The following is a 40,680-nucleotide window of genomic DNA, read 5'->3' as shown; positions in this document are numbered from 1 at the left end:
TTGGTTGCATTGGGACTCCTTTTGTTGAATTTGTTGTTTGAAAATAAAGTTCATTGCTTGTTAGCAAGAAATGCTCCATTATACCCAAATATACCAAAAAATATTAAGTATTTTTTTAAGAATATTACGATAGGTGTTTTATAAGGAAACTTATTATACTATGCTTCATTATTTAAAGGCTTTATTTAAAGAGTGCTTATGTTGATTTTACTAGGATATGGATTAACCAATCAGGCTATTGCTAGGAAGTTTAGCCCTTGTTTTATCTTTGATGATAGCTTTAAAGAAGAATCTCAAGATTCTTTTGGTAATTTTTTGCTTCCTCCTTGTAGGCTTTTAGAAACATTAGAAAAATATCCTGATGCTAGGGTTGTAACCACTCCGGGTATCCCTCCAAAAAATCCACTCATTCTCTCTACTAATCCCATTAGTGAGTATGATTTTTTTAGCCATTGTATGCCCTTTAGTGTTTGGATTAGCGGAACTAATGGGAAAACAACCACAACAGAAATGCTAACTTTTTTGCTTCAGAGCAAAGGAGCTATTAGCGGGGGAAATATCGGCACCCCTCTAGCGGATTTGCCAACGAACGCTCCCATTTGGATACTAGAGACTAGCTCCTTTACCCTGCATTATACCAATAGGGCTAAACCTAATTTGTATTTGCTTCTGCCTCTTTCTCAAGATCATATTAGTTGGCATAGTAGCTATGAATCTTATGTTGAGGATAAGCTCAAGCCCCTTTTATCCTTAAGGGATAAAGAAATTGCCATTTTACCGCAAGTGTTTGAAAGCCATCCTTATGCAAAAAGCTCTCTTGCAAAACTCTTTTTTTATAGAGATTCTAAACATCTTGCAGAAATTTTTGGCATTAATACCCAAAGAATATTTTTTAAAGAGCCATTTTTGCTTGATAGTCTCCTTGCTTTGAGTGCTACTAAGATTCTCTTTAATACTTTAGATTATGATTTGCTTAATAGCTTTAAAATCGGGGCGCATAAGATTGAGGAGTTTTATGATAGTCTGCACCGCTTATGGGTAGATGATAGCAAGGGGACTAATGTGGATGCGACTTTAGAGGCAATTAAATGCTACGCACATAAGCCTCTTTATCTTATTTTAGGTGGCGATGATAAAGGTGCTGATTTAACCCCGCTTTTTGATAGGATGAAGAATCTCCAAATCACCCTCTACGCTATTGGTTCTAATGCGGAAAAAATTGTTGCTTTAGCACAAAGGTTTCAAAAACCTTGCGTCCTCTGCCATACCTTAGAAAATGCGATTGAGGCTATTAAAAAAAATCACGATTCACAAAGTGTGGCTATGCTCTCTCCTGCTGCTGCGAGTTTGGATCAGTTTAGCTCTTATAAGCAAAGAGGTGAGCTATTTAAGGCTTATGTGCTTAGTTGAAATCTAGGGGGTCAATATCTATCTCACAAGCAAAACCCTCCAAAGACTTTAAAACAAAATGCAAGGCTTTGGATTCAAGGCTTCGCAACAAAATAACGCATCTCCATTTGTTGGCTATTTTTTCGATAGGGGCATCGCCATAGCCTACGATTTCTACTTTTTTGTGTGGAGGGAGTGCCTTTAGTGTTTTTTGCATAAGTAAATGGGCTTTTTCTTTGTCTTTGTGAGATATTTTAATAAGGGCTAGGCGAACAAAGGGCGGATAGAGGTTTTTTCTCATCTTTAATTCATTCTTTAAAAACTCCTCATAATCTTGCAAATATCGTTGAAAAAAGTCTTTTTGCAGAGTTTGGACAATCACTTTACCATTTTCCTTTCTCCCGCTTCTTCCTGCTAATTGAACCATTAAAGCTAGTGTTTTTTCTCTAGCCCTATAATCACTTCCTTTGAGGAGATAGTCTAAGCCTAAGGCAATGCTTAAAGCGACATTATGATAATCGTGTCCTTTGGTGAGCATTTGTGTGCCGACTAAAATATCAATTTTGTGTTGGTTAAAGGATTCTAGGGTTTGGGTGAGTTGTTTTTGTGTGGTAATAGAGTCCCTATCAAAACAAGCAATTTTAGCATTGGGTAAATAAGTAGAGAGTTCTTTGGCAAATTCTTGCGTGCCAATTCTTAGGCTTTGTAAATCACCACCACAAGTAGGGCAGGTTGATAGGATAGGGCTAGTAAAATGGCAATAATGGCATTTAAGGCTAGAATCTTTTTTGTGTAAGCTCATAGAGACGCTACAATATGGGCATTGTATGGTTTCACCACAATGGCTACAAAGTAAATGCTTGAAGTTCGCCCTTGTGGGTAAAAAAACAATGGCTTGTTTGTTGTCTGCTAGATTTTTTGCAAGATTATCTATAATGAGGGGATGAAAATAATCGTGGCTTTCACAAAAGATAAATTCCTTTTGGGACTTATAAAAAGAGCCTTTGAGGCGGAAGATATTTTGCTTTTGTAAGGCTTTATAATAGATGTTTAATGAGGGGGTTGCACTTCCTAAAAGGATCTTTATATGGTTTTTTTGTGCTAGAAACAGCGCAATATCGCGCGTGTTTAAACGCGGGGAAGAAGATGATTTATAAGCATCATCGTGCTCTTCATCGACAATAATTAATCCAATCTTGCTAAGGGGCAAAAAGAAGCTTGAGCGAGAACCTGCTAGGATTCTAATCTCTCCTTGTTTAAGCTTTTGCAAAATAGCTTGTTTTTTACTTTTGGTAACTTTAGAATGCCAAAAGGCAATACACTCCCCAAAAACAGCTTTAAGACGCTTTTCCATTTGTGGGGTTAGGGCGATTTCTGGCATAAGAAAAATAGCATTTTTACCTTTTTGGAGGGTTTGATTAAGTAGGTGAATATAAATTTCTGTTTTGCCACTCCCTGTATCTCCAAACAAAAGAGAGCTTTGGCGGGAGTTTATAAAATTTAGTGCTTGGGTTTGCTCTTCATTAAGGGGCTTGACTTCAAAGCTAAGAGAGGGAAAATCTTGTATAGAGTCTTGCATAAAGGGCATAAAAATTCCAAAGCTTGAAGCATAGCTACTGCAATAATAACTTGCAATAAATTCTGCGAGTTGGAATTGGGAGGGTGAAAAATATTCTTTTAGAGGCTTTAGGGGTTTGCATTCAAAGTTAGGCTTTGGGATTGCTTTTAAGACAACACCCCTAAGGTTTCTCTTTAGCAAAGGAACTTCCACCACTTCGCCAATGTTTAAAGGGGCTATGCTCTCATAAGTTAGGGGGGGAGATTTTTGTTTAAAAAGCGCAATAAGATAATAAAACAATTTTAAGAAATATTAATGGTGTTTTTGGTTGTTTGTATTTTTGTATGGGCTTGAGTGATTGCACTTTGCAATGTATTGGATATTTCAGAAGCCTCTAAAAAAGCCTTTAGGAGATCTCTAGGATCAATAGAGCCATTTTCATTCATTAGCTCTTTGAGTGTTTCTAGTGTGGATTCTGAAATATCACTAGTGGGTATATCATAATAGCGACCAGTGATGCTAACGCGAAAGCTATTATCCATTGCTACCAAGAACATTTTGGATTTTGTTTAATAGAGATTCTAACTCTCGCTCTTTGGCACTAATTTCATCATAAAGCGAACTAATTTCAGAGTTCTTTGCTTCATTTTCTGCTTTTAGTAGCACAATTTGTTGACGTAATTGTTGGTTTTCATCACGAACTTTTTGTAACTCATTGAGTAAATCATCAATGCTTTGTAATAATTTGTTAGAAATGTTTTGTGTCTCTTCCATTTTGTATCCCTAAAAATAAATACTGCATTTTATTATTATTTGGTTAAGAATAGTTTAAATTATCATTTAGGATATTCAAAATTTCTCTTTAGTGGTTTTGTAAGTGAGAAATAAGTATTAAAATCTATAATTTGATGAAATTATTTCTTAGAAAAGTATGGAATGCAAAAGTTTATTCTTAATTCTTCTTATTCTCCAGCAGGGGATCAACCTCAAGCCATAGAAACTCTAAGCGGTTTTATAAAAGCAGGAAGTGTTTATCAAACGCTTATTGGCGTTACAGGGAGTGGTAAGACCTTTAGTATGGCTCATATCATCCAAAAGCTCCAAATGCCAACGCTTATTATGACGCATAACAAAACTTTAGCCGCACAGCTTTTTAGTGAGTTTAAAGGGTTTTTTCCAAAAAACCATGTCGAGTATTTTATCTCGCATTTTGATTATTACCAGCCAGAGGCTTATATTCCGCGTCAAGATTTATTTATCGAAAAAGATTCTAGCATTAATGAGGAACTAGAGCGATTGCGGCTTTCTGCAACCACTTCTCTTTTAGCCTATGATGATAGCATTGTTGTAGCCTCTGTTTCGGCAAATTATGGTTTAGGAAACCCCAAAGAATATTTAGAAATGATAGAGAAATTTGAGATTGGGAAGAGTTATTCGCAAAAATCTTTGCTTTTGCGTTTGGTGGATATGGGGTATAAACGCAATGATAATTTCTTTGATAGGGGGGATTTTCGCGTTAATGGTGAGGTTATTGACATTTATCCAGCTTATAGTGAGGATGAGATTGTAAGATTAGAGTTTTTTGGAGATGAATTAGAATCTATTGCCTTTTTAGATTCTATTGATAAGAAACTTTTAAAAAAAGTAGAATCTTTTGTGCTTTATGCGGCAAATCCCTTTATCGTAGGTGCAGATAGATTAAATATCGCGATAAAAAGTATTGAAGAAGAGTTAGCCTTGCGTTTGAAATTTTTTAAAAAAGAGGGGAGAATGGTTGAGTATGAGCGGTTAAAAAGTCGCACAGAGTTTGATTTAGAAATGATACAATCTACCGGGATTTGTAAGGGGATAGAAAATTACGCTAGGCATTTAACGGGCAAAAAACCCGGTGAGACCCCTTATTCTCTTTTAGATTATTTTGAACAAAAAAACAAACCCTATTTATTAATTATTGATGAATCCCATGTAAGTTTGCCACAATTTGGCGGTATGTATGCTGGAGATAGAAGTCGTAAAGAAGTGCTTGTAGAGTATGGTTTTAGATTGCCTAGTGCTTTGGATAATCGTCCGCTAAAATATGAGGAGTTTATCCACAAAGCCCCGCACTTTCTTTTTGTTTCTGCTACTCCTGCTTTAAGGGAGCTAGAATTAAGCAAAAACCACATTGCCGAACAGCTTATTCGACCAACAGGATTGTTAGATCCTGTTTATGAAGTTTTAGAATGCGATAGTCAAGTAGAGATTCTCTATGATGAGGCTAAAAAGGTTATTGCAAGGGGAGAACGTGTGCTTGTAACGGCTTTAACAAAGAAAATGGCAGAGGAGCTAACCAAGTATTATAGTGATTTGGGGCTAAAAGTGCGTTATATGCACTCTGATATTGATGCCATTGAGCGCAATCAAATCATTAGGGGCTTAAGGCTTGGAGAGTTTGATATTTTAGTGGGTATTAATCTGTTACGTGAGGGGCTGGATTTACCCGAAGTTTCTTTAGTAGCTATTTTAGATGCGGATAAAGAGGGGTTTTTAAGGAGCGAGACAAGCCTTATCCAAACAATGGGAAGAGCTGCTAGGAATGTCAATGGAAGGGTTTTACTCTTTGCTAATAAAATTACAGATTCTATGAAAAAAGCAATGGAAGTAACAGATTATCGAAGGAGTAAGCAAGAGGCATTTAACAAAGAGTATAATATCGTGCCTCAAAGTGTTTCAAGGAAGCTTGATGAGGATTTGAAAATGCAGGATTTAGGAATTCTCTATGAAAAATCCAAAAACAAAGAAAAAATGCCAAAAAGTGAGCGAGAAAAGATGATTAAAGAATTGAGTAAAAAAATGCAACAAGCGGCTAAGGCTTTGGAGTTTGAAGAGGCAGCTAGATTGCGTGATGAAATAGCAAAGTTAAGAAAAATTTAGTTAGGAATTATGGTTTAAATTTATGCTACAATTTCTGCATAAAGGGGTAAAAAGATATGAAAACATTAACACTTGCAAGTATTTATGAGATTCAAGGGTATCGAAATGAAGCAGCGGAAATTTATAAGATGCTTTTACAGGAAAATCCCGATAATGCAGAGGCAAAGATTGCTCTAAGGCGATTAATTAGTAATCGCAAAAGTTATGGAAAGGCAGATGTGGGGATGTTGGATTTATTTGTCCAAATGGATAGCAAAGTAGAATTTAACGAATTTGAAAGGTGGTTATTACAATTATGGAACTAAAAGAAGCAATCTTACAGACCTTAGCAGAAATTGATACCAATCCAAAAGAATCTTTAAAAGAACCGAGATTAGAACGAGATGAGTTACTTGATGTTTTACCAGCGCAAGAAGAGCCTTTAAAAGAGCCAGAAACATTAGAACCTTACCAAAGAAAGATAGAAAAGCTTGATTTTAAAGACATTGAAGCCTTAAAGGATATTCTTAAAAAGCATTATTTAGAAGAAGAGAGATTTCTTAATGCTCTTCAAGAGCGAATCTTGGTTTTATTTGAAGGATTGCAATCCCCAAACAACAGAGATATTGAAAACAAAGTTGATATGATTTTAAATTTTTTAGAATTTGCTTTGGCGATTATTGATGAAAAAAAGAATGCAAAATGAAAATTTTTTTATTTACTTTTTATTTACTTTCTTTTTTTATAATTTCGCTATCTCAATTGGATGAATTGAGATACAAACGAAAGTTTGTTTTTTCTTAGAAATAAGATTTTTTCATCCACTCCTCCTTTGTTTAAGGACACTTAGTGTGAGTAAGTTCTTTGAAAGTATTATCAGTTCTAGCGGGCATTTTCCTAAAATTTTAATGAACCCCCTAAATACCCAATCCTCCTTTTTGTAAGGAAAATGCCATGCTAGAAGTACTGATGATAGAAGATGATTTAGAATTAGCGACCATTCTTAGTGAATATCTCAAGGCTCATAATATTAATGTTACGAATTATGATGAACCCTATACGGGTATGAGTGCGATTAATACTCAACATTTTGACCTCCTTCTTTTAGATCTAACGCTCCCAAATTTAGATGGGCTTGAAGTTTGCAAGAGGGTCGCAAAAGAAAAAAATATTCCTATAATAATAACTTCTGCACGTTATGATATCAATGATAAAGTTTTAGGATTAGAATATGGTGCGGATGATTATCTCTCAAAGCCCTATGATCCTAAAGAAATGGTGGCTAGAATCCATAGTGTGCTTCGTCGTTATAATTTAGTTAAAAAGGCGGATGAATTAGAGCTTTCTATTTATCCATTTACGCTTAATAAGGGAAGTAGAGAAATTTATTTTTATAATGAATTATTAGATTTAACCAAGGCGGAGTATGAAATCTTAAGTTTTATGCTAGAGAATAAAAATCAAGCTCTAACAAGGGAAGCCATAGCCTCTCATTCTGATTCTATTAGTCCTGATTCTGGGAATAAGAGTATTGATGTTATTGTTGGGCGATTGCGCTCTAAAATAGAAAAAAATGGAAAGAAATATATTCTATCTGTGCGCGGGATTGGCTATAAACTCCAGCTAAAAGACAATGATTAATTCTATTTTTGTAAAAATTATTATCCTTTTTGTAATTGCCATTGTTGGGCTTGGGGCATTTTCTTATTATTTTGTTCATAAAGAAATTGAAAAAGAAATGCAGGTCAATCAATTAAAATACACACAATTTTTAGCAACCATTCATCAGCTTGTCCGTTTTGGTGGAGATGTGGATTTGATTGAAAAATATCTTGATGAGCTTGATTTAGAGATTATTAAAGATTCTAAAATTTTGGAAGATTTTCAAATGTATTTAACGCCCTATTTGGATAATGGAGTGCTTGCTAAGATTATTAAAAAGAAAAATAATGTTTATTTGCTTGTGCAAACTCCCGGAGAGTGGAAGCTCTATGGAGAATTTCATATGAATAAGCTATTTAATTATTATATTCTTATTTTTGTTGCTTTTTTTATTGTAGTCTTTTTGTTTGTGTTGGTTATTAGAAGTATCCTGCCGCTAAAGACTTTACGCAAAGAGATTAGAAAATTTGCTAATGGGCAGATGGATATATCGTGCAAAATTTATCAAAACAATGAAATAGGAGAGTTAGCTAGGGAGTTTGATAATGCGGTGCAAAAAATCAATGCACTTAATGAATCAAGGCATCTTTTTTTGCGCGCTATTATGCACGAGCTAAAAACTCCCATCACAAAGGGTAGAATCACCGCAGAAATGATTGATAATGCGATGTATAAAGAGCGGCTTTGTTCCGTGTTTGAACGTTTAAATTTACTCATTAATGAGTTTGCTAAAATTGAAGAATTAAGCTCACGCAATTATTGTTTAAATAAGCAAGATTATCAATTAAGTGAGATTTTAAATCAGGTTTTTACTATGCTTTTGTTGGATAAAGGGCAGGTAGAAGAGTTGTTTGTTTTGCCTAAGGGGGATTTTATTTTATATGTGGATTTAGAAATCATTGCTTTGGCGATAAAAAATCTTATTGATAATGCTTTAAAATACAAAAGCAAAGGAAAGGTTGAGGTTATAGTTGAGGGGAGGGATTTAATCATTAAAAACTATGCTCCCCCGCTACCTTATAGCTTAAAAGATCTCTCTAAGCCCTTTTTTAAAGATAAAGAATCAGATCAAAGGGGTGGTTTGGGGCTTGGAATTTATATTATCCAAAGTGTGTTAGATACGCAAGGATTGGAATTAGAATATTTCCATTGGAATAATAAGAATAATTTTATTATAAAAAGTGTAGTATCCCAAGAAATAGTCTTAAAAAGGAAATAGTGGCAAATGTTTAGACGATTAAGGAGGTTGAGGTTTAATCCTGCTATCCGCACTCTTGTATGCGAGAGTCATATTCAGACGCAAGATTTAATTTATCCTTTATTTATTACGCACGGAGAGAATATTAAAAACTCCATCGAAAGTATGCCCGATGTCTTTCAGCTTAGTCTTGATAATCTCTTAAGAGAATGCGAGGTTTTAGAATCTTTAGGAATAAATGCCATTATGCTCTTTGGGATTCCAAAGATAAAAGACAGCATAGGAAGTGAAGCTTTGAGCGAAGAGGGCATCGTCGCCCAAGCTGTGCGTAGCCTAAAGTCAAAGTTCCCCCATCTGCTTGTATGTGTTGATTTGTGCTTTTGCGAATATACCGACCACGGGCATTGTGGGATTTTAAATCCTAAACTACAAAGTGTCGATAATGATTTAACCTTAGAGATACTTAACCAACAAGCTTTAATCTTAGCGCAAAGCGGGGCAGATTTGATTGCGCCTAGTGGAATGATGGATGGAATGATTGAGAGTTTGCGGAAGGCTTTAGATTCTAATGGTTTTAATTATATACCGCTTATGAGTTATTCTACCAAATTTGCAAGTGCGTATTATGGACCTTTTAGGGATGTAGCGCAAAGCACGCCAAGCTTTGGCGATAGAAGAAGCTATCAGCAAAACCCTGCCAATCGTAGAGAGGCGATTTTAGAAAGCTTAGAAGATGAGAAGCAAGGGGCGGATATTTTAATGGTGAAACCCGCTTTAGCTTATTTGGATATTGTGCGGGATATTAGAGAGCGAACTTTGTTGCCTTTGGCGGTTTATAATGTTAGTGGCGAATATGCGATGTTAAAATTTGCACAAAAGGCAGGTATTATTGATTATGAACGCATTTTGCTTGAGACAATGACAAGCTTTAAGAGAGCAGGGGCGGATATTATTATTACCTATCACGCCAAAGAAATTGCAAATTTATTGAGGAGATAGTTATGATTAGAATAGTTTTAGGTTTTATTTCTCTTGTATTGTTGAGTGGTTGTCTAACAACGCAAATACAGAGCAAGGTAACTATGAGTCAAAGTATTTTTATTGATCCTGTTTCTAAAGATAAAAAAAGTATTTTTCTTTCTATGCACAATACCAGTGGGGAGAAGGTAGATTTAGAGGCTAAGATTATTAAAGAATTATTGGCAAAGGGTTATACTATCTCTGATGATCCCCAAATGGCTACCTATATTTTGCAACTTAATGTGCTTTATCTTGATGTTAAAAAAGAAAATAATGCAGCACCTGCTGGGGCAATTGGAGGGGTTGCTGGTGCTGGAGTTGGAGGATATAATCATAATTCTGCCACAGGAACTGTTGTTGGTGGATTATTAGGTGCTGCTGTTGGGGCATTAGCGGGAAAACTTACAGAAGATACGATTATCCAAATGCAAGTTGATATTAATATAAGACAAAAGATTCGAGGTGGAACAACACATACTAATGCAACACTTAATAAACAAGCACAAGTGAAAGATACTAGAATACAAGGACTTTTGAATAGTGTTAGCGGAGATGTAGCTCCTACTCAAGGTGGTGGGAAGCTTAATGATAACCAAACAAATTATAATGAACAAGTTTTTAAGTCTAACTATTCCCAAAAACAAGCTTCGATGTTTGCAGAAGCTACAAAGTTAAATTTGCAATTTAATGAAGTCGTGGAAATTTTAGAAGATAAAATCGCTACACAAATTGCAGGAATCTTCTAAGAGTATGGGCTTTATTTCAAAGTTTTGGAGACTTTTGAAGTGGTAGGATTTGCCTTTATGGGTAAATCTTAGGCTATAAGCGTGGAGCATTAATCGGACGCTGTGAAAATACTGCAATCTTTTTTGTGGGCTTAGAGGGGATGATTGGGATTGGCTAATAAACTCACTTTCTAAGTATTCTCTTGCGTGTTTATCCTCGCAACCATAAAGAGGGTCTCCTAGTATGGGGTATCCTATGCTTAAGAGATGGATTCGTATTTGATGGGTTCTTCCTGTAATGGGGGTAGCTTTAAGCAAGGTAGAATCTCCATAATATCCTAGAGTTTCAAAGGTGGTTTTTGCTACCTTAAAGGATAGTTTTTCTTTGTGTGGAATCTGCCCTAGATACACAGAGCGAACACTTAAATCTCCGCCCTTTTGTTGTGTGCTTATGGGGCAATTTATGCAAAAGGATTCATAAGGAATTTGTCCTTTTGCTAAGACTAAATATTCTTTTAAAACTTTTCTTTTGGCGAATAATTCTCCTAAGGCTTTAATGGCATTTTGGTGCTTACCAACAAGGATTAATCCGCTGGTTTCTTTGTCGATTCTGTGGATTGGTGTAGCTTCTTTGCCACAATGGAGCTTTATCTCATCAATAAGGCTGTAATGATTAAAGCTTCCTTTTGGGTGGATTAGCATTTGTGTGGGTTTATTAAAGAGTGCAAAATCTTCATTTTCAAAAAGTGGTTTTAAGCCTTTGGATATTGGCTTAAAAAGGATAATATCCACGCAATCTTCGAGGATTTTATTTTTTTCGTTATTGCTAAGAGGTTTGCCTTTATAGAGGACTCTCCCTTTGTTGATATGTGATTGAGCTTTGGGCATACTAAATCCTAGATTCTGCATTAGGAATTGGTAGGCTTTTATAGGGGTTTGTATGGGGAAGCTTTGTTTTATAAAGGGCATTTGGCAACTCTTAGGTGGGGTTATAGAAAGATTATTTTAACATAAGGGGGATTTGCAAATAATATAAAAAAGTCATTAGGATTTACAAATCCCTTTAGATAAGTTTTGTTAGAATCTTTTGCAAGAAGCTTCTAAAGCACATAAAAGCAAAGATTTGAGAAATGATTTAGAGAAATCCTAAAGGAGAAAAGGTGGTAGAACGATACGCAAGAGAGGAGATGAAAAAACTTTGGAGTGTAGAGGCAAAATATAATGCTTGGCTAGAAGTAGAAAAGGCATTAGTGAGGGGGTGGAATAAACTAGGATTAATCCCAGATAAAGATTGTGAAAAAATTTGTAAAAATGCCAAATTTGATATTGCAAGGATTGATGCAATAGAGGCTATCACTAAGCACGACCTTATTGCCTTTACTACAAGCGTTGCGGAATCTTTAGGTGAGGAATCGCGTTGGTTTCATTATGGTATTACTTCTAGTGATTGTATTGATACAGCTGTGGCATTACAAATGCGGGATTCGCTTAAGATTATCATTAAAGATGTGGAGGATTTGCAAGAGAAGATAAAAGCTCGTGCAATGGAGCATAAAGAAACACTTATGGTAGGACGCAGTCACGGAATCCACGGAGAACCTATTACCTTTGGGCTTGTTTGTGCGATATGGTATGATGAGATGAGGCGACATTTAGAAGCATTAAAATCTACACTTGAGGTTATTTCAGTAGGGCAGTTAAGTGGGGCAATGGGGAATCTTGCGCATACCCCTATGGAATTAGAAGAACTTGTATGTAAAGATTTGGGGCTTAAACCTGCTCCTGTGAGTAATCAAGTTATTCAAAGGGATAGATACGCACGATTAATGAGTGATTTAGCACTTTTGGCAAGTAGTTGTGAAAAAATCGCTGTGGAGATTAGGCATTTGCAGCGCACCGAAGTCTATGAGGCAGAAGAGTATTTTAGTCAGGGGCAAAAGGGTAGTAGTGCAATGCCTCATAAACGCAACCCTGTGTTAAGTGAAAATATCACTGGACTTTGTCGTATCATACGCTCTTACGCGCTTCCAGCAATGGAAAATGTTGCATTATGGCATCAAAGGGACATTAGTCATTCAAGTGTGGAGCGGTTTATTTTGCCTGATGGTTTTATTACGACTGATTTTATGTTGCACCGCTTGATTGGATTGATTGAAAAGCTGGTTGTGTATCCTAAAAATATGATGAAAAATCTCAATCTTACAGGCGGATTAGTGTTTTCGCAAAGAATCTTGCTAGAGCTTCCTAAAAAGGGTGTGAGTCGTGAAGATGCGTATAAAATCGTGCAACGCAACGCAATGAAAGTTTGGGAGGACCTGCAAGAGGGCAAACCAGCAGTGAATGAAAAAGGAGAATCCTTATATCTGCAGTATTTGCTTAGTGATTGTGAGCTTGTTGGGCTAATTGGGGAGGAAGCCATTAAAGAATGCTTTGAGTTTAGCTATTACACAAAAAATATTGATGCGATTTTTAAGAGAGTGTTTGGGGAGTAGCAAGGGCTTCTTTATGAGATTATGGGGAGTTGAATGACAACACATGTATTTATTGTAGATGCTATAACTTTTAAATATCACTTGGAATATATGTTCGTTGGTACGGGTATGAAAGATTCTGTTATCGATTTTAATAATAGTCCAACAACGCAGCTTGCGCCACAAACAGAGAATACTATTTTGGGTATGGTTGCAGATTTTTCAAGAGTTCAAATTGGAGATTTAATCATTTTTTATTTGCAACAAAATTTTCAATTTGGCATTGGGGAGGGAAAGTTTTTTGGTGTATTTAAAGTAAGAAATAAATTTTTCTTTGACAATAACGATGAACAACAATATCTTAAACAAGAACTTAACAAATCCCTTACTTTTAGATGTTTAATTGAGCCTGAAAAAGTTTATAGCAAGGGTGTTACAGAATGGGAAGCACTAGATGAAATTAAAACAATACAATCTCCTAATCAAATGTTGTGGAGTCTCATTTATAGAAAACTAAAGGGTAATCGTGATAATACAGTGATTACTATTTATGAGAGTGAAAGGCTTATTTCATTAATTAGAGATAAAAATTTAAAGCAAAATATTAGTGGAAATTATTTTAGCTTTAATTTGAAACAACAGGAGATTATCCCTATTTCTACTCATTATACTTACGAAGGCAGACAAGAGCAATTCAATATTTTACCTAGAATGATTTATAAATATTCACGAAATAATCAATTTGAAGCACATTTGCAAGCCTACATTTTACAATCTATTTATGAAACTAAACTATTTGGAATTTTGGAAAATCAGCCGATTGAATGGTTAGGCAATGAGGTAAGCTGTGGTGTTGGAATGCAACGCATCGATATTATGCTATCCCTTGCTGAAAATCCAAGAAAAATTATTCCTATAGAATTAAAATCTACATGTGTTTATACTGAAATTTTAGGGCAAATTCAACGATATATTGATTGGTTGGAGCAATATTATATTCCAAATCGTCCATCAGATATCCAACCAATGATAATTTGTAGAGAAACCACTAATAAAAATTCTACTTGTTATCAGGACTTTTATCAACAAGTGCGAATATTTAATGAGAAAAACAATATTTTACCCATAATGTATGTAGAATTTAAGATTCAAGATTGTTTTATAACATTTAATCAGGTATTTTGATGAACTACATCGGTTCTAAATTTAAACTCTCTCACTTTCTACAAACAAGCATAGAATCTACACTCCAAAAAGCCTATGCAAAACCTTTGAAAGATTCTATCTTTTGTGATATATTTGCAGGAACTTCAGCTGTGGGAAGATTATTTAAAACCCAAGTCAAACAAGTGATTAGCAACGACAAAGAATATTATAGCTTCGTCTTGAGCAAAAATTATATTGACAATCATCAAACTCTGCCTCGTGCGCAGGAATTATTGGAGATTCTAAATTGCACACAACAAACTCCACCCATTCAAAGCAAAATTTATACAAATTACGCATTAGGTGGGGGTAGTGGCAGACAATATTTTAGCAATGAAAATGCAATGAAAATTGATGCAGTGCGCACAAGGATTCAAGAATGGAAAGAATCTGGCTTTATCGATGAAAAAGAGTATTATTTCTTACTTGCCTCACTTTTAGAGTCTGCTGATAAAATCGCAAATACTGCTTCTGTCTATGGTGCATTTCTGAAAACTCTTAAAAAAAGTGCGATAAAACCTCTCGTATTAACTCCTGCTAATTTTGAATGTAATAAAAATGAACATTTGGTGTTTAATGAAGATGCAAATGCAATTATTGCTAGAATAAAGGGAGATATTCTTTATCTTGACCCACCTTATAACTCAAGAGAGTATGGTGCAAATTATCACCTTCTTAACACGATCGCTCTTTATGATGACTTTATCCCAAAAGGTAAAACAGGTTTAAGAGAATATCAAAAATCTAATTGGTGTAAAAAGGCAAAAGTTGCAAGCGAACTTGAAAGTTTAATCAAAAATGCAAATTTTGAATGGATATTCTTAAGCTACAATGATGAGGGTATTTTAAGCCTAGAGCAAATTCGTGCAATTTTTGAAAATTATGGTAGATATTCACTTAAAAGCCAAAAACATCAAAGATTTAAGGCAGATTCCAAACGAATCCAAAAACAAGATTCCACGCGAGAGTATTTGCATATTTTACAGAAGTATTAGTTTTGTTTATTGGGGAAGCAAGATGATAATTTGGGATTCTTTGGAAATATTGATTGGGTTTTGTTGGCATTGGGAATCTTAGGGCTTGGATTGCATTTTGCTAGTTCAATACTGCAAAAAATACTCAAACTTTTATAAATTTCGCTATGATAGCAACAAATAAAGGAGTTATTTATGAAAAGCCATATTTTAGAAGAAATAAACTCTCATATTATGGTGGCAAATGCTATGGCAAATCTAGTTCCTTCCATAGAGGTAGCCGCTAAGAATGCGATACAAACATTAAAAGAAGGTGGAAAGATACTTATTTGTGGAAATGGTGGCAGTGCGGCGGATTCTCAACACATTGCTGCGGAGCTTACAGGTAGGTATAAGAGGGAGCGAAAAGGCTTGGCAGCAATTGCTCTAACAACAGATACTAGCGCATTAAGTGCCATTGGCAATGACTATGGTTATGAGTTTGTATTTTCTCGACAATTTGAATCCTTAGCGAATAAGGGAGATTTGTTATGGGGTATTTCTACTAGTGGCAAGAGTGCTAATGTGGTTAATGCCTTAAGACTTGCTAAAGAGATGGAATGTAAGACTCTAGGGTTTAGTGGTAGAGATGGTGGGGTGATGAAAGAAATATGCGATATTTTGCTTATTTCCCCTAGTGATGATACAGCAAGGATTCAAGAGATGCACTTGCTTATGGCACATATTATTTGTGATTTAATTGAGCAGGCATTTGTTGGTTAAGGATACCTATAATGCAAGGCAAAACTATCTTGATATTAAGAGAGATTTGGATATTATGCTTTATTGAATTATAAGGAATTTAGATGCTACAAAAAGATAAGCTTTTAGAGATTTTTAATTTTCGTTATGCGTGTAAAAGATTTAGTGCTACTAAAAAAATTTCTCAAGAATATTTTGGGGTTATTTTAGAATCTGCTAGACTTAGCCCCTCATCATTTGGTTTTGAACCTTGGAAGTTTCTTGTGTTGAATGATAAGACATTAAGAAATGCCTTGAAGCCTGTATGTTGGGGTGGGGAAAATGCTTTAGAGAATGCTAGTGAGTTTGTCGTTATCCTTGCAAGGAAAAAGGTAGATTTAGTCGTAGATAGTGCTTATATTCAATATATGATAGAGGAAGTGCAGAAGATTCCTAGTGAGATTCAAAAAATTAAAAAAGATTTTTTTCATCGGTTTTTAGCAGAAGACTTTGGGTTATTAAAAGATGATAGGAAAATTTTTGATTGGGCTGGAAAGCAATGTTATATAGCATTGGCAAATATGCTAACAGCCGCCGCCGCTTTAGGGATTGATTCTTGTGCTATTGAAGGTTTTAATGAAGAGGCTGCTAATAAGATTTTAAGCGATGCTGGAATTATAGATACCGCACATTTTGGTGTTTGTGTTATGGTGGCATTTGGTTATAGGGATAATGATAAAAATGCCAATCGTCCAAAGACTAGACAGAGTTTAGAAAAAATTGTGCAGTATGTTTAACTAGATACTTTTGGAGTTTTTGTATTTTTAATTTTTCAAAAGTATTTAGAAAGGAGTATGGATGTTTGAGCGCATTGATAGTATTTTGCGGGAAATTGAAGAGGCACAGGCAGAAATTACTTTGCTCTTAGGTTTAGCAAAAATTTCTTTTGTAGATTATGTGATGATAAAAAGAGGCTCACAAGATATGCCAGAGAGTTTGGGAGCTTGGAATCTTCAGCAAATTGATAATGAAGTTTCAAGGCTTAAGGGGGCTATTGATAGCTTAAATAAGATTAAAAAAGAAGTTTTAACTTGGTGATTTTTGTAGGGATTCTAATTTTGCTTTAATTTCATTAATATGCCCTTTAACCTTGACATTTTTCCATAGAGCAACTATTTTTCCTTCTGGATTGATGATAAAAGTTGAACGTATCACCCCTTCATATTCCTTGCCATATAGCTTTTTAATTCCCCACGCATTATAAAGCTTTAGCACTTCTTTGTCGGTATCACTTAGAAGTGTGAAGTTTAAATTTTCTTTTTCTATGAATCCTTGATGAGATTTCACACTATCAGGACTAATGCCAAGCACAATGGCGTTGAGGTTTTCAAAGTTTGTTAAATTATCCCTAAAATCACAAGCTTCTGTCGTGCAACCGGGAGTTTTGTCTTTGGGATAGAAATAGACAATAACATAAGAGCCTCTAAAGTCTTTAAGAGAGATTTCGGCATTATCTTGATTGGGTAGCGTGAAAAGTGGGGCTTCTTGGTTAATTGTTAATTCCATTGTATTCCTTTGGGTATTGGATTTGCATAGAAACTTTGCAATCATTGAAAATTTCTAATTTTGTAATTTTAATGCAAAAAGAGGTAATTTGTGGGAATCTTTTGGGGATTTCTTCAAAAAAATACATTAAAACTTCTTCTAATAGACGGAAGTTTTGTTCAAAAGAATCTCGCAAGAAGTTTTTTAAAAGGCGATAATCTAAAAAGTCATTTTTGGAATGCGTATGATAAGTGAAGTAAGAATCAATTTGGATTTTTTGTTTATTTGTCCTTTCAAAGGGTAGAATCCCTAAAATTGCTTCAAAGCGGAAATTTTCTAAGGCAATTTCATAATGCATTATAATGCTTTAAAAAATTCATTAAATGCTACTATAATAGCCTTATTCATAGCTTCAATAATGGTCTCAAATCCTCCATTTTCAACAGCAATAGTTGCTCTTATGGGTAAAACATAGGGTATATTGTTTTTAAGTGTTTCGCCTTGGGCATTAAAGAAAATTTGGGAGTCTTCAAAATGCAAATCAAAGATTGAAATTTTTAAAGATTGTGGAATGTTTGGAGTTTGTAAAAGAGCAATACAATGATTCTTCGCTATTTTAGGAATGAGGGTATCTAGCATATCTGAAAGATTAGTAATCCATTGATTTTTAGAAAAATATTCTATTTTATTGGGGCTTTCTTTGTAGGCTATATTTTTGCTATTAATTTTATTGGCTACTTCAATCCCTAACCATTGATAATTTCGGTAGCTTTCACAAGCATTAGAAGAGTCTTTAACAAATAGTTCGTAATGATGTATGAGGGGTAATTCTCGACTTAAACAACCACTAAAAAATAATGCTAGTAAGGCAGCAAGAATGGGTTTTAGCATTTTTATTCCTTTGATAATGTGATTTTAGCGATTTGTGATTCTATTTTCAAGCCTTAATAAGCTTAATCACTTTAAATACTTATAATATCCCTCTCTATCTCTTTTATTTATGATAGGATATCTAACGCTTGTAATCATCAATTATATTTTCACACTGCTTCATATGCTCCGCGAAATTCTAAAAAATCATTAATAATATCTTGCAAATAGAATTAAAACAACCAATCATCACTTACCTTTTTACCTCTTTTCTTTTAATGATTTTCTCTCGTGTAGAGCTATTTTTCAAAATCTCTGTATGTTCATTTTTAATATCAAGTGGCCAATCTAAGCCTTGCTCTTGCACATTCCAATCAGGGAATTTGTTATTTTCAACACTCAAATAATATTCAATGCAGCACTGCTCAATAAGTTTATAGGAAATATAAGCATTTCGCACTTTTTTCAATCCAAAAAGCCCTTTAATGTCTTTGATAAAATTTTCTTGGTAAATCATATAAAATTCAATTTTTGCACCGCTTAAAATGGTGTGATAGAGGAAATACCATATCCCAAAACTTCTTATGCTTGGTCGTCCCTTTGTTCCTCCATCACGATAGATAGATAAGGTATTTTTAATGCCTCCCTCACTCTGACTGCCTCCAATCTTTTTAATCTCGCCATTAACAACTATTAAATAAACTCTTGCCACATTTTGAGTAAGAATTTTTTGGGATAGAGGATTGCCTTTTTCATCTTTCAAATCTTTAAGATAATTAAAATTTAATCTCGTGCTTCCCTTTATTATAAAAATAAAAGACTTTTTACTACTAATAAAGCGTATTATTCATATCCCTAATATATAAAATATATGCTAACTTTAGTATGTAGAATTATAGTATGTTTCTGAATAAAATTCAAATTATGAAAAAGAGTAAAATTAACATAAAAATCGGTAATAAAATTAGGGAAATACGACAAAGTAAAGGTTTATCTCAAGAGCAGTTAGCAGAAATTGCGGAAGTGCATAGAACCTATATCGGAATGATTGAGAGAGCGGAGAAAAATATTACTCTTGTAAGTTTGGAAAAAATTGCTAAAGCTTTAGGTGTTGAGACAAAAGACTTGCTATAAAATTGAGGCATAACTTATGGGAAAAGAAGAGCTAAAAAATAGAGAAAATTGGCAAAATCAAAGTGGTATGCAAGCCATAAATGCTGAAAATAGATTTTTTAATGTGTTTAATCAATATTTTTTCTATAATTTAAAACATTTTCAAATTATAGCCAAACCCAGAGAATTAGATAATATTTACAAAAATATCATTCTCCCAAAAGAAATTGAAGCTAAAATATATAACCCACCAAACGGCTACGGAAAACACGGAATTTCTCCAGATTATGCCATTAAAAACATTATTACCAACAAAACGCTTTATGTTGAAGTAAAAAGACAAGATGGTTGGGTTGAAAATAAAGAAATGAGCGCAGGAAGAGGCAATGCTCACGAAAGAGCTTGTAAATTATTTACACCGGGTCTCTTAAATATTTTAAGGGAAAATGGAAATATAAAAAATATACCGCTACCATTTTGGATTATATTTCAAGGAGATATTGCAAGAGACCCAAAAAGAACAAGAGAAATTTTTTGCTGGTTTAGTGGATATGAAAACCATTTCTCATTGTGGAGCAACCAAGATAGTGATGAATTGGTTATTAATCATTTCAAGCAATATTTTAAATATTTTCTTGATTAAAAGAATCTAATCCCCAAGATTCCCAACCCTGTTTTTTTTGCCGAGCGAATAATTCAATTTTAGATTGAGTGGGGAACATTTTTTCAATATTTTGCATAACTTCAATAGGCTTAACGCTATGCTTTGTTCTTTCTACTCTAATTAGCTGCTTAATGTTTCTAGCACCTCTAGGTTTGGGAATTTTACCTTTTTTAAAAACCAAACATAACTCACAATAAGATAGAGTATATTGACCGGGATTGTGCTTCATTTTATCCCAAACAAATGCTATTGTCTTATATTCAAAACCCCAAGAAATCCCCAATTCAATAGCTTGTTGCAAATGAGGGCTGGAGCTCCACATAAATAATAAACAATCCGGCTTTGAAATATTCTTTAGTGGTAATTTCATTAGTTCCGATGTTTTTAAAGTTGGATACTGAAAAGATGCGGAACTAATGAAAATTTCTTTTGATAAATCAATACTATATTTATCCTTGCTACTTTTGTCGAATTGCATTTTACCATTATAATGCCAAGGTGGGTCAGCATAAATAATATCGTATTTCTGTTTTGGTAGTGGAGGAAATAGGTTTTCTAAAGTATTCTGTTTTGTTTTTTCTTTGGCTTTAATCTTGTAGAGAGAATACCCAGTAGTAAAATTTTGATTTGTTTGTTGTGGATTATCGATACTATCAAATAAACTATTCACTAGATTACCTCCTATATATTTTGTAATTGTATCACACGAACTAATAAATATAGCTCTTTTGAGTAAGAATTTTTTGCGGTAGAGGATTTCCCTTTTCATCTTTTAAATTTTTAAGATAATTAAAATTAAGCCTCGTGCTTCCCTCTACAAATTCCACATCAGCGATTTTAAAGGCAGTTTTGACTTCGCTTATTTTCATTCTCACTCCTTTATAATTAATAGCTCGTGGCTTTGCTTGATATTGTCTTTGTCGCCTCGCTCTACTCTATTTTTGCCAATACGCGTTTCACCTTGCCCCATAGTGTATTGCCATTTAGGCTCTAAGATTCTAAAATCCTTATAAGCTTCTCGCACAAAGGTGCAATCATTATAGCTTAAGATAAACCCGCCATTATGCTTTTTGAGGCATTGTGCCAAAAGATTGTGATTAAAATTATTATGATGAATTGGGAAATTCCGCATAGGATAGATTCCTTTAAACATTTTAGAATCCCCTTCTAAAAAATAAGGCGGGTCGCAATAGAAAAAATCGTTTGGATGGCTTTCAAACACCTTTTCAAAACCTTGACATTCCACACTTAGATTTTGCAACCTAGAATCTTGCCCCAAGTCTTTTAATTTTTGCAAAGCATTTAAATAGCGATTTTTGTCCTCATAAATCTTACTCATCCAGCCGAGGAATCCGGGTCCATAGCTTAGATTAAAGTTAAAATAATAATCTCTTGCAAGTGTGAGAGAATCTAGCTTGATTTGAGCAGTATTTTGCGAATCTTTGTGTCGTTCATTCCAAAAGGCTTTCAGCTCATCTTTTATCTTTGCATAATTTTCTTTTGTAGGTTCGAGCTTAAGTAATTCATCATAAAGCTTTTGGGAATCTGCAATCAAAACTTGCCAAAAATTCACCAAAATATCAAAAATATCAAAGGCTTTGACTTCCAAACCTAGCTCAACAGCACTTGCGATTTCTACACTCCCTCCTCCCATAAAGGGTGAAACAAGACGCTTTATATCATTGGGAAAATGCTCTAGGATTAACCCAACTGCTAGAGTTTTGCCTCCACCATAACGTAAAGGGCTTTTGGTGTAACGTTTATAATGTAAGGAATTACCTTTGAGATTCTGTAAAAAATGATTTTTAGGAGTGCAATTTTGCTTTGTATATCTTAAATCTTGTTGCAAAGGATTGAAATCGAATAAAGACCGCTGTTGTATCAATGAAATCCCTTGAGTTATTTTGTCAAAATTATAACAACTTTAAGTTAAAAATCTAATTTTTATCATATTTGGCTCGTGCTTGATAAAAAATTTTAAAGTTGAGCAATCCTTAATTCTATTTTTGTGATTTTCGCCCAAGTTTTAGAATTTTATTTAGGGCTTTAATTGTTTTTAAAAGTATCAAGAATCACTTTTATTGTTTTGTCTTTCTCATGCTTTGTTGTGCTAGAAAATAAAGTAAAATCGACAAGTTTTTTAACCTCATTTCCTTATCTCTATTATCTGTTATAATTCTTCTTGATTTATTGTTGTCTTTATATCTCTGTATCTTAAAAGAAATAAAAACATTAATTTAAAATCTGTTAATTAATAAGGACTCCCTATGCCTAATCCTAACTCCTATTCCTCTAATCTTAACTTTAAAATCAAAAACCATTTAGCCTATAAACTAGGTTCTAAAATCTTAGATTTTAATCAACAAATAAAAGAATGCTTACAATCTAATAAGAATAAATCCTTATTCTCTAAACTCTATGGTTTTGTAAGAGTGGGGGGGGGGGTAATATCCTTATTAATAGCCCTCTATCAAATAAAACAAAAACATAAAGCACAGATAAGATTCTATAACCAAGCCCTTGAAGTATTCCCACAACTTAAAAATCCTCCTCTTTGCTCTTATCCTTCCTTAAATGTTATAAAGCTTAAAAATCATCTCTCTTATAAATTAGGAGAAGCTTTTATACAAGCTGATAAGACTTGGTATAAAGGAGGATATTTTAAGCTCTTCTGTGCCATTGAAAAAGCTAAAGAAGATTATAAAGCTTTTCAAGAACAAAAAGACTTTTTAGAAACTTATTCTTTTATACTTAATACCCTTTCTTTAAAAGAAGCAGAAAGCCTTATTAAAGATTTACAAGATAATCCACAAGATTGCATCTTACAAAGATTAAAGCTTATTAGTAGTAAAGCTAAAGCTATTGACTTTCAAATCCTATTTTCTAAACATTTAGACTTTATTTTAAAACACTCTAATATTATTAGAGAATGGCTAGAATCTAAACAATACCAAGAACAATATATAGATACTAATCATCCTTATCCTCCTTTATTAAATCCACAGAGATTAAATGTGAAAAAAGGGGATAATAAAGACAAAGAGGAAGAAGAGAGGGATGAGGATAAAACAAGAGGTGAGAGAATAGCAGGGAATGATTACAAAGGAAGTAAGGGGGAAGATGAAGATAAAGAAAATAATGAGAGGAATAAGGGAATAGGGATTAGAGTTAAAGAAGAAGTTAAACATCTTAAAGTTAAAGCATTTAGTCAATATATTAAAAGATTACATTCTATAGTCTTAGAAACTATTTTGCCAATAGATAAAGATAATAAAGATAATAAAGATAATAAAGATAATAAAGATAGTCCCAGTATTAGAAATAAGAGTGAGGAATTCCAAAGTATAGAATCACAGAGTATAGAATCTAAAAACAATCAAGAATTAGAAAGCAAAGGATTAGAAAATAATCAATCTTTAAATAATCAATCTTTAGACAATCAATCCTTAAACAATATAGAATTAAAACTACAACCACAACCACTACAACCTTATCCTATAAGTTATAAAGATATTCCTGCTGAATTAGCTTGGGAGATGAATTTGGGGTTGCCAAAAGATATACTAGTATTGCTATGTCGCCATAATCATGGGTTTGGCATTATTACTAGTTTGTTAATCCATTGTTTTAATTTTCACTATAGCTATGAGACTTACTTAGCTGGCTCTTTTAAAAACTCTTATTTGAAATTCTATAGAATCGCCTTTGAAAATCCTTATAGAAATAATATGTTAGTGCTTTTTTATAATTTAGGTAATCAAGAAAGTGATAAGTTTTTAGCCTTGTTGCAAACTAGAACCATTATAGCTATTACAAGAGATCCTTTTTCGGCTTTAAAAAGTGGTATTAATCATTGGGATAGTGTTTATGGTAAAAATGTTATTAGAACTTTGAACCTTACCTATGAGACAAAAAAATTATTTACTGTTACTTATAATGGAGTGAAACAAAGTAATGGTAAAAATATTGTTGTATCTAGTAAAAAGCCTGATTTAAAATATATTGATGTAGTATTACCGCATTATGAGCTATCTAATACCTTACAACAATTTATCCAAAAGAATTTTAGTATTTATTATTTAGATGTTTTAGAACTTTATCCTGATAAAATTATCCAAACTGCTCATACATTAGCCAAAGACTTTGGCTGGGATCTCAAGAAAGAAGCATTGCTAAGATTTACAAAACAAAATTTTCGTGGAAAGTTTTATCCTAACTTACCTAGATGCTTAATTGTTCATCCTGATGACTTGAAAAATCCTAATACCAATAATCCTCAGAGTTTCAATAAAGATGGTGGTATTAAAATTCATATAATGGATTCCCCAAATGCTAATATGAGTTTTTTTGATGTTACCAAAGATTTATTTCCTGGAGATTTTGAGGATTTTATTCAAGATGATATTAAGTTTTTAGCTGAAAATCAAAATGCTATTGAAGAATTAAAGGGTAATAGTAAATTATTGGAGCAAACAAGGATTTATTTAAAAGAATTTGTGCGGGATTTACAACTAACTACTGCTTGGCAAAGAGAGAATCTTATTAGTGAATATGAGGAGATTGCTTATATTTTTAATAATGTAGAATTAAGAAATTTATTCAAAGATACCATAGAACAACAATGGGGACATCTTAAAATTTGTCGTCCTGACATTATAAAATCTTGGAAATACTATCAAGAGTTTCTTAAGATTTGTGAACAATAGGGGGTAGGGTTGAAATTGTGATATAGTGGTTGGATTAGCGCATTATCACAACTTATTTTATTGCTATTGCTCAAATTAGAGATAAGTAGATTTTCTATTCTCTAGGTCCTAATTTCTCTTTTCTAACACCTAATAAAAAATCATTCGGGGATTTTTCTAAAGACTGCAAAGTTTCCTTGCTCTCTAAAAGTAATTGCTGGAGTGTTTTAGAGTTTTGCTCGATGCTAACTAGCAAGGGAGTAAATAAGGCTCTAAGGTTATAATCCCCTCTAAGGAGAGTTTGCTCGAATTTTTCTCTCGTTGTGCTGAATCCTTTTAGTTCGTATTCTATGGCATTTAATGTTACATTAAAGCTATTTGAAGCAAGAGCAAGATTCTTAAGAATTGTATTAAAGTTATGGATATTTTCATCATTTAAGAGGCTGTTAAATTTATCAAGACTAATGCCTAATTGTTCCATAGCAATTTGGGTTTTATCCCCAATTTTTTCTATCCAATTAGATTCTAGACTCAAAATTGCTTTTTCGTGATTTTTAAAGGGCATCCCCTCTCCTTGAGAGAGCGAAAAGAAGTTTCCACCTGTTAGTCCTTGCGTTTCTACGACGACTTTAGAGTCCTTGTGGATTGTGATGTCTTTTTTAATCCATAAAATAATTTCTACACTTTTGTCGATTATTTTATAGGATTTTACAAATCCTACGGGTATCCCTAAGTATCTAACGGGAGTTTCTATCCTTATGCCCTTTGGAAGTTCTTTAACATATAAATAATAGGGGTTGTATTTGTCAAGATTTTTGTCGTATTTACCAAACCAAAAAACAAAACCTATCAGTGCTATGAGTGAGAGGAAGAAAAATATACCTACCAAAATATAGTTTAATCGTGATTCCATTATTCCTCCTAAATTTGGTATAAAAACAAATCTATTGAATCTGTTTGTTGGCTTAATTCTTTTAAAGAGCCTTCAAAAAATATTTTTTTATCTTTTAAGATAATCATTCTATCGACTATTCCTTTCACGCTATCCATATCGTGGGTTATCATTACAACATTTAACTCTAATAAATCTCTTAGCTCCTTGATGAGATTATCAAATTCTCTAGCACCTTTTGGGTCTAATCCACTTGTTGGTTCGTCTAAAAACAAGATTTTAGGGCTTAGACTTAAGGCTCTAGCAAGTGCTACCCTTTTTATCATTCCTCCACTTAATTCATTGGGATAGAGGTTTGCAACCTCTTGATTTAAACCTACTTTATTAAGCCACATTAAGCTTATGTCTTTTATGACTTTTGAGGGGAATGTTGTATATTCTCTTAGGGCTAATGTGAGATTATCTAGGATATTTAGCGAGCTAAAGAGTGCCCCAAATTGGAACAATACTCCAAAATTTAGCCGCATATTTAGTGATTCTTGAGGGTTTAATGCTAGGATATTCTTGCCTAAAATTTTAACCATACCGCTAGTAGGCTGATTTAAGCCAATCATTGTGTTTAAAAGAGTGCTTTTTCCGCTGCCACTTCCCCCTAGAAGTGCAAAAATATCTTTTTTGAAAATTTCAAAGCTAATATTGTCGTGGATAACCCTCTCTCCAAACTTTGTCGTGAGATTTTTTACTTCTATTATCGTTTTCATTTAGAAGACCTCTGTTAAAATCATTGCACAGATGGCATCAAAGGCAATGACGCAAAAAATAGCTGCTACTACGCTTTTTGTCGTATGGATTCCAATGCTTCTTGTGTCTTTATCTACAATAAATCCGTGATAACAACCGATAAATGATATGATAAAACCAAAAAAAGGTGCTTTTAAAATCCCAACCCAAAAATGTTTGATATTCACCATTTCTAAGAATCTTTCGATAAACTGCCCATAATCGATACCAAGTTGTAATTGGCTAATCAATATGGCTCCTAAAAGCCCAAATATATCAGCGATAAAAACCACCAAAGGAAGAGCTATGCAAAGTGCTAGAATGCGAGGTAAAACCAAAAAAACCATAGGATTGAAGCCCATAGTTTTCATCGCATCAATTTCTTGAGTAGCACGCATCATACCAATTTCTGCGCTAAAGGCAGAGGCACTGCGTCCAGCAATGATAATTGCTGTAATAATAGGCGCCATTTCGCGCAAAGTTAGTATAGAACTCATCTCTACGATTAAAATACTAGCACCAAATTGTTCTAATTGGATAGAACCTTGATAGGCTATAACAATCCCGATTAAAAAACAAGCCAAACTTACAATGCCAATGGCTTTGATTAATGATTCTTGTATATGGTATAAAGTCGCCTTTAATCGGATGTTTTTAAAGTTTATTAAACCTAACGTATAAAGAATCTCTCCCATAAACCCTAAAACAAAGATTAGATTAGGCAATAGATTTGGCACATTCTTCATCCCATTTATTTTAGGAGGATTTTTAGATAAAGCATTGTTTTGGGGTTGATTGTCTTGGAGGATTGTAAGGATTTTTTTGCTTTTTGGATTCTCTAAAAGTTGGTTTTGAGTGATTTTTTGGTGTTTTTGTAGCCAAATATTAAGAATCTCTCCTCCGCAAAAATCTAAGTTAAAGTCTTCTTTTAAAAGAATGATGATGGGTTTATTTGTAGGGATTTTATCAAGTTTAGAGAGGATGGATTTGGGGATTTTATAATTCCAATCTCCCCCTAATGTTATGGATATACTCTCTTCTATCAAGACTTCTAAAGAAGTTGGAATATACATTATCTTTCTTCAAAGATAAAGGGGACTCCGCGGATTATTCCACTATCAAAGATTTTTTTAGTATTGGCTGTAATTTGTGAATAATCCGTTTTTAATTGCTGGTTGCTTAGTTCAAAATCTTGATAATACTTTCTTAGGATGCTGATTTTTGTTTGGGTGTTGGCATTAGGAAGTTTTGCAATTTCTTGCAACGCAAGTTGGGATTTAATAAAGGCTTTTTTGTCATGTACGGGAGCAAAAATTAGCTTCAGATTAGATTCTTCTAAGTCTTTTTCTATATTTTTTAAATGTTCTCTGCAATAGGGGCAATCAGGGTCTGTTACGACAAACTTTGTTGGTAGGTTTTCACCATTCCCTGCAAGATAGACAAAATCCTTTACCTTAAAGTCTTTAAAGAGTTTATTTAAGGCTAAAGTATCTTGCTCTTCTTTGACTAAGGTCGCTTTGTCGATTTCTTCTTTAATCATTATAGAATCTACTTGGTTTAGGTTTAAGACATTGCTTAAACCAATGAAGTAGTTTCCGTCTTTATTGACAATTACAGGGAAAATATCCCCCCCTTTGGTTTTGCCAATTACAAAAAACGATGAGGGGAAGCTTGTTAGCTCTTTTTTGAATTGCACTTGCACATCAATATTGGTTAAATCTTTAATGCTTTTCTTGAAATTACTTTCAAAATTAGCATTTGCCAGTGTAAGAATGAGGGTTAATAGGCTAATGGTCTTTTTCAATTTGGATCCTTTTTAAAATGAGAGATTGTAATATGTTTTTCTTCAAACATTATTTAAAGACAAGAGGATTTTTAGCATTAGAGGGGATAAAATCTTCTAAGAATTCTTCTTGGAGATGTGATTGTATTTCTAGCGTAAAATTTCCTAGAAAAGCCTCTTGCAAGACGATAATAGGGGAGGTAAAGAATCCATAGGGATAGAGTCTGTGTCGTAAATCGCTTTGTTTGTAAGTATCTAATCCTTCTTTTAGAAGTTGGTTAAAACTTTCTTTAGTAAGATAGTCTTTTAAAGGTTCAAATTCTAAAAACAAGATTCCTTCTTTATTGGCATAGCCAATCCCATTATTCCAAAACTCTATTTTTGCTTTTGTCTTTTTAGGGAGTATGGAGTAATTACAAATAAAACTAGGAATAACTTTAGAATCTCTAGTTAATAAACCTTGAATAAGTTGGTAATGCAATACTTTTCTTTTAATGCTTTGGTAGGATTTATTGGAATTTTCTAGCTCCTCTCGAGTTTGGAATATTTTTAAACGCAATGCAGGGAGGTTGCTTGAAAGCTTTGGAGTATTTAGGCTAGAGAGTAGTTCTAGGGGAATTTTATTCGCAGATTCTCTTTGTTTTTGGAGGGCAAAGATACAACCACAATAATTTTGGCGGTAAAGATTGGCTTCTTTGGCGAGTTGGTTTTGTATTTGTGTGCCTCCATTGCCCCTAACATCAATTGGGAGGAAATCTAAGTGATATTTTTGTGCTATGGATTGTCCTTGTGAAAATAGTTCATTTTGAGATTTCATAGGACTTGCAAGCAAGGTTGTAGTAAATTCTGTGCAATGGGTTTGCTGGGCGATTTTTGCACTTTTTTCTAGGCGATAATCAAAGCAGTAACTGCATCGCTCTCCTTTTTCTGGCTCATCTTCTAATCCTTTAGCACCATTTAGCCATTCTTGCAAATCATATTCTCCTTCAATGAGTGGGATTTCTAGCATATCACAGCTTCTTTGCACATCTTTTAGTCGCATAAGGTATTCTTCATAGGGGTGGATATTGGGATTATAAAAATATCCACAAAATGCTTTTTGGGGGTATTTTGCTTTGAGTTGGGTAAGGAAGTGATGGCTATCTACACTACAACAAATATGGACCAAAGTTGTATTTTGTTGGCTAAAATCATAAGGAATTTTTGACATTTATCAACCTTTTTTGCTGATATTATAAACCTTAAACTCTAAAAGGGAACTTTTTATCAGCTCAAAGCTTAAGTGAAAAACTTTAATAAAAGAGATTTTTAGGGAGGCATTAGCTTTAAAATTTCTAATTCATTGAACTTTTGATTATCAATAAGATTTATTAAAGTAGCAAGAGAGGATGCTCCACAAGATTCTTCATAAGTTTGTCTTACTACCCTTTGGTTTTTAATTTCTTGATAAGATTGCACGATAAATTCAGCATTTGTAAAATTTGCAAATAAGCAAACTATGAGGCAAATTTTATTGAAAGTTTTTATTGTATGCCTCCTTTTATCAGAGCTACAGCTCATTACCTTTTGTTATGCACTATAGCTTGTTTGATGCAAGAAACTTGTTGTTCTTTTGTGTAAATCTTGAGTATAGTTATGAATATCTTGTTGGCTAATAGTCCAATTATTATGCACTGCTTTGGTAAATTGCATCGTAAAATCAATTTGTTGGGTATGAGAATCTAAGCTAGAGCGATAATGTCTAAGCTGTGTAAAGGCATAAATATCCATCGTAACACCTCCAAAATTTGTAGCAATCTCATTAGGTGCAAAAATCTTAGATTTTCCTAAAAGTTCCATAGAATCTTGTAATTTAAACTTGATGAGTTCTTTTAGCTTCTCTGGGCTTTGTAAGGCTTGTTTTCTTAGGTTGATTTCTTCTGGGGATATTTTTCCATTATTTTCTCTAATATATTCAACCCTTTGCTGTTCTCTGTGGTTTTTTACATTCTCCCTAAATTGTGTTTTCCCTCCACCTAAAACCCTAGCATCTTGTGAGTTTAAAAAGCTTACAAACAAGGATTCTTGAGAGAAATTTGTATCTTTTTGTGGATAAAAGTTTAAATTTTCATCTCTTTTACAGAGAAATTAAGTTCATATATTCTTAGAGTAAGACCAATGCTTTGTAATTGAGAGCTTAAAACTTTAGCTTCCTTAAAAGTTTCTTGATTATAAATATTAGTAACTTTAAAGTCCTCTAAACTTTCCATAATGCTGAATGCTTTCATCATTTCAGTATCTTCTAACATAGATTCATTTGCCATATATCTTCTATCACTAAATCCTCTGGGTAGTTTTTCAATCTCCTCTGCAGAATAAGATTCTTTGATTTCTGGCATAATTTGTGTAAAGACATTATAGTATTGGTTAATGGTGTTGGCTATATCTATGTGTTTGAATACTTCTTCATTAGATATGGGTGCTTCATTGAATATATTATGCCATTCCCCATAATTTTCTTGCCCGTTTTTAATGATTTCCTAAGGTGCTTTTGTGTAGCTTAAATCCGCTTGGAAGTCCAGCAGCAATGTTAAAATCCTCTCCCATATAATCTTTTTCATCTATGTTATAGCCATAAAATTGATTTTGTGTGAGTTTCTCTTGTTTTTGATTTGTCTTGGCATTTCTTATGAATAATTCATCTTTTAATAGCTCTGCTACAAGATCTGTTTTTTTATTTTCTGTGGTAGTTAAATTATTGGGTGTATATTGGATGTCGAATATGGAATGCTTTATAGCAAGATTCTTAGTATCTATGGGGTATGAAGAATCTAAAACTTCTTGGGTATTAATATTTTGTTTGGGAGTCTTAGATTCTGTATTAGGAATCTTATATATAGCATTAGAATTGAAATTAGAATTTGAAACTTTCATTTTTTCCTCCTTTATCCTTAAATGATTAATATAGCCTCATTGTTTGAAAGTCTTTATTGTTGTTTTTTTGTTAAAAATTAAATCTAAAGAAAGGAATTCCACCTAGCCCACCTTTAATAAATTATTTAAAAAAGTCTGCATTTTTTCTTGTTTAGTCTTAGCCTCATAGGGTTTAGAATCTTTGGAATCTTGTTTGATTTGTGTATTTTGGTAAAACCCTCCTTTGTTTAACTCTTGAAGTTTTTGTGCGTTAAGAGAATGAGAATCTAAAATTTCTTGAAAGACTTTTAGAAATGCAGATAAATCATTAGAAAATTTATCTTTGTCTTCGCTCCAGTTAATCGTTCCATTATGGGTATAGCCTAAATCTATTAATTTTTGTAAATGGGATTGCACAGAAATTTTACCATTTAATAAATCCCAAAATCTTTGGTCTATATCATAATTAATCACATAGGTATTAGGAAACTCCTTTGTTTTTTGCATTTGAGCGTCAAGAATCTTTTCGTATTTTTCCGTTTCATAGAAAAATTCCGAACGTTCTCCAACGATCTCATCCCCAAATAAAGACATTATTAATAACCCACTCATTGAGATTTTATCTCCCTCAAAGTAACGTTCTTCTATGTAGAATCTAGGATCTTGTCTCTCTTGGAGTATCTTATCAATATCTATTAAGCTATTATGAATAGAGAATGGCACAGAAACACCGGTTTTTCCAATTTTATCCCACGATTCCATCAATTTTCTGCTTTCTTGTAGATTTAATTGCATAATGAGGTTTCTATTTTCTGCACTAGAGTCCCAAGTATAGATATGTCTATGAGGTAACGCCCTCACTTCATCAGGGCTAAGCATCGCATTGCTTTGACTTAAATCACCAACGAAATCTTGAAAAAATGCAAACGCATTCTTGACTGTTTTTGCCATATCGATTTCTTTATAGTAGGAATTCCAATGACTGGTTTTATCATAATAAAATTCGCCTAAATCTTTATAAACAATCTTATAATCTAGTGGAAGTCCAGCAGCAATGTTAAAGTCCTCTCCCATAAAGCCATTTTCATCTATGCTGTATTTCCCAAAGGCTTTACCTTGCAATAAATCAATCTGCATACTAAGCTGTGTAATCTCAAAATTCTGTCTAATTCCTTCTTTTATGCTTGTTTCTTCTGGAATTTTTCTTCTTCTATTTTCTCTTTTTAACGCTTCTAATTGCTTTTTAAGTTCGTCGATTTTTTCTTTATCAATTGCGTCTTCTTGTGTCTCATTTATAGTATCCTCATTGTTTTTAATCGGATTAAAAAGGGATAAAGTGGGATTTGAATCTCCTTTTAAGTAGAGATTTGAGCTTTTCTCTAGCATTTTTGCAAAGGAATCATTAGAATTGTCGCTTTGGACTGCATTGTTTGTCAAATAATTTAAATGGTTTGTCCTATTTTCTACACGCATAGGGTCTCTCCTAGTATCTTTTAGAATCTAAGGCGTGCTTAGCTCTGAATTATCAATGTTTAACTCATCACTTGCGAAGAAGTGGGTAGATATTGCTAAAAGCATAAGAAAATTTCTTTATTATTACTCCTTTGAAATGTTACAAATTATAAGCAAAGAATATTCCATATTAGCACTAAATAAGTCGAGAATTTCTGTTAGAATATAATACATTGGTGCTACAAGAGAGCTTTATTGGGATTAAAGAAGTTTTAAATTATATTAATTTTGGTATAAAACTATCTCAAGTCATCTAAAGATAGATTGAGGTTAGCGATATTCTAATGAGTGGTGTTAATTGTTTTAAAGAAAAAGACTTCAAGGCGACAAAACTTTTACTTAAGCTTTAAAGCATAGATTAAATGAGAGTAAAATTAGGATTAGACTAGAGTAAAGCTAGAGTTGAGCTAACAAAACTAGCTAAGATGTATTATCAGCTTATTATATGGTGATTTCTTTATAGTCATAGCAAGTTATTTTTTATAGGCATAATACAAAAATGCCCCCATTCCTATGATAAAGACAAGAGTTAGAAAAATAATTAAAATAATATCTAAACTACTCATATCCTCTCCTTCTCTCTAAGTTGCCCACAAGCAGCACTTATATCTAAGCCTTTGGATTCTCTAATAGTGCATAAAAGTCCCTTTTGGAGAAGATATTCCCTAAAAGCCTCCACTTTTTCTTTGCTGGGTCTTTTATAAGGGCTTCCTTGATGAGGATTGAAATAAATAAGATTGACTTTGGCTTTGATTTTATTAAGTAAGGCTACAAGTTTTTTAGCACTTTTTAAATCATCGTTGAGATTGTCAATCATTAGGTATTCAAACATTATTCGCTTTCTGCTATCAAGAGGGAAGTTTGAAATTTCTTGAATGATAGATTGGATATTATAGGCTTTATTAATTGGCATAAGTTCTGTCCGCAAATCATCATCAACAGCGTGTAAAGAGATTGCGAGTTGGATTCCTAGATTGAGAACTCCTAATTTTTTGATTTTTGGTGCGATTCCACTAGTAGAGATTGTTTGGCGACGAGGAGAGATGTTTAAGCCTTCAAACTCGGATAATATTTGGACGCATTTTGAAACATTTTCCAGATTATCTAAAGGTTCTCCCATACCCATATAGACGATGTTAATAGCTTTGTTTGGTGGAATATTTTGGTCTTTTTTGATAGCAAAAACCTGATAAACCATTTCTCCTGATTCTAGGTTGCGGACGAATCCTCCTTTGGCTGTGAGACAAAAACTGCAACCTACTTTGCAACCAATTTGGGAAGAAAGGCATAGTGTGAATTTATATTCTTTCATCTTTAGTAGCACCGATTCATAGCTATGATTGTCATAGGTTTTAAAGAGATATTTGATGCTGCCATCTTTACTTTCTTCTTTTTTGATTAAGGTTGTGAGAGTGCTTGTATATCTTTGCGCTAGAAACTCTCTTAAGTCTTTGGGTAGATTAACCATTTTATCAAAGCAGTTTTCATAATGCACATAAAGCCAATGAAAAATCTGTTTAGCTCTGAATTTTGGAAAATTCTTTTCAAGGGATTGGGCAAATTCCTCTAAAGTGTATCCAAAAATATAGGATTTATCCATTTTGCTTTGCTTTGATATAAGATTCTATTTTTCTCATCGCTATTTTGTGATTAGCTAGAAATTCTTTATGAGCGTCTTTGTGGATATGATTAGTGGAGCAAAATATCCCAAATGCAGGTAAATTAAAATATTTTGCCACCTGTAAGACGCTAAAAAATTCCATATTTTCATAAGCAATCCCAAGTTTTAATAGATTTTTTGTTAATTGAGTATCTGTGCTAATGTAATTGCTAGAGTTAATGATTTTATGAGGAGTTAATTTTGATAGCGTTTCATGTGAAACATTTTCTTCTAGGGTAATGAAATTATCCAAAGGTGTATAAGATTGTTGCTGTAAAAAGGATAATTCGATATTACTAGCACTTCTGGATTCAAAAATTTCTAAAATATTTTTTGAATCATCATAGCAACCACAAGTTCCAATAAAAATAATCTCATTAGGCTTGTCTCTGTAAATAGAATAAGTTAGCTGAATGCTGCTTTGTATTAATCCTACACCAATAGGCTTTGCAAACGTGAAAGTTTCTATGTCCCCTGCACAATAAAACACAATTACTCCTTAATTTGGTTTTTGAAGTTCTTTGTAATAAAGAGGAGATTCTTCTTTTTTGATGGTTTTTTGGGAGGGAATTTGTAAGACTTCAAAGAGTCTTGATTTTTCCAAATAAGTAATTTCAATAACATCTCCGATTTTCACATTGCGACTTGCTTTAACAGGGACTCCAGCGATTTTTATAACCTTATTCTCTATCATATCTTGAGCAATGGCGCGTCGTTTTGTTATATTGACTGCATTGAGAAATTTATCAATCCGCATTTGATTCCTTGTTTTTGCGTAATTGTAGCCAAAAGAATATTAATTTATCGTTCGTGATATAATTATAAAAATTTTTAAGGAGTGAAAATGAAGCAATCAATTAAAAAAGTAGTTTTAGCCTATAGCGGAGGACTTGATACAAGCGTAATACTCAAATGGCTACAAGATACTTATCAATGCGAGGTTATAACCTTTACTGCTGATATTGGTCAAGGCGAAGAAGTAGAACCTGCAAGAGCAAAAGCACAAAAATTAGGAATCAAGAATGAAAATATTTTTATTGAAGATTTAAAAGAGGAGTTTATTAGAGATTTTGTTTTTCCGATGTTTAGGGCAAATACTATTTATGAGGGTGAATATCTTTTAGGTACGAGCATTGCTCGTCCTTTGATAGCAAAGAAATTGGTAGAAATTGCACAAAAAGTGGGTGCAGATGCTATCTCACACGGAGCGACAGGCAAGGGTAATGATCAAGTTCGCTTTGAAATCGGCGCTTATGCCTTGAATCCGGATATTAAGATTATCGCTCCTTGGAGGGAATGGGATTTAAATAGTCGTGAGAAATTACTAGATTATGCGCAAAAAGCAAACATACCCATTGAAAAAAAGAAAAACCAATCTCCTTATTCGATGGATGCAAATTTATTGCATATTAGTTATGAAGGGCAGATTTTAGAAGACCCTAATGTAGCTCCTAATGAGGATATGTGGCGTTGGAGTGTTTCGCCAAAGGATGCTCCAGACACCCCAACTATTATTACGATTAGTTTTAAAAATGGGGATGGGGTGGCTATTAATGGAGAAACTTTAAGTCCAGCAAATTTTTGGGCTAAACTCAATGAGTTGGGTGGAAGTAATGGCATAGGCAGGTTAGATCTAGTAGAAAATCGTTATGTGGGGATGAAATCTAGGGGTTGTTATGAAACACCGGGTGGAACTATTTATCTTAAAGCCCATCGCGCTATCGAATCCCTTTGCCTTGATAGAGAAGAGGCGCATTTAAAAGATGAAATAATGCCAAAGTATGCGAGTTTGATTTATAATGGTTATTGGTTTAGTCCAGAGAGAGAAGCCTTGCAGGCTTTGATTAATAAAACACAAGAAAAAGTCGAGGGAGAAGTGCGATTAGAGCTTTATAAGGGAAATGTTACGATTCTTGGGAGAAATTCTGAAAAATCTCTTTTTAACGCAGCTTATAGCACTTTTGAAGAGGATTCTGTATATAACCAAAAGGATGCAGCAGGATTTATTAAACTAAACGCTTTGAGATTTATTATCGCTGGGAAAGCAAAGAAATAGAATCTAGCTTTTTAGAGTTTTATCGTGGAATTGGGAGTAAATATTTAGATTTGAAATAATCTAGGCAAGATTAAAGAATGGCATACCAATTTTAAGTTGCTCTCCATAATGTTTAATATTATGGATGAGTTTTGGCACAAGGGGAGGTTTATAGGTGAAAATTTTTGCTTTTGACATCGGCATTGCGAGCATTGGTTGGGCGTATGTGGAAAATGAGGAGCTTAAAAATTGTGGGGTACGTATTTTTACGAAGGCAGAGAATCCAAAAAAAGGTAAATCTCTTGCATTGCCACGCAGGGAAGCGCGCAGCGCAAGGCGGAGGCTAGCGCGTAGGAAGGCAAGGCTGGGTTCATTAAAGAGGCTCATTTGCAAAGAGTTTGGTTTGAATCTTGGTGATTACCTTGCACAAGATGGGGTTTTACCTAAGGCTTATGAGACAACCAAAGAGACTAAAAGTCCCTATGAGTTACGTGCTCTGGCTCTTGAAAAAAAGCTAGATTCCAAAGACTTAGCGCGTGTGATTTTGCATATCGCCAAACATCGGGGGTATGGGAACAAACACGCAAAAACAGGAAGCGATAAAGATTCTGGTAAGGTGCTAAGTGCGATTAAAACAAATATAAAAGCTATGGAAGATAAATCTTATCGTAGTGTTGGGGAGTATTTGTATCAAGAATTTTTCCAAAAAGAAAGAACGCAAAGTGAGAAAAAAGGTAGCATTCATACAAAAGAATTTAAAAATGTGCGGAATAAAGGCGAGAATTATGAGCATTGCGTCTCACAAGAGCAAGTAAAGCAAGAGTTGGAGCTTATTTTTGAAAAGCAAAAAGGCTTTGGTGCGAAGTTTAGCGAAGAGTTTGAAAAGAAAATTATCGAAATCGCCTTTTTTCAAAGAGATTTGAAAAGCTTTGAGGATAAAGTTGGCGAATGTATCTTTTTAAAAGGAGAGAAACGTGCTGCCAAAGATTCGCTAAGTGCTATGGAATTTGTTGCGCTTACGAGCATTATCAATTTACTTTTGAATCTTGCAAAACGCATTAATCCAAATTACAAAGACGATGATTTGAAAAACAATAATTTGATAGACAAAATCTTTGGCAAAGATAAAATTCAAGAGATTCTAAATCTTGTGCTGGATAAAGGCGAGATGAGCTATAAGAAACTGCGAGAGATTCTAAATCTTGATGAACGCATTTGGTTTGCAGATTCTAAGCTGGATTATGCAAAAGGGGTGCAAAAGGCTGAAGGGGCTAAAGGGGTAAAGTTTATTAAGTTTGAAAATCTTAAAGCTTTTAAAAAGGCAATGGGAGGAAGTTTTGAATCTTTTAATAGAAAAGAGCTAGATTTGATAGCCACAGATATTGCCCTCATTAAAAGCAAAGAAAACTTAGCAAAAAAACTAAAAGACTATCCCTCTCTTAGCGATGAGCAAAAAGAAGCTCTAAGTGAGCTTAATTTTGCAAAGCATATTGATTTAAGCTTTAAAGCTTTGGAGAAGATTTTGCCTTTTATGAATAAGGGATTGCGCTATGATGAAGCGGTGCAAAAGGCGGGATTGCAAGAGCATAGAAAACATACAAAAAAAGAGGATTTTTTAATGCCATTGAAAGACTATGAGCCTTATCTTGCAAACCCTGTTGTCGCAAGGGCTTTAAGTGAATACCGCAAGGTATTAAATGCGTTGCTTAAAAAATATGGTAAAGTGCATAAGATTCATTTAGAATTTACGCGTGAGGCGAAATTGAGCTCAAAAGAAAGAAAGGACTATGAAGGAGAGCAAAGAAAGCGTTTTGAGGCAAATCAAAATGCTCAAAAACAATGTGAGATTCTAGGATTACACCTTAATGGTGCAAATATTCTTAAAATAAAGCTTTGGATAGAGCAGGGCGAGCTCTGTGCTTATAGTGGGAAAAAAATTACATCGGAACATTTAAAAGATTCTACAATGCTACAAATTGATCATATCTATCCTTACTCTCGCAGTTTTGATGATAGCCAAAATAATAAAGTACTTGTTTTTACGAAAGAAAATCAAAATAAGTTAAATAAAACACCTTTTGAGGCTTTTGGTGAGGATAAGGAGAAATGGGAAAAAATCTTAAGTTGGCGTAACAAGCTTCCTAAATCGAAATATCGCAGAATCTCCAACACAAATTTTAAAGATAAAGAGGCGGGATTTCTTGCAAGAAATATTGTTGATACAGGCTATATCGCTAGACTTGCCAGTCAATGGACAAAGGATTGTTTGGAGTTTTTACCCTTAAGTGAAGATGAAGTAACGATTGAAGGAAAAAAGGATAGCAAGAAGCATGTGGAGGTAGTGAATGGGGGCTTAACCGCAATGCTTAGACATTATTGGGGACTTGGAAGCAAAAATCGAGATAATCACCTGCATCACGCAGTTGATGCGGTGAATATTGGTTTTACAAACGCAAGCATTATCAAAGCATTTTCAGATTTTAGAAAGCTTCAAGAACAGAATAAGGCGAAATTCTATGCCAAAGAGATTGCAGAATCGGATTATAAAACCAAAAGAGCATTTTTTGAGCCTTGCAAAAACTTTAGGCAAATGGTGCTAGACAAAGTGGATTCTATCTTTGTCTCCAAACCTCCGCGCAAAAGAGCAAGGGGAGCGTTGCACGAGGAGACATTTTATGCTTTTGATGATAAGAATCTTTTAAAAAGTTATGGTGGTGAAAAGGGGATACAAAAGGCGATAGAGCTTGGTAAAATCCGACAGATTGGCACAAAGATTGTAAGCAATGGCGCAATGGTTCGGGTGGATATTTTTAAAGATAAAAAAGGCAAATTCTATGGCGTACCTATTTACACAATGGACTTTGCGCTTGGAATCTTGCCTAACAAAGCAGTTGTTACTGGAAAAGACAAAGAGGTTATCAAGGATTGGCTAGAGATGGATGTAAATTATGAATTTTGCTTTAGCCTCTTTAAAGATGATTTGATTTTGGTGCAGAAAAAGGAAATGGAAAAAGCTGAGCTATGTTACTACACAGAATTTAAATCTAGCACAGCAGGAATAAATTTTGAAAAACACAATAATCTATATGTAAATTTAAGCGAAAATGAATGCAAGTTATTTACCAGCAAAGAACCTGTTAAGGGGGGAAAGAAAAATGCATGGAAAGATAAAACACCTGAAGAAATAGAACAGCTAGAAAAAAATAGAAAAATTATAGGTGGATTTGTAACTATAGAAGAATTGGTAGTTTTTGAAAAATACCAAGTCTCGCCACTTGGCGAGGTGCAAAAGGCAGAATTTACACCACGTCAACCCATTTCTTTGAAATCTAGCCCTAAAAATAAGAAGAAATAGTGTTTGATTCTGCCTTTAGAACGCTATTCTTGAGCACACCCGCGAAACTCAAGCTTGCAGATAAGCATCTTTGCATTCTTCAAGAAGACAAAGAAGCAGTAAAGATTCCGCTCTCTGATATTTTATGTGTGATTGCGGAATCTCATCAAATCACATTCACAAATGCGCTGCTTGATGCCTTTGCTTCGAGCAAGATTGTCCTTTATACATGCGATAGTTCCCATTTACCTAGCGGTGTGTTTATGCCATTTTTGGGACACTTTAAGAGTTTAAGTATTTTGCAAAATCAAATCAAACTCAAAAAACAAACCAAATCCATTCTTTGGCAACAAATCATAAAAGCAAAAATTAGCAATCAAGCCTCAATGCTAAAAATGCTTGGTAAAGAGGAGTTTTGCCATTTACAATCTCTAGCAAAGTCTGTCAATCTAGCAGATAGCACAAACAATGAAGCAAAAGCAGCCTCTATCTATTTTAAGGCTCTTTTTGGGAGTGGTTTTAGTCGCAAGATTGATTGCTTGAGGGATGAGAGAATTGGAACGATAAATGCTGCACTTAATTATGGTTATGCGATTGTGCGAGGAATTATTACAAGAAGTCTTTGTGCAAGTGGGCTTAATCCGACACTTGGAATCAATCATAAAAATCAATTTAATGCGTTTAATCTCGCTGATGATATGATAGAGCCTTATCGGATTTTTGTCGATTCTCTTGTAATGCGAATGTATGAAAATGGAGAATTGCAAGAATTTCTAAGCCTAGAAAATCGTGTCCAGTTGGTAGAAATCTTAAATGTGTCAGTGATGATAGAAAATAAACTTTATCCGCTAAGTCGTGCGGTTATAGTGAGTGTGCAAAGTTTGGTGCGTTGCTTTGAAATAGAGAATCTCAAGCTTAAAACACCTCTCTTTTGCGAGGAGAAATCCAATGGAAGAGAAATTTATGAGGGTGCTAGTGATGTTTGATATGCCAACTTTTAGTAAGGAAGATAGGAAGAATTGCACGAAATTCCGTAAATCTCTTATTAAAAATGGTTTTATGATGTTGCAATATAGTGTTTTTATATTTATATTTTTTCA

At 33.8% G+C, this 40,680-nt stretch carries 43 protein-coding genes and 2 pseudogenes; 21 read left to right on the top strand and 24 right to left on the bottom strand.

The genetic code is table 11. From position 1 onward, the window contains the following. Positions 1-198: 198 nt before the first annotated feature. Positions 199-1,410 carry a UDP-N-acetylmuramoyl-L-alanine--D-glutamate ligase gene (gene murD / locus C6H18_RS07380; RefSeq protein ID WP_104722463.1) on the top strand — a complete coding sequence of 404 codons (1,212 nt, stop codon included), beginning with the start codon at positions 199-201 and terminating at the stop codon, positions 1,408-1,410. Here murD and C6H18_RS07375 read toward each other — a convergent pair. The 3 genes from C6H18_RS07375 to C6H18_RS07365 are packed head-to-tail and all read right to left on the bottom strand — an operon-like array spanning position 1,403 to position 3,721. Then, the gene (locus C6H18_RS07375; protein WP_104722462.1) at positions 1,403-3,247 is read right to left on the bottom strand and encodes a primosomal protein N'; all 1,845 of its coding nucleotides are present in this window, start codon (positions 3,245-3,247) and stop codon (positions 1,403-1,405) included. The genes murD and C6H18_RS07375 overlap by 8 nt on opposite strands. A 2-nt stretch (positions 3,248-3,249) precedes the next feature. Next, the gene (locus C6H18_RS07370; RefSeq protein ID WP_104722461.1) at positions 3,250-3,489 is read right to left on the bottom strand and encodes a hypothetical protein; all 240 of its coding nucleotides are present in this window, start codon (positions 3,487-3,489) and stop codon (positions 3,250-3,252) included. Continuing rightward, complete coding sequence (locus C6H18_RS07365; protein ID WP_104722460.1) at positions 3,482-3,721, bottom strand: hypothetical protein; 240 nt, start codon at positions 3,719-3,721, stop codon at positions 3,482-3,484. Before C6H18_RS07365 ends, C6H18_RS07370 begins: the two co-directional genes overlap by 8 nt. 162 nt (positions 3,722-3,883) lie before the next feature. On the opposite strand from C6H18_RS07365, the gene uvrB reads away from it, so the two are divergent. From uvrB to C6H18_RS07330, 7 genes are all read left to right on the top strand, one after another. Continuing rightward, positions 3,884-5,860 (top strand): excinuclease ABC subunit UvrB, encoded by a 1,977-nt coding sequence (gene uvrB / locus C6H18_RS07360; protein ID WP_104722459.1) that lies wholly within the window; start codon positions 3,884-3,886, stop codon positions 5,858-5,860. A 56-nt stretch (positions 5,861-5,916) separates the two neighbouring features. Further along, positions 5,917-6,165, top strand: coding sequence for a hypothetical protein (locus tag C6H18_RS07355; protein WP_104722458.1), 249 nt, complete (start codon positions 5,917-5,919; stop codon positions 6,163-6,165). Then, entirely contained in the window at positions 6,156-6,545 is a 390-nt protein-coding gene (locus C6H18_RS07350) for a CiaD-like domain-containing protein (protein WP_104722457.1), read from the top strand. The genes C6H18_RS07355 and C6H18_RS07350 overlap by 10 nt, the downstream gene beginning before the upstream one ends. Positions 6,546-6,793: 248 nt before the next feature. Next, positions 6,794-7,480 carry a response regulator transcription factor gene (locus C6H18_RS07345; protein ID WP_104722456.1) on the top strand — a complete coding sequence of 229 codons (687 nt, stop codon included), beginning with the start codon at positions 6,794-6,796 and terminating at the stop codon, positions 7,478-7,480. Next, a complete protein-coding gene (locus C6H18_RS07340; protein ID WP_104722455.1) occupies positions 7,473-8,720 on the top strand; it encodes an ArsS family sensor histidine kinase in 1,248 nt (415 codons plus the stop codon). Before C6H18_RS07345 ends, C6H18_RS07340 begins: the two co-directional genes overlap by 8 nt. 6 nt (positions 8,721-8,726) lie before the next feature. Then, the gene (gene hemB, locus C6H18_RS07335; protein WP_104722454.1) at positions 8,727-9,698 is read left to right on the top strand and encodes a porphobilinogen synthase; all 972 of its coding nucleotides are present in this window, start codon (positions 8,727-8,729) and stop codon (positions 9,696-9,698) included. A gap of 2 nt (positions 9,699-9,700) precedes the next feature. After that, positions 9,701-10,465 (top strand): complement resistance protein TraT, encoded by a 765-nt coding sequence (locus C6H18_RS07330; protein ID WP_199770166.1) that lies wholly within the window; start codon positions 9,701-9,703, stop codon positions 10,463-10,465. Here C6H18_RS07330 and C6H18_RS07325 read toward each other — a convergent pair. Continuing rightward, positions 10,424-11,413, bottom strand: a complete 990-nt coding sequence (locus C6H18_RS07325; protein WP_104722452.1) for an RluA family pseudouridine synthase — start codon at positions 11,411-11,413, stop codon at positions 10,424-10,426. The two genes, C6H18_RS07330 and C6H18_RS07325, sit on opposite strands and share 42 nt — an antisense overlap. Before the next feature lie 191 nt (positions 11,414-11,604). On the opposite strand from C6H18_RS07325, the gene purB reads away from it, so the two are divergent. From purB to C6H18_RS07295, 6 genes are all read left to right on the top strand, one after another. Beyond that, positions 11,605-12,936, top strand: a complete 1,332-nt coding sequence (purB, locus tag C6H18_RS07320) for an adenylosuccinate lyase (protein WP_104722451.1) — start codon at positions 11,605-11,607, stop codon at positions 12,934-12,936. Between the two features lie 33 nt (positions 12,937-12,969). Beyond that, positions 12,970-14,100 carry a PDDEXK family nuclease gene (locus tag C6H18_RS07315; RefSeq protein WP_104722450.1) on the top strand — a complete coding sequence of 377 codons (1,131 nt, stop codon included), beginning with the start codon at positions 12,970-12,972 and terminating at the stop codon, positions 14,098-14,100. Next, complete coding sequence (locus C6H18_RS07310; RefSeq protein ID WP_104722449.1) at positions 14,100-15,116, top strand: DNA adenine methylase; 1,017 nt, start codon at positions 14,100-14,102, stop codon at positions 15,114-15,116. The genes C6H18_RS07315 and C6H18_RS07310 overlap by 1 nt, the downstream gene beginning before the upstream one ends. Positions 15,117-15,290: 174 nt before the next feature. Beyond that, on the top strand, positions 15,291-15,857 hold the full coding sequence (gmhA, locus tag C6H18_RS07305) for a D-sedoheptulose 7-phosphate isomerase (protein WP_104722448.1): 567 nt from the start codon (positions 15,291-15,293) through the stop codon (positions 15,855-15,857). Between the two features lie 83 nt (positions 15,858-15,940). Continuing rightward, positions 15,941-16,612: an NAD(P)H-dependent oxidoreductase gene (locus tag C6H18_RS07300; protein ID WP_104722447.1), complete on the top strand. Its 672-nt coding sequence runs from the start codon at positions 15,941-15,943 to the stop codon at positions 16,610-16,612. A gap of 61 nt (positions 16,613-16,673) precedes the next feature. Beyond that, positions 16,674-16,913: a DUF2443 domain-containing protein gene (locus C6H18_RS07295; protein ID WP_104722446.1), complete on the top strand. Its 240-nt coding sequence runs from the start codon at positions 16,674-16,676 to the stop codon at positions 16,911-16,913. On the opposite strand, the gene bcp is transcribed toward C6H18_RS07295, so the two are convergent. The 4 genes from bcp to C6H18_RS07275 form a co-directional block, all read right to left on the bottom strand. Continuing rightward, positions 16,902-17,381: a thioredoxin-dependent thiol peroxidase gene (bcp, locus tag C6H18_RS07290; RefSeq protein WP_104722445.1), complete on the bottom strand. Its 480-nt coding sequence runs from the start codon at positions 17,379-17,381 to the stop codon at positions 16,902-16,904. The genes C6H18_RS07295 and bcp overlap by 12 nt on opposite strands. After that, a complete protein-coding gene (locus C6H18_RS07285) occupies positions 17,365-17,718 on the bottom strand; it encodes a dihydroneopterin aldolase (protein WP_104722444.1) in 354 nt (117 codons plus the stop codon). The genes bcp and C6H18_RS07285 overlap by 17 nt, the downstream gene beginning before the upstream one ends. Continuing rightward, a complete protein-coding gene (locus tag C6H18_RS07280) occupies positions 17,718-18,251 on the bottom strand; it encodes a hypothetical protein (protein WP_104722443.1) in 534 nt (177 codons plus the stop codon). The genes C6H18_RS07285 and C6H18_RS07280 overlap by 1 nt, the downstream gene beginning before the upstream one ends. 232 nt (positions 18,252-18,483) lie before the next feature. After that, on the bottom strand, positions 18,484-19,077 hold the full coding sequence (locus C6H18_RS07275; RefSeq protein ID WP_104722442.1) for a GIY-YIG nuclease family protein: 594 nt from the start codon (positions 19,075-19,077) through the stop codon (positions 18,484-18,486). A 77-nt stretch (positions 19,078-19,154) separates the two neighbouring features. Between C6H18_RS07275 and C6H18_RS07270 the strand changes: the two genes are divergently transcribed. Both C6H18_RS07270 and C6H18_RS07265 read left to right on the top strand, forming a co-directional pair. Then, positions 19,155-19,364: a helix-turn-helix domain-containing protein gene (locus C6H18_RS07270; protein ID WP_104722467.1), complete on the top strand. Its 210-nt coding sequence runs from the start codon at positions 19,155-19,157 to the stop codon at positions 19,362-19,364. A 16-nt stretch (positions 19,365-19,380) separates the two neighbouring features. Beyond that, the gene (locus C6H18_RS07265; RefSeq protein ID WP_104722441.1) at positions 19,381-19,986 is read left to right on the top strand and encodes a MunI family type II restriction endonuclease; all 606 of its coding nucleotides are present in this window, start codon (positions 19,381-19,383) and stop codon (positions 19,984-19,986) included. On the opposite strand, the gene C6H18_RS07260 is transcribed toward C6H18_RS07265, so the two are convergent. From C6H18_RS07260 to C6H18_RS07250, 3 genes and pseudogenes are all read right to left on the bottom strand, one after another. Further along, positions 19,967-20,677 carry an MT-A70 family methyltransferase gene (locus C6H18_RS07260; RefSeq protein WP_199770164.1) on the bottom strand — a complete coding sequence of 237 codons (711 nt, stop codon included), beginning with the start codon at positions 20,675-20,677 and terminating at the stop codon, positions 19,967-19,969. The genes C6H18_RS07265 and C6H18_RS07260 overlap by 20 nt on opposite strands. A 58-nt stretch (positions 20,678-20,735) precedes the next feature. After that, positions 20,736-20,876: pseudogene (locus C6H18_RS07255) on the bottom strand (type II restriction endonuclease); the annotation flags it as partial. Positions 20,877-20,878: 2 nt separating this feature from the next. Further along, entirely contained in the window at positions 20,879-21,856 is a 978-nt protein-coding gene (locus C6H18_RS07250; RefSeq protein ID WP_104722466.1) for a DNA adenine methylase, read from the bottom strand. 418 nt (positions 21,857-22,274) lie between these two features. On the opposite strand from C6H18_RS07250, the gene C6H18_RS07245 reads away from it, so the two are divergent. Beyond that, positions 22,275-24,713, top strand: coding sequence for a DUF2972 domain-containing protein (locus C6H18_RS07245; protein ID WP_104722438.1), 2,439 nt, complete (start codon positions 22,275-22,277; stop codon positions 24,711-24,713). Between the two features lie 94 nt (positions 24,714-24,807). Here the strand turns inward: C6H18_RS07245 and C6H18_RS07240 are convergent, their stop codons facing one another. The 13 genes and pseudogenes from C6H18_RS07240 to C6H18_RS07180 form a co-directional block, all read right to left on the bottom strand. Continuing rightward, a complete protein-coding gene (locus tag C6H18_RS07240) occupies positions 24,808-25,605 on the bottom strand; it encodes an MlaD family protein (protein ID WP_104722437.1) in 798 nt (265 codons plus the stop codon). A gap of 8 nt (positions 25,606-25,613) precedes the next feature. Further along, positions 25,614-26,345 (bottom strand): ABC transporter ATP-binding protein, encoded by a 732-nt coding sequence (locus C6H18_RS07235; protein WP_104722436.1) that lies wholly within the window; start codon positions 26,343-26,345, stop codon positions 25,614-25,616. Further along, on the bottom strand, positions 26,346-27,437 hold the full coding sequence (locus C6H18_RS07230; protein ID WP_233704095.1) for an MlaE family ABC transporter permease: 1,092 nt from the start codon (positions 27,435-27,437) through the stop codon (positions 26,346-26,348). Next, positions 27,437-28,168 carry a DsbA family protein gene (locus C6H18_RS07225; protein ID WP_104722435.1) on the bottom strand — a complete coding sequence of 244 codons (732 nt, stop codon included), beginning with the start codon at positions 28,166-28,168 and terminating at the stop codon, positions 27,437-27,439. The genes C6H18_RS07230 and C6H18_RS07225 overlap by 1 nt, the downstream gene beginning before the upstream one ends. Positions 28,169-28,217: 49 nt before the next feature. Beyond that, the gene (locus C6H18_RS07220) at positions 28,218-29,357 is read right to left on the bottom strand and encodes an epoxyqueuosine reductase QueH (RefSeq protein WP_104722434.1); all 1,140 of its coding nucleotides are present in this window, start codon (positions 29,355-29,357) and stop codon (positions 28,218-28,220) included. A 107-nt stretch (positions 29,358-29,464) separates the two neighbouring features. Next, positions 29,465-29,707: pseudogene (locus tag C6H18_RS07215) on the bottom strand (hypothetical protein); the annotation flags it as partial. Between the two features lie 9 nt (positions 29,708-29,716). Beyond that, on the bottom strand, positions 29,717-30,205 hold the full coding sequence (locus tag C6H18_RS07210) for a hypothetical protein (RefSeq protein WP_104722433.1): 489 nt from the start codon (positions 30,203-30,205) through the stop codon (positions 29,717-29,719). A 41-nt stretch (positions 30,206-30,246) separates the two neighbouring features. Beyond that, complete coding sequence (locus C6H18_RS07205) at positions 30,247-30,525, bottom strand: hypothetical protein (protein ID WP_104722432.1); 279 nt, start codon at positions 30,523-30,525, stop codon at positions 30,247-30,249. 130 nt (positions 30,526-30,655) lie between these two features. Continuing rightward, the gene (locus C6H18_RS07200; protein ID WP_104722431.1) at positions 30,656-31,060 is read right to left on the bottom strand and encodes a hypothetical protein; all 405 of its coding nucleotides are present in this window, start codon (positions 31,058-31,060) and stop codon (positions 30,656-30,658) included. A 102-nt stretch (positions 31,061-31,162) separates the two neighbouring features. Beyond that, positions 31,163-32,512: a Cj0814 family flagellar-dependent secreted protein gene (locus C6H18_RS07195; RefSeq protein WP_104722430.1), complete on the bottom strand. Its 1,350-nt coding sequence runs from the start codon at positions 32,510-32,512 to the stop codon at positions 31,163-31,165. 601 nt (positions 32,513-33,113) lie between these two features. Further along, positions 33,114-34,151, bottom strand: a complete 1,038-nt coding sequence (rlmN, locus tag C6H18_RS07190; RefSeq protein WP_104722429.1) for a 23S rRNA (adenine(2503)-C(2))-methyltransferase RlmN — start codon at positions 34,149-34,151, stop codon at positions 33,114-33,116. Continuing rightward, a complete protein-coding gene (locus tag C6H18_RS07185; protein WP_104722428.1) occupies positions 34,144-34,701 on the bottom strand; it encodes a nucleoside phosphorylase-I family protein in 558 nt (185 codons plus the stop codon). Before C6H18_RS07185 ends, rlmN begins: the two co-directional genes overlap by 8 nt. Before the next feature lie 9 nt (positions 34,702-34,710). Next, complete coding sequence (locus C6H18_RS07180; RefSeq protein ID WP_104722427.1) at positions 34,711-34,968, bottom strand: RNA-binding S4 domain-containing protein; 258 nt, start codon at positions 34,966-34,968, stop codon at positions 34,711-34,713. Between the two features lie 87 nt (positions 34,969-35,055). Here C6H18_RS07180 and C6H18_RS07175 point away from each other — a divergent pair, with 87 nt between their 5' ends. The 4 genes from C6H18_RS07175 to cas2 form a co-directional block, all read left to right on the top strand. Beyond that, positions 35,056-36,267 (top strand): argininosuccinate synthase, encoded by a 1,212-nt coding sequence (locus C6H18_RS07175; protein ID WP_104722426.1) that lies wholly within the window; start codon positions 35,056-35,058, stop codon positions 36,265-36,267. A 154-nt stretch (positions 36,268-36,421) separates the two neighbouring features. Then, positions 36,422-39,601 (top strand): type II CRISPR RNA-guided endonuclease Cas9, encoded by a 3,180-nt coding sequence (cas9, locus tag C6H18_RS07170; RefSeq protein WP_104722425.1) that lies wholly within the window; start codon positions 36,422-36,424, stop codon positions 39,599-39,601. Then, the gene (cas1, locus tag C6H18_RS07165; RefSeq protein WP_158654886.1) at positions 39,601-40,566 is read left to right on the top strand and encodes a type II CRISPR-associated endonuclease Cas1; all 966 of its coding nucleotides are present in this window, start codon (positions 39,601-39,603) and stop codon (positions 40,564-40,566) included. Before cas9 ends, cas1 begins: the two co-directional genes overlap by 1 nt. Continuing rightward, positions 40,529-40,680, top strand: a 152-nt coding sequence (cas2, locus tag C6H18_RS07160) for a CRISPR-associated endonuclease Cas2 (RefSeq protein WP_104722464.1), incomplete at its 3' end; no start/stop codon positions are given. The genes cas1 and cas2, both read left to right, overlap by 38 nt.

This window comes from Helicobacter mesocricetorum, from assembly GCF_900198605.1.
GTDB classification, from domain to species: Bacteria; Campylobacterota; Campylobacteria; order Campylobacterales; family Helicobacteraceae; genus Helicobacter_D; species Helicobacter_D mesocricetorum.
The sequence above is the reverse complement of the archived record's forward strand: the minus strand, read 5'-3'. Positions and strand labels throughout refer to the sequence as shown.

Coding starts and splice junctions, on each gene's coding strand:
- murD (WP_104722463.1), top strand. CDS start 199: ATGTTGATTTTACTAGGATATGGATTAACCAATCAGGCTATTGCTAGG.
- C6H18_RS07370 (WP_104722461.1), bottom strand. CDS start 3,489: ATGGATAATAGCTTTCGCGTTAGCATCACTGGTCGCTATTATGATATA.
- C6H18_RS07365 (WP_104722460.1), bottom strand. CDS start 3,721: ATGGAAGAGACACAAAACATTTCTAACAAATTATTACAAAGCATTGAT.
- uvrB (WP_104722459.1), top strand. CDS start 3,884: ATGCAAAAGTTTATTCTTAATTCTTCTTATTCTCCAGCAGGGGATCAA.
- C6H18_RS07355 (WP_104722458.1), top strand. CDS start 5,917: ATGAAAACATTAACACTTGCAAGTATTTATGAGATTCAAGGGTATCGA.
- C6H18_RS07350 (WP_104722457.1), top strand. CDS start 6,156: ATGGAACTAAAAGAAGCAATCTTACAGACCTTAGCAGAAATTGATACC.
- C6H18_RS07345 (WP_104722456.1), top strand. CDS start 6,794: ATGCTAGAAGTACTGATGATAGAAGATGATTTAGAATTAGCGACCATT.
- C6H18_RS07340 (WP_104722455.1), top strand. CDS start 7,473: ATGATTAATTCTATTTTTGTAAAAATTATTATCCTTTTTGTAATTGCC.
- hemB (WP_104722454.1), top strand. CDS start 8,727: ATGTTTAGACGATTAAGGAGGTTGAGGTTTAATCCTGCTATCCGCACT.
- C6H18_RS07330 (WP_199770166.1), top strand. CDS start 9,701: ATGATTAGAATAGTTTTAGGTTTTATTTCTCTTGTATTGTTGAGTGGT.
- C6H18_RS07325 (WP_104722452.1), bottom strand. CDS start 11,413: ATGCCCTTTATAAAACAAAGCTTCCCCATACAAACCCCTATAAAAGCC.
- C6H18_RS07315 (WP_104722450.1), top strand. CDS start 12,970: ATGACAACACATGTATTTATTGTAGATGCTATAACTTTTAAATATCAC.
- C6H18_RS07310 (WP_104722449.1), top strand. CDS start 14,100: ATGAACTACATCGGTTCTAAATTTAAACTCTCTCACTTTCTACAAACA.
- gmhA (WP_104722448.1), top strand. CDS start 15,291: ATGAAAAGCCATATTTTAGAAGAAATAAACTCTCATATTATGGTGGCA.
- C6H18_RS07300 (WP_104722447.1), top strand. CDS start 15,941: ATGCTACAAAAAGATAAGCTTTTAGAGATTTTTAATTTTCGTTATGCG.
- C6H18_RS07295 (WP_104722446.1), top strand. CDS start 16,674: ATGTTTGAGCGCATTGATAGTATTTTGCGGGAAATTGAAGAGGCACAG.
- bcp (WP_104722445.1), bottom strand. CDS start 17,381: ATGGAATTAACAATTAACCAAGAAGCCCCACTTTTCACGCTACCCAAT.
- C6H18_RS07285 (WP_104722444.1), bottom strand. CDS start 17,718: ATGCATTATGAAATTGCCTTAGAAAATTTCCGCTTTGAAGCAATTTTA.
- C6H18_RS07280 (WP_104722443.1), bottom strand. CDS start 18,251: ATGCTAAAACCCATTCTTGCTGCCTTACTAGCATTATTTTTTAGTGGT.
- C6H18_RS07270 (WP_104722467.1), top strand. CDS start 19,155: ATGAAAAAGAGTAAAATTAACATAAAAATCGGTAATAAAATTAGGGAA.
- C6H18_RS07265 (WP_104722441.1), top strand. CDS start 19,381: ATGGGAAAAGAAGAGCTAAAAAATAGAGAAAATTGGCAAAATCAAAGT.
- C6H18_RS07245 (WP_104722438.1), top strand. CDS start 22,275: ATGCCTAATCCTAACTCCTATTCCTCTAATCTTAACTTTAAAATCAAA.
- C6H18_RS07240 (WP_104722437.1), bottom strand. CDS start 25,605: ATGGAATCACGATTAAACTATATTTTGGTAGGTATATTTTTCTTCCTC.
- C6H18_RS07235 (WP_104722436.1), bottom strand. CDS start 26,345: ATGAAAACGATAATAGAAGTAAAAAATCTCACGACAAAGTTTGGAGAG.
- C6H18_RS07230 (WP_233704095.1), bottom strand. CDS start 27,437: ATGTATATTCCAACTTCTTTAGAAGTCTTGATAGAAGAGAGTATATCC.
- C6H18_RS07220 (WP_104722434.1), bottom strand. CDS start 29,357: ATGTCAAAAATTCCTTATGATTTTAGCCAACAAAATACAACTTTGGTC.
- C6H18_RS07205 (WP_104722432.1), bottom strand. CDS start 30,525: ATGCCAGAAATCAAAGAATCTTATTCTGCAGAGGAGATTGAAAAACTA.
- C6H18_RS07200 (WP_104722431.1), bottom strand. CDS start 31,060: ATGAAAGTTTCAAATTCTAATTTCAATTCTAATGCTATATATAAGATT.
- C6H18_RS07195 (WP_104722430.1), bottom strand. CDS start 32,512: ATGCGTGTAGAAAATAGGACAAACCATTTAAATTATTTGACAAACAAT.
- rlmN (WP_104722429.1), bottom strand. CDS start 34,151: ATGGATAAATCCTATATTTTTGGATACACTTTAGAGGAATTTGCCCAA.
- C6H18_RS07180 (WP_104722427.1), bottom strand. CDS start 34,968: ATGCGGATTGATAAATTTCTCAATGCAGTCAATATAACAAAACGACGC.
- C6H18_RS07175 (WP_104722426.1), top strand. CDS start 35,056: ATGAAGCAATCAATTAAAAAAGTAGTTTTAGCCTATAGCGGAGGACTT.